General features: G+C 65.3%; 53 protein-coding genes, 3 tRNA genes and 1 pseudogene (2 of these 57 cut by a window edge). 24 read left to right on the forward strand and 33 right to left on the reverse strand.

The genetic code is table 11. The features are described 5' to 3' along the window. Together LJ362_RS02965 and LJ362_RS02970 are read left to right on the forward strand one after the other, a co-directional pair. Positions 1-791, forward strand: a pseudogene (locus LJ362_RS02965) (3-oxoacyl-ACP reductase) (it extends 21 nt beyond the left edge of the window). A gap of 12 nt (positions 792-803) precedes the next feature. After that, positions 804-1,589 (forward strand): FadR/GntR family transcriptional regulator, encoded by a 786-nt coding sequence (locus LJ362_RS02970; protein ID WP_264800685.1) that lies wholly within the window; start codon positions 804-806, stop codon positions 1,587-1,589. Positions 1,590-1,657: 68 nt separating this feature from the next. Here LJ362_RS02970 and LJ362_RS02975 read toward each other — a convergent pair whose 3' ends face one another. Next, the gene (locus LJ362_RS02975) at positions 1,658-3,592 is read right to left on the reverse strand and encodes an aconitate hydratase (RefSeq protein WP_264800686.1); all 1,935 of its coding nucleotides are present in this window, start codon (positions 3,590-3,592) and stop codon (positions 1,658-1,660) included. 232 nt (positions 3,593-3,824) lie between these two features. Here LJ362_RS02975 and LJ362_RS02980 point away from each other — a divergent pair, with 232 nt between their 5' ends. Both LJ362_RS02980 and LJ362_RS02985 read left to right on the forward strand, forming a co-directional pair. Further along, positions 3,825-4,670 carry a DNA-formamidopyrimidine glycosylase family protein gene (locus LJ362_RS02980; RefSeq protein WP_264800687.1) on the forward strand — a complete coding sequence of 282 codons (846 nt, stop codon included), beginning with the start codon at positions 3,825-3,827 and terminating at the stop codon, positions 4,668-4,670. Positions 4,671-5,142: 472 nt separating this feature from the next. Next, complete coding sequence (locus tag LJ362_RS02985; RefSeq protein WP_264800688.1) at positions 5,143-6,108, forward strand: aldo/keto reductase; 966 nt, start codon at positions 5,143-5,145, stop codon at positions 6,106-6,108. Between the two features lie 96 nt (positions 6,109-6,204). Here LJ362_RS02985 and LJ362_RS02990 read toward each other — a convergent pair whose 3' ends face one another. The 3 genes from LJ362_RS02990 to LJ362_RS03000 all read right to left on the reverse strand — a co-directional run bounded on the left by LJ362_RS02990 (position 6,205) and on the right by LJ362_RS03000 (position 8,428). After that, a complete protein-coding gene (locus LJ362_RS02990; protein ID WP_264800689.1) occupies positions 6,205-7,071 on the reverse strand; it encodes a threonine/serine exporter family protein in 867 nt (288 codons plus the stop codon). After that, positions 7,068-7,427, reverse strand: coding sequence for a threonine/serine exporter family protein (locus LJ362_RS02995; protein ID WP_264800690.1), 360 nt, complete (start codon positions 7,425-7,427; stop codon positions 7,068-7,070). The genes LJ362_RS02990 and LJ362_RS02995 overlap by 4 nt, the downstream gene beginning before the upstream one ends. A gap of 104 nt (positions 7,428-7,531) precedes the next feature. Continuing rightward, on the reverse strand, positions 7,532-8,428 hold the full coding sequence (locus LJ362_RS03000) for a LysR family transcriptional regulator (RefSeq protein ID WP_264800691.1): 897 nt from the start codon (positions 8,426-8,428) through the stop codon (positions 7,532-7,534). A 122-nt stretch (positions 8,429-8,550) separates the two neighbouring features. Here LJ362_RS03000 and LJ362_RS03005 point away from each other — a divergent pair, with 122 nt between their 5' ends. The 5 genes from LJ362_RS03005 (at position 8,551) to LJ362_RS17060 (ending at position 14,130) form a co-directional block, all read left to right on the forward strand. After that, on the forward strand, positions 8,551-9,747 hold the full coding sequence (locus tag LJ362_RS03005) for an acyl-CoA dehydrogenase family protein (RefSeq protein WP_264800692.1): 1,197 nt from the start codon (positions 8,551-8,553) through the stop codon (positions 9,745-9,747). 186 nt (positions 9,748-9,933) lie between these two features. Beyond that, on the forward strand, positions 9,934-10,908 hold the full coding sequence (locus LJ362_RS03010) for a 2-keto-3-deoxygluconate permease (protein ID WP_264801762.1): 975 nt from the start codon (positions 9,934-9,936) through the stop codon (positions 10,906-10,908). Next, positions 10,905-12,152 carry a four-carbon acid sugar kinase family protein gene (locus tag LJ362_RS03015; RefSeq protein WP_264800693.1) on the forward strand — a complete coding sequence of 416 codons (1,248 nt, stop codon included), beginning with the start codon at positions 10,905-10,907 and terminating at the stop codon, positions 12,150-12,152. Before LJ362_RS03010 ends, LJ362_RS03015 begins: the two co-directional genes overlap by 4 nt. Beyond that, the gene (gene pdxA, locus LJ362_RS03020; protein WP_264800694.1) at positions 12,152-13,177 is read left to right on the forward strand and encodes a 4-hydroxythreonine-4-phosphate dehydrogenase PdxA; all 1,026 of its coding nucleotides are present in this window, start codon (positions 12,152-12,154) and stop codon (positions 13,175-13,177) included. The genes LJ362_RS03015 and pdxA overlap by 1 nt, the downstream gene beginning before the upstream one ends. Before the next feature lie 59 nt (positions 13,178-13,236). Beyond that, on the forward strand, positions 13,237-14,130 hold the full coding sequence (locus LJ362_RS17060) for a GntR family transcriptional regulator (RefSeq protein WP_413774223.1): 894 nt from the start codon (positions 13,237-13,239) through the stop codon (positions 14,128-14,130). Positions 14,131-14,242: 112 nt separating this feature from the next. Here the strand turns inward: LJ362_RS17060 and LJ362_RS03025 are convergent, their stop codons facing one another. Further along, positions 14,243-15,316: an amidohydrolase family protein gene (locus LJ362_RS03025; RefSeq protein ID WP_264800695.1), complete on the reverse strand. Its 1,074-nt coding sequence runs from the start codon at positions 15,314-15,316 to the stop codon at positions 14,243-14,245. A 35-nt stretch (positions 15,317-15,351) separates the two neighbouring features. Beyond that, complete coding sequence (locus tag LJ362_RS03030; RefSeq protein ID WP_264800696.1) at positions 15,352-16,236, reverse strand: oxidoreductase; 885 nt, start codon at positions 16,234-16,236, stop codon at positions 15,352-15,354. An 83-nt stretch (positions 16,237-16,319) separates the two neighbouring features. Here LJ362_RS03030 and LJ362_RS03035 point away from each other — a divergent pair, with 83 nt between their 5' ends. Further along, the gene (locus LJ362_RS03035; RefSeq protein WP_264800697.1) at positions 16,320-18,071 is read left to right on the forward strand and encodes an ABC transporter transmembrane domain-containing protein; all 1,752 of its coding nucleotides are present in this window, start codon (positions 16,320-16,322) and stop codon (positions 18,069-18,071) included. After that, on the forward strand, positions 18,068-19,855 hold the full coding sequence (locus LJ362_RS03040; RefSeq protein ID WP_264800698.1) for an ABC transporter ATP-binding protein: 1,788 nt from the start codon (positions 18,068-18,070) through the stop codon (positions 19,853-19,855). The genes LJ362_RS03035 and LJ362_RS03040 overlap by 4 nt, the downstream gene beginning before the upstream one ends. Positions 19,856-19,877: 22 nt before the next feature. Here the strand turns inward: LJ362_RS03040 and mgtE are convergent, their stop codons facing one another. After that, positions 19,878-21,245, reverse strand: coding sequence for a magnesium transporter (gene mgtE / locus LJ362_RS03045; RefSeq protein ID WP_264800699.1), 1,368 nt, complete (start codon positions 21,243-21,245; stop codon positions 19,878-19,880). Positions 21,246-21,348: 103 nt separating this feature from the next. Here mgtE and LJ362_RS03050 point away from each other — a divergent pair, with 103 nt between their 5' ends. Next, positions 21,349-22,170, forward strand: coding sequence for an isocitrate lyase/PEP mutase family protein (locus LJ362_RS03050; protein ID WP_264800700.1), 822 nt, complete (start codon positions 21,349-21,351; stop codon positions 22,168-22,170). On the opposite strand, the gene LJ362_RS03055 is transcribed toward LJ362_RS03050, so the two are convergent. The 7 genes from LJ362_RS03055 to LJ362_RS03085 all read right to left on the reverse strand — a co-directional run bounded on the left by LJ362_RS03055 (position 22,139) and on the right by LJ362_RS03085 (position 26,371). Beyond that, positions 22,139-22,507 (reverse strand): universal stress protein, encoded by a 369-nt coding sequence (locus LJ362_RS03055; protein ID WP_264800701.1) that lies wholly within the window; start codon positions 22,505-22,507, stop codon positions 22,139-22,141. The two genes, LJ362_RS03050 and LJ362_RS03055, sit on opposite strands and share 32 nt — an antisense overlap. Before the next feature lie 9 nt (positions 22,508-22,516). Further along, positions 22,517-23,962, reverse strand: a complete 1,446-nt coding sequence (locus LJ362_RS03060) for a sugar porter family MFS transporter (RefSeq protein WP_264800702.1) — start codon at positions 23,960-23,962, stop codon at positions 22,517-22,519. A 64-nt stretch (positions 23,963-24,026) separates the two neighbouring features. Further along, positions 24,027-24,524, reverse strand: a complete 498-nt coding sequence (locus tag LJ362_RS03065; protein ID WP_264800704.1) for a hypothetical protein — start codon at positions 24,522-24,524, stop codon at positions 24,027-24,029. A gap of 347 nt (positions 24,525-24,871) precedes the next feature. Then, a complete protein-coding gene (locus LJ362_RS03070) occupies positions 24,872-25,741 on the reverse strand; it encodes an SDR family oxidoreductase (RefSeq protein ID WP_264800706.1) in 870 nt (289 codons plus the stop codon). A 299-nt stretch (positions 25,742-26,040) separates the two neighbouring features. Continuing rightward, positions 26,041-26,116 (reverse strand) — tRNA-Phe (locus tag LJ362_RS03075). Between the two features lie 71 nt (positions 26,117-26,187). Then, positions 26,188-26,261 (reverse strand) — tRNA-Asp (locus LJ362_RS03080). 37 nt (positions 26,262-26,298) lie between these two features. Beyond that, positions 26,299-26,371 (reverse strand) — tRNA-Glu (locus LJ362_RS03085). A 168-nt stretch (positions 26,372-26,539) separates the two neighbouring features. Between LJ362_RS03085 and LJ362_RS03090 the strand changes: the two genes are divergently transcribed. Together LJ362_RS03090 and ybaK are read left to right on the forward strand one after the other, a co-directional pair. Beyond that, on the forward strand, positions 26,540-26,887 hold the full coding sequence (locus LJ362_RS03090; protein ID WP_167194072.1) for a metallopeptidase family protein: 348 nt from the start codon (positions 26,540-26,542) through the stop codon (positions 26,885-26,887). 207 nt (positions 26,888-27,094) lie between these two features. After that, positions 27,095-27,595 (forward strand): Cys-tRNA(Pro) deacylase, encoded by a 501-nt coding sequence (ybaK, locus tag LJ362_RS03095; protein ID WP_101546357.1) that lies wholly within the window; start codon positions 27,095-27,097, stop codon positions 27,593-27,595. 35 nt (positions 27,596-27,630) lie between these two features. On the opposite strand, the gene LJ362_RS03100 is transcribed toward ybaK, so the two are convergent. After that, complete coding sequence (locus LJ362_RS03100; protein WP_264800707.1) at positions 27,631-28,242, reverse strand: YigZ family protein; 612 nt, start codon at positions 28,240-28,242, stop codon at positions 27,631-27,633. Positions 28,243-28,330: 88 nt separating this feature from the next. Between LJ362_RS03100 and LJ362_RS03105 the strand changes: the two genes are divergently transcribed. Then, the gene (locus tag LJ362_RS03105) at positions 28,331-29,695 is read left to right on the forward strand and encodes an aspartate aminotransferase family protein (RefSeq protein WP_264800708.1); all 1,365 of its coding nucleotides are present in this window, start codon (positions 28,331-28,333) and stop codon (positions 29,693-29,695) included. A gap of 62 nt (positions 29,696-29,757) precedes the next feature. Here LJ362_RS03105 and LJ362_RS03110 read toward each other — a convergent pair whose 3' ends face one another. Beyond that, positions 29,758-31,389, reverse strand: coding sequence for an amidohydrolase (locus LJ362_RS03110; protein ID WP_264800709.1), 1,632 nt, complete (start codon positions 31,387-31,389; stop codon positions 29,758-29,760). Positions 31,390-31,459: 70 nt separating this feature from the next. Then, positions 31,460-33,181 (reverse strand): thiamine pyrophosphate-dependent enzyme, encoded by a 1,722-nt coding sequence (locus tag LJ362_RS03115; protein ID WP_264800710.1) that lies wholly within the window; start codon positions 33,179-33,181, stop codon positions 31,460-31,462. Positions 33,182-33,369: 188 nt separating this feature from the next. Between LJ362_RS03115 and LJ362_RS03120 the strand changes: the two genes are divergently transcribed. After that, complete coding sequence (locus tag LJ362_RS03120) at positions 33,370-36,192, forward strand: aminotransferase class I/II-fold pyridoxal phosphate-dependent enzyme (protein WP_264800712.1); 2,823 nt, start codon at positions 33,370-33,372, stop codon at positions 36,190-36,192. A gap of 24 nt (positions 36,193-36,216) precedes the next feature. Then, positions 36,217-37,233 carry a proline racemase family protein gene (locus tag LJ362_RS03125; RefSeq protein ID WP_264800713.1) on the forward strand — a complete coding sequence of 339 codons (1,017 nt, stop codon included), beginning with the start codon at positions 36,217-36,219 and terminating at the stop codon, positions 37,231-37,233. 14 nt (positions 37,234-37,247) lie between these two features. Here the strand turns inward: LJ362_RS03125 and LJ362_RS03130 are convergent, their stop codons facing one another. From LJ362_RS03130 to LJ362_RS03185, 12 genes are all read right to left on the reverse strand, one after another. Further along, positions 37,248-38,030 carry an amino acid ABC transporter ATP-binding protein gene (locus tag LJ362_RS03130; RefSeq protein ID WP_413774241.1) on the reverse strand — a complete coding sequence of 261 codons (783 nt, stop codon included), beginning with the start codon at positions 38,028-38,030 and terminating at the stop codon, positions 37,248-37,250. Continuing rightward, a complete protein-coding gene (locus tag LJ362_RS03135) occupies positions 38,030-38,824 on the reverse strand; it encodes an amino acid ABC transporter permease (RefSeq protein ID WP_167200663.1) in 795 nt (264 codons plus the stop codon). The genes LJ362_RS03130 and LJ362_RS03135 overlap by 1 nt, the downstream gene beginning before the upstream one ends. A gap of 229 nt (positions 38,825-39,053) precedes the next feature. Then, a complete protein-coding gene (locus tag LJ362_RS03140) occupies positions 39,054-39,839 on the reverse strand; it encodes a basic amino acid ABC transporter substrate-binding protein (protein WP_264800714.1) in 786 nt (261 codons plus the stop codon). 246 nt (positions 39,840-40,085) lie between these two features. Then, on the reverse strand, positions 40,086-41,522 hold the full coding sequence (locus tag LJ362_RS03145; protein ID WP_413774224.1) for an MFS transporter: 1,437 nt from the start codon (positions 41,520-41,522) through the stop codon (positions 40,086-40,088). Between the two features lie 200 nt (positions 41,523-41,722). Continuing rightward, positions 41,723-42,460 carry a peptidylprolyl isomerase gene (locus LJ362_RS03150; protein ID WP_264800715.1) on the reverse strand — a complete coding sequence of 246 codons (738 nt, stop codon included), beginning with the start codon at positions 42,458-42,460 and terminating at the stop codon, positions 41,723-41,725. 106 nt (positions 42,461-42,566) lie between these two features. Next, on the reverse strand, positions 42,567-43,784 hold the full coding sequence (locus LJ362_RS03155; protein WP_264800716.1) for an MFS transporter: 1,218 nt from the start codon (positions 43,782-43,784) through the stop codon (positions 42,567-42,569). Positions 43,785-43,890: 106 nt separating this feature from the next. Next, positions 43,891-44,313, reverse strand: a complete 423-nt coding sequence (gene pcaC / locus LJ362_RS03160; RefSeq protein ID WP_264801764.1) for a 4-carboxymuconolactone decarboxylase — start codon at positions 44,311-44,313, stop codon at positions 43,891-43,893. Next, on the reverse strand, positions 44,253-45,209 hold the full coding sequence (locus LJ362_RS03165; protein WP_264800717.1) for an alpha/beta fold hydrolase: 957 nt from the start codon (positions 45,207-45,209) through the stop codon (positions 44,253-44,255). Before LJ362_RS03165 ends, pcaC begins: the two co-directional genes overlap by 61 nt. 45 nt (positions 45,210-45,254) lie before the next feature. Further along, on the reverse strand, positions 45,255-46,625 hold the full coding sequence (locus LJ362_RS03170; protein ID WP_264800718.1) for a lyase family protein: 1,371 nt from the start codon (positions 46,623-46,625) through the stop codon (positions 45,255-45,257). A gap of 6 nt (positions 46,626-46,631) precedes the next feature. Further along, complete coding sequence (gene pcaG, locus LJ362_RS03175; RefSeq protein WP_264800719.1) at positions 46,632-47,216, reverse strand: protocatechuate 3,4-dioxygenase subunit alpha; 585 nt, start codon at positions 47,214-47,216, stop codon at positions 46,632-46,634. Beyond that, complete coding sequence (gene pcaH / locus LJ362_RS03180) at positions 47,209-48,033, reverse strand: protocatechuate 3,4-dioxygenase subunit beta (RefSeq protein WP_264800720.1); 825 nt, start codon at positions 48,031-48,033, stop codon at positions 47,209-47,211. Before pcaH ends, pcaG begins: the two co-directional genes overlap by 8 nt. Positions 48,034-48,095: 62 nt before the next feature. Beyond that, on the reverse strand, positions 48,096-49,280 hold the full coding sequence (locus tag LJ362_RS03185; RefSeq protein ID WP_264800721.1) for a 4-hydroxybenzoate 3-monooxygenase: 1,185 nt from the start codon (positions 49,278-49,280) through the stop codon (positions 48,096-48,098). A gap of 209 nt (positions 49,281-49,489) precedes the next feature. Between LJ362_RS03185 and LJ362_RS03190 the strand changes: the two genes are divergently transcribed. The 3 genes from LJ362_RS03190 to LJ362_RS03200 all read left to right on the forward strand — a co-directional run bounded on the left by LJ362_RS03190 (position 49,490) and on the right by LJ362_RS03200 (position 51,391). Then, positions 49,490-50,545, forward strand: coding sequence for a YeeE/YedE family protein (locus LJ362_RS03190; RefSeq protein WP_264800723.1), 1,056 nt, complete (start codon positions 49,490-49,492; stop codon positions 50,543-50,545). Further along, positions 50,542-50,766 (forward strand): sulfurtransferase TusA family protein, encoded by a 225-nt coding sequence (locus LJ362_RS03195; RefSeq protein ID WP_039207979.1) that lies wholly within the window; start codon positions 50,542-50,544, stop codon positions 50,764-50,766. Before LJ362_RS03190 ends, LJ362_RS03195 begins: the two co-directional genes overlap by 4 nt. Before the next feature lie 91 nt (positions 50,767-50,857). Then, positions 50,858-51,391 carry an O-acetyl-ADP-ribose deacetylase gene (locus tag LJ362_RS03200; protein WP_264800724.1) on the forward strand — a complete coding sequence of 178 codons (534 nt, stop codon included), beginning with the start codon at positions 50,858-50,860 and terminating at the stop codon, positions 51,389-51,391. 176 nt (positions 51,392-51,567) lie between these two features. Here LJ362_RS03200 and LJ362_RS03205 read toward each other — a convergent pair whose 3' ends face one another. After that, positions 51,568-51,819 carry a hypothetical protein gene (locus tag LJ362_RS03205; protein ID WP_264800725.1) on the reverse strand — a complete coding sequence of 84 codons (252 nt, stop codon included), beginning with the start codon at positions 51,817-51,819 and terminating at the stop codon, positions 51,568-51,570. Between the two features lie 188 nt (positions 51,820-52,007). After that, positions 52,008-52,766, reverse strand: coding sequence for an SDR family NAD(P)-dependent oxidoreductase (locus LJ362_RS03210; protein WP_264800727.1), 759 nt, complete (start codon positions 52,764-52,766; stop codon positions 52,008-52,010). A 198-nt stretch (positions 52,767-52,964) separates the two neighbouring features. On the opposite strand from LJ362_RS03210, the gene LJ362_RS03215 reads away from it, so the two are divergent. After that, positions 52,965-53,543 carry a dihydrofolate reductase family protein gene (locus LJ362_RS03215; RefSeq protein ID WP_264800728.1) on the forward strand — a complete coding sequence of 193 codons (579 nt, stop codon included), beginning with the start codon at positions 52,965-52,967 and terminating at the stop codon, positions 53,541-53,543. Here the strand turns inward: LJ362_RS03215 and LJ362_RS03220 are convergent. After that, positions 53,524-54,273 (reverse strand): GTP pyrophosphokinase family protein, encoded by a 750-nt coding sequence (locus tag LJ362_RS03220; protein ID WP_264800729.1) that lies wholly within the window; start codon positions 54,271-54,273, stop codon positions 53,524-53,526. The two genes, LJ362_RS03215 and LJ362_RS03220, sit on opposite strands and share 20 nt — an antisense overlap. A gap of 63 nt (positions 54,274-54,336) precedes the next feature. On the opposite strand from LJ362_RS03220, the gene LJ362_RS03225 reads away from it, so the two are divergent. After that, the gene (locus tag LJ362_RS03225) at positions 54,337-54,600 is read left to right on the forward strand and encodes a DUF2277 domain-containing protein (protein WP_264800730.1); all 264 of its coding nucleotides are present in this window, start codon (positions 54,337-54,339) and stop codon (positions 54,598-54,600) included. Then, positions 54,597-54,983 carry a DUF1304 domain-containing protein gene (locus LJ362_RS03230; RefSeq protein ID WP_264800731.1) on the forward strand — a complete coding sequence of 129 codons (387 nt, stop codon included), beginning with the start codon at positions 54,597-54,599 and terminating at the stop codon, positions 54,981-54,983. The genes LJ362_RS03225 and LJ362_RS03230 overlap by 4 nt, the downstream gene beginning before the upstream one ends. A gap of 16 nt (positions 54,984-54,999) precedes the next feature. Here the strand turns inward: LJ362_RS03230 and LJ362_RS03235 are convergent, their stop codons facing one another. Next, on the reverse strand, positions 55,000-55,770 hold the full coding sequence (locus LJ362_RS03235; protein WP_264800732.1) for an IclR family transcriptional regulator: 771 nt from the start codon (positions 55,768-55,770) through the stop codon (positions 55,000-55,002). A gap of 184 nt (positions 55,771-55,954) precedes the next feature. On the opposite strand from LJ362_RS03235, the gene LJ362_RS03240 reads away from it, so the two are divergent. Beyond that, positions 55,955-56,393 carry the beginning of a benzaldehyde dehydrogenase gene (locus tag LJ362_RS03240; RefSeq protein ID WP_264800733.1) on the forward strand. It continues 1,019 nt past the right edge of the window, so only the first 439 of its 1,458 coding nucleotides appear in the window; it begins with the start codon at positions 55,955-55,957; its stop codon lies off the right edge, out of view.

Below are 56,393 nucleotides of genomic sequence, written 5' to 3' on the forward strand. Positions count from 1 at the left end.
TCCACCCAGGACGATTCCGCGATCATCTGCCGCCGACTGCCCGGACGCACTGCCGTCGTCACCGGCGGCGCCAGCGGAATCGGGCTGGCCACAGCCAAACGACTGGCCTCGGAAGGCGCCCACGTTGTCATCGCCGACACGAACGCTGATGCCGGTGCTGCGGCGGCCGAGGCGGTCGGCGGACTGTTCGTGGCCACCGATGTCACCGACCCGGCGGCAGTCGAGAACCTCTTCGACACCGCGGCAGCCACCTTTGGAAGTGTGGATGCCGCCTTCAACAACGCCGGAGTGTCACCGACCGACGATGCCTCCATCACGGACACCGGAATCGACGTCTGGCGGAAAGTGCAGGAGATCAACCTGACTTCGGTGTACCTGTGCTCGCAGGCGGCGTTGAAGCATATGCGCAGGCAGGGACGAGGCTCGATCATCAATACGGCATCCTTCGTAGCCCTTATGGGGTCGGCCACCTCGCAGATCTCCTATACAGCGTCGAAGGGCGGAGTGCTGGCCATGACCCGAGAACTCGGAGTCGAGTTCGCGAAAGAAGGAGTGCGGGTCAATGCGCTGTGCCCGGGCCCGGTGAACACGGATCTCCTGCGGGAGCTCTTCGCCAAAGATCCCGAAATGGCTGCCCGGCGTCTGGTCCACGTGCCGATGGGACGTTTCGCCGAGGCGGACGAGATGGCTGCCGCCGTTGCCTTCCTTGCCAGTGACGATGCTTCCTTCGTCACGGCGCAGGCTTTCACGTCGACGGAGGTCTCACCAACGCCTACACGACGCCGTTGTGAGAAGGTGAGAACATGAGCGCAGAGAGGTCGACCGCACCGCAAGGGCAGATAGCTGCTCTGCGGGCGATCGCCCCTGCGCGTTCGGCAAATGTCTTCGAAGAGACCATCGAATGCCTGCTGCAGATCATCCGGCTCGGGGTCATTCCTCCCGGCGACCGTTTCCCTCCCGAACGTGAATTGGCCGAACAGTTCGGAGTCTCACGGGCGACATTGCGCGAAGCGATCTCCGAACTGCAAGCCGCCGGCTGGGTGAGCGTGCGACGCGGTCGCGGCGGCGGGACATTCGTGACGAAGTCTCGTGCGAATATCGGTCCCGGGGGCGTCGTGCCTGCGGGAACGAAGCGGACCGATGACAGTCCCGGCCGCGGATTCTCGCCCGAAGCAGTCGATGACACTCTCCTGTGGCGCAAGGTCATCGAGATCGGCATCGCCGAGGTGGCTGCTGCACAGGATCTCACCGCGGCTCAGCGCGGTCAGCTGACGGCCGCCCTCGAGGCGAGCCGGGATTCCGATATGTCTTCGTACCGGCGACTCGATTCGCAGCTGCACCTGACCTGGGCGCAGATGACCGGTTCGCCGAGTCTCGTGCGCTCGATGGTCGAGAGCCGGACTCGAGCGAACAAGCTGCTCGAACGCATCCCGATGATCGAGCCCAACCTCGTCCACTCTCACGAACAGCATCTGCACATCCATGAGGCGATCCTCGCCGGGGATCCCGAGGCTGCTCGTGTTGCTATGGCCGAACACCTCGATGGCACTGCGGCTCTCTTGAGAGGCTTCCTCGCCTCACCCCAATAATTACTACCTGACGGCGGCCCAGCAACCTCGCGCGAGGTTGCTGGGCCGCCGTCAGGTAGTTCGTGGAGTCAACTGAGGTTCGCGGCGCGCTGGGCGATGCGACCACCGGCGAGGACCATCTCGACCTGACGCGGCGACAGGCCATGGCGGAATTCGAACTTTCGGCCGGCCGCCTCGGCGGTGATCGTCATCCCCGCACCGAGCTCATCGCGCAGACCACGGAACTCGAGCACATCACCCTGGGACAGGGATTCGTAGTCGGAATCGTCCGTGAACTCGAGGGCGAGGACGCCGAAGTTCGCAAGGTTCTGCCAATGGATCCGCGCCAACGACTTCGCCACCACTACCCGCAGTCCGAGATAGCGCGGAGCGATGACCGCATGCTCGCGAGAGGACCCCTGACCGTAGTTCTCCCCACCAACGATCGCGTGTCCTCCGTCGTGGTCGGCGGCACGGGTGGCATAGGTGTCATCGACCTGGATATAGACGAACTCGGAGATCTTCGGGATGTTCGACCGATACGGCAGAACGCGGGATCCGGCGGGCATGATCTCGTCTGTAGAGACGTTGTCGCCGACCTTGAGCAGGATCTCCAGGTCGATGTCATCGGGCAGCGGGTCGAAATTCGGCAGGGTCGAAATGTTCGTTCCCTTGACGAGTTCGACGTTCCGGGCTTCCTCCGGTTCCAGAGGTGGAACAAGCATCTTGTGGTTTGCGGAGAACTTCTCCGGCAGCCGCACCTCGGGATAGTCCATGTCGAGGTCGCGGGGATCGGTGATCTTCCCGGTCAGCGCGGCGGCCGCGGCAGTCTCCGGAGAACACAGCCACACGGAATCCTCATCGGTGCCGGAGCGACCGGGGAAGTTGCGCGGCATGGTGCGCAGACTGTTGCGCCCGACCGCCGGTGCCTGGCCCATGCCGATGCAGCCCATGCAGCCGGATTGGTGAATCCGGGCCCCGGAAGCCACCAGTGAGGTCAGCCATCCGCCGGCGATGAGGTCGGCAAGGACCTCACGTGAGGTGGGGTTGATGTCGAGCGAAATCTGCTGATCAATCTGGCGGTCGGCAAGTGTTTCGGCGACGACGGCGAAGTCCCGCAGCCCTGGGTTCGCCGAGGAGCCGACGACGACCTGGAAGACGTCCTCACCGGCGACCTCGCGCACTGGAGTGACGTTGCCCGGAGACGACGGCGCGGCGATGAGCGGTTCGAGCTGCGAGAGATCGATGCTGTCGGTGAGATCGTATTCGGCACCTTCGTCGGCCTCGATGCGGGTGAAGTCCTCGGCTCGGTCAACGGCTTCCAAGTAGTCGCGGACGGCATCATCGGCGGGGAAGACCGTGGCGGTGGCGCCGAGTTCGGCCCCCATATTCGCAATCACGTGACGGTCCATGGCCGTGAGGTTCCGCAACCCGTCCCCGTGATATTCGATGATCTTCCCGACTCCGCCTTTGACCCCGTGACGACGCAGCATTTCGAGGATGACGTCCTTGGCTGAGACCCAGTCGGGCAATGTGCCTGTGAGTTCGACGCCCATGATCTGCGGGGCGCTGATGAAGAGGGGTTCACCGGCCATGGCCATGGCGATCTCGAGTCCGCCGACGCCTATGGCGAGCATTCCCAAAGCGCCGGCGGCACAGGTGTGGGAGTCCGAGCCGATGAGAGTCGTCCCGGGCTTTCCGAACCGTGACTGGTGGACAGGGTGGGAGACGCCGTTGCCGGCAGGGGAGAACCACAGACCGAACCGTGCCGCGGCAGAGCGGAGGAACTCGTGGTCCTCCGGGTTCTTCTCATCGGTCTGCAGCAGGTTGTGATCGACGTACTGCACGGACAGATCCGTGCGGATCCGGTCGAGGCCGAGCGCCTCGAGTTCGAGCATGACCAGGGTGCCCGTCGCATCCTGGGTGAGCGTCTGGTCGATCCGGATCCCGAGTTCGTTTCCGGGAGTGAGCTCCCCGGACTCCAGATGTGATCGGATGAGCTTCTGAGCAACGTTCTCAGCCATTGTCCGCCTCCTTCGGCAGTCAGCGATCCACCGAAGCCACTCGGCTTCGGGTGGTCAATCCACGCTAGTCGTCGATCGATGGGTTCTCAAGGTCGGTCGGCTCCTGTGACCGGGTTTGCACGTCTCAGAACTACCTGACGGCGGCTCAGCAACCTGGCGCGAGGTTGCTGAGCCGCCGTCAGGTAGCAATTGGGGGGTGTTGGGATTGGGAGGTGAGGAGGATACTGGGACTATGCCGGAGCTGCCCGAGGTCAATGCGCTGATCGACTTCCTGCGTCCGCGGCTGATCGGGGACTTCGTCACCCGCGCGGACATCGCCGAACTCAGCCTGCTCAAGACCGTCGACCCGAGCATCGATGCGCTCGCCGGACTTGCTATCACCGAGGTGGCCCGCCGTGGGCGAGCCCTCGTCATCGGTTTCGACGGACTCAGTCTCGTCTGCCGTTTCGCCCGAATGGGCTGGCTGAACTGGCATGACACCGCACCGAGTGGTCCGACCCGGATGGGCAAGGGGCCGTTGGGAATGCGCGTAACCCTGGCCTCGGGGGCCGCCTTCGACCTCATCGAACCCGGGTCGAAGAAGAACGCCGCCGTGTCCCTCGTCCGCGACCCCTCCGAGGTGCCCGCCCTCGCATCGCTCGGCCCCGACGTCCTGAGCCTCACCGTCGACGAACTCGCCGCGGCCCTATCCGAATCGACCTCCCGGATCAAAACGGTCCTCGAAGATCAGAGAGTCATCTCAGGCCTCGGTAATGCCTATACCGACGAGATCCTCCACGCCGCGAAGCTCTCCCCGTTCGCAACCGCGAAGACCGTCGACCCGCAGGCGCTGCACACCGCCATCCACGAGGTGCTCGATGCCGCCCGCAGCAGGCTCATCGGCCTGCCGCCGGGCAAGATCAAAACCGCGAAGAAGCGCGGATTCTCCGTTCACGGCCGCACAGGTGAGACCTGTCGTGTCTGCGGGGAGACCGTCGCCGAGGTGTCCTTTGCCGACAAGTCCTTCCAGTACTGCCCCGGCTGTCAGACCGGCGGAAGGAAGCTCTCCGACCGTCGCATGGACCGCCTCCTCAAGTGAGGCGCCTGCTCAAGTGACGCCTGACCGCCGGCATGGACGGCACCATCGACAGGATCTGCACCGCGCTCGCCGTACCCTCACTCTGGGCGGAGGCGGAGATGGCGGTCGGCGATGCCATGGGCACGCAGGGCCACCTCGGCGGCACCGGTCCATCCCACCCCGGGCGAGGCGACGTACGCGGCGACCAAGTACGGAGTGCTCGGCCACTTCGAGGTCGTGCACACTGAATTGCGCGGTACCGAGGTTCACTTCAGCGCCGTCATGCCCGTAGGCGTCGACACCGTCTTCGTTGCGGGGCCCGGTACCGGTGCGGGCCGATGCTCGCGCCGGCTACGAGGAGGCGGCGTTCACGACCTCCCGCGCGGGGCGCGGTCAGGGGTGGGCCGCCTCGGCGGAATAGTTCTCCAGATCTATCCGTTGTGCGGAAGTGTGGGCCACCTGAGGCCCGGACATTCGACGAATGGAGGAGAGCTTGACCACGCGGAAGCAGATTCCCGGCACCGACCTGTCCATCTTCCCGATCAATCTCGGCACGAACACCTTCGGGTGGACGGCCGATGAGGCGCAGTCCCATGCCGTCCTCGACGCCTTCGTGGCCGGCGGCGGCAATTTCCTCGATACCGCCGAGTCCTACCCTGCGTGGGTGCCCGGCAACACCGGCCGTGAATCCGAGACCATCATCGGCACCTGGTTGGCCTCGCGGGGCAACCGCGATGACGTCATCATCGCCACGAAGGTCGGCGACCATCCCGAGCACAAGACGCAGGATCCCGAATACATCCGCACCGCCATCGACGCCTCCCTGGAGCGTCTGCAGACCGATCACGTCGACCTCTACTACGCCCACCGCGACGATGAGGTGACCCCCATCGCCGAGGTGGCCCGCGTCTTCGATGAGATCGTCCGTTCCGGTAAGGCCAAGCACATCGCGGTGTCGAACTATTCGCCGGCGCGTCTGGCCGGGTGGTTCGCAGCGGCCGAGGACGAAGGGCTGGTCAAGCCGGTCGCGATCCAACCGCAGTACAGCCTCGTCTATCGGCGGGAGTTCGAGACCGATCTGCGCCCGGTCGCCGAGCGGCGGGATCTCGCGGTGTTCTCGTACTTCAGCCTTGCCGCCGGCTTCCTCACCGGCAAATACCGCACCGAAGCCGACCTCGAAGGGGCCGACCGAGGTGGCATGGTGCAGGGATATTTCAATGCCGAGGGGCTCAAGGTCGTCGACGATCTCGTCGCGATCGCTGATTCGCACAATGTCGCTCCGACGACTGTGGCGCTGTCCTGGCTGCTGGCGAAGGGCGTGACGGCACCGATCGCCTCGGCCCGCACCCCTGAGCAGCTCGAGGCGGTCATGGCCGCACCCGGGCTCGAGCTCAGCGCCGACGAAGTCGACCGTCTCGACCGGGCCTCCGCGCCGTTCGCGCAGGAGGACCCGTCCTGACCTTCCCTCCCAATTACTACCTGACGGCGGCTCAGCAACCTCGCGCGAGGTAGCTGAGCCGCCGTCAGGTAGCTCTAGGTGTCTCAGGCGACGATTTCATCCTTTGGGCTCGACCGCGTGGGCGATGGCGGCGCCGATGACCGTGCCGATGGCGATGGTGAAGAACGTGGTCGCAGCCGCCAGCATGCTGCCGGCAACCCCAGTGCCGTCTCCGAATTCGATCTGCGAAGCGTTGAGGAGCCCGAACGACCCGGGAGCGACGACGAGGAACGCGGGCACGAAGCTGATCCGCCAGATCGGGCCTTTCGGCAGACGCGAGAGCACGACGGCCACCACCGATGCGGTCAAAGCGCCGGCCAGGCCGCCGATGGCCGCACCGAATTCGGCACCGATGCCCAGTTGTGCCAGTGCGGCCGCAGCGATAGTGAGGACGATCGGCACCGTGTGCTCGAGCGGAGTGTGCAGATAGATGATGAGGCCCAGCGTCGCGGCGGCCACGCCCAGGGCGGACAGCCACCATGTCGAGGCGGTGAGCTGGGAGTTCGCAAGCGCCTCGGCGCCGGTGCCAGTGACGACGGAGGCACCGGCGACTCCGGCGATGAACATCGCCAACTGGACGGTGGCCGAGACGAGCCGGGAACTGCCTGCCGAGAGGGCGCCGGCGGAGATCTCGGTCAGTCCGGTGACCACAGCGCTGCCAGGCAGTAGCAGCGCCAGGGTGGCGACGCTCGTGCGCAGGGGACTGTCCAGCCAGTCAAGGCGGAAGCCGACGAGGATGAGCACCGCGACGATGAACGCCGAGGCGACCGGCAGCAGCGGTCCGAGGCTGGGGTGCCGGGCGTTGACGGCGAGCACACCTGCGACGATGAGCGAACCGAGAGCGGCGAAGGCGAGGTTGACCAGTCCCGGTTCGAGCAGCAGGCACAGCCCGACGCCGACGGGCACCGCGCCGAGGCAGGTCACCCATCCGGGCCAGCGCGGGGAGTGCCGTAGACCTCGGCCTCGATCATGCGGCGAGCGGCGTCGATGCCGAGCCGACGCGACCGCACGGCATCGACGATGTCGAGCAGCTTCGCCGTCTGGTCGAACCGCAGGTCAGGGCCGATGCGTTCGAACCGGGTGGGACTGCCGGGGCCGATGGTGAGGAACAGGCCCTTGGGAAGAGCTGCGACATTGATCGACTTCAGGCCGACGGCAGGTGCCAGTCCGGTCAGTGCGTCTTCGACATCGACCGAGGAGATCCCACCGGCGAGCAGCCCCGTCCCGATCGTCACCAGCAGCTCCTGCGCAGGGACGGTCTTTTCGCTTGCCTCGTGCACTCCCAATCCCTCTCGTCTGCAGATCGGCCGACGAAGTAGAAGATACCAGCCTCTTACTACCCGACGGCGGCCCAGCAACCTGGCGCCAGGTTGCTGGGCCCCCGTCAGGTAGTAATTGGGGAGGGGAAGAGTTCGCGGACGATGTCGAGGACCCGGGCCAGTGCTTCGGACGGGTTGTTTCGGCGCCAGCCGAGGGCGAGAGTGAACGAATCCCCGCCCTCGGCGAGGCGGACATAGCGCACTCCGTCGATGCGGATGTGATCCGAGGACTCGACGACGACGGCCATGCCGACCTGCGCGCCGACGAGCGCCAGAAGACTGTAGGGATCCGGTGCCTCCTGGACGACCTGCGGCAGGAAACCGGCGTCATCGGCCAGCCGCATCATCACCTCTCTGACCTGCGACCCGTGCGATGGGGCATAGGAGATGAACGGCTGACCGGCGAGTTCGCCCATGCTCACCGACTCGCGCTCGGCCAGCTCATGCCCCGAGGGCATGGCGATCATGACGCTCTCCTGTCGGATGACGTGGACCTCGACACCCGCCGGCACCGGCGGGCTGATGATCGCGAGATCCGTCTCTCCGTCGCGCAGGGCGATCGCGGCCTCCCCGCAGTACATCTGCGGCTGCAGGTCGAGGCTGATGCCAGGGTGTCGCTCACCGACCTCGCGGGCCAGTCTGGAGAGGATGGAGTAGCCGCTCGTGCCGCCGAACCCGATGCGCACCCGGCCCGCCAGACCCTGTTGAGCGGCCCGGGCGATGCGCCGGGCACCGTCCACCTGAGTCCCGATCGCCGCAGCGGGTTCGAGCAGCGCCTCACCCGCCGGCGTCAATCGGACCCGCCGGGTCGTCCGCTCGAACAGATCGACGTCGAGGTCTCGTTCGAGCGCGCGGATCATCTGGCTGAGCGCGGGCTGCGCGATGTGCAGACGTTCCGCGGCCCGCCCGAAATGCAGCTCCTCGGCGACGGCGAGGAACGCTGTGACCTGCCTGAACTCCATGTCGTATCCCCACTGCCCAGATTGATAAGAGTATACGCTTAATCACCTCGATATTACCTCTTGGACTCTGAGTAATTCCGATGGCACTGTTGAAGACGAACTCAATGCTCAAGGAGACGCCCATGACTGCCGAAACCACAGCCACCCCCGCCACCACCGCCGACCCTTCCGACCTGCTCAACCTCGCCGGACTCCTCACCGACGACGAGCTGGCGCTGCGCGAAAAGGTCCGCAGCTTCGTCGACGAGCGGATCCGCCCGAACATCGCCGAATGGTACGAAGGCGCGATCTTTCCGACCGAGATCGTGCGTGAGATGGGCGAGCTCGGCCTCCTCGGCATGCATCTGCAGGGGTACGGCTGCCCGGGGCGTTCCGCCGTCGAATACGGTCTCGCCGCCCTCGAACTCGAAGCCGGCGACTCCGGACTGCGCACCTTCGTCTCCGTCCAGGGATCGCTGGCGATGTCGGCCATCCACAAGTTCGGCTCCGAGGCGCAGAAGAACCGCTACCTTCCCGGAATGGCCGCCGGAGAGATCATCGGCTGCTTCGGACTGACCGAACCCACCGCCGGATCCGACCCCGCCTCGATGGCCACCACCGCCACCCAGGGCGCCGACGGATCCTGGACGCTCAACGGTGCCAAACGTTGGATCGGTCTGGCCTCGATCGCCGATATCGCCGTCATCTGGGCCGCCACCGACGACGGCATCCGCGGCTTCCTCGTGCCCACCGACACTCCCGGATTCACCGCCACCCCGATCACGCAGAAGCTGTCGATGCGGGCCTCTATCCAGTGCGATATCGACCTTGAGGACGTGAAATTGCCCGCCGAGGCGGTCCTGCCCGAGGTTACGGGACTGAAGGGGCCGTTCTCCTGCCTCAATGAGGCCCGGTACGGAATCATGTGGGGCGCCATGGGGGCCGCCCGCGACTCCTTCGAAGTCGCCCTCGAGTACGCACAGAACCGCCTCCAGTTCGACAAGCCGCTCACCGCCTACCAGATCACTCAGGAGAAGCTGGTGAACATGGCCCTCGAGATCCAGAAGGGCACCCTCTTGGCCATCCAGACAGGACGACTCAAGGACGCCGGGACCCTCGATCCCGTGCAGATCTCCGTCGGCAAGCTGAACAACTGCCGCGAAGCCATCGCCATCTGCCGGGAGGCCCGGACGATGCTCGGCGGCAATGGCATCACCCTCGAATACTCACCGCTGCGGCACGCGAACAACCTCGAATCCGTGCGCACCTACGAAGGCACCGACGAGGTCCACACCCTCATCCTCGGCCGCCACATCACCGGGGAGCAGGCATTCAGATGAGCTGAGTGGGTTGAGGCAGAGGCGGGCTACACGGTCCGGGGCAGGGCTTTGTTGGCGCATCGTTAGTTTGTACGTACACTGTGTACGTACAAACTAACGATGATGCTCTCACATCACTTCTTGCAAAGGGGATTCGTCATGGTTGCCGAATCGCAGATCAAAAGTCGCATTCCGCTTTTCGATGGGATGAATCGGATTCCGGGTGGAATCATGCTCATTCCGCTCATCCTCGGCTCTATCGTCGGGACCTTCTTCCCCGGATTCCTTGACCTTGGGAACTTCACCACAGCGCTATTCAAAGATTCGGCTCTGCCGCTCATCGGAATCCTCATCTTCGCAACCGGGATGCAGATCACGCTGAAGACCTCGGGCCCGGTTCTGGCCACAGCAGGAACGATTCTCCTGACGAAATCACTCGTCCCCGCAGCGCTGGTTGTCCTCCTGGGGCATTTCGTCGGAATCGATGGAATCCTGGGAGTTTCGATCCTCGCGCTGATCGTCACCATGGACAACAGCAACGGCGGTTTGTGGCTAGCCTTCGCCGGTCGCTATGGAGATGCCCGTGATCGGGGAGCGTATATGGCTTCAGCCATCAACGATGGTCCCTTCTTCTCAATGCTCTTTCTCGGCGCGGCAGGACTTGCCGACATTCCCTACACTCTGCTTTTGGCTGCAGTGATCCCGCTCGTTCTCGGTATCATCGTCGGCAATCTTGATGAGAAGTGGACCGAGATCATGCGTCCGATTCCGAATATGGTGATCCCGTTCTTCGCCTTTGCCCTCGGAACCGGAATCGATCTCGGAAACGTTGTCACTGGTGGTCTTTCGGGCCTTCTGGTCGGCGCTTTTGCCACTCTCTTCACCGGAACTCTGGCGTACTTCGGATACCGGTGGATCCTCCGTCGAGGCAATCAGTCCGGAATCGGAATTGCCTCGGCGACGACGGCAGGAAACGCCATCGCCACCCCTGCGATCATCGCTGGCGCTGATCCGACATTCGAACCCTACGTCGAAGTCGCAACAGCCCAGGTCGCCTCGGCAGTTCTCGTCTCCGCCGTTCTCGCTCCGCTCCTCGCTGCTTGGGTTCTCAAACGGGAGGGCGGACTCAAAGTTCAGGACGAGAATACCCAGTCAGCGCCGCTGCGCCCCGAGGGACTGTGACCACCCCGGCAGTCCTGGTCGTCGCCGACGACCTGACTGGAGCAACTGATGCGTCCGTGCAGTTCGCACGTGCCGGTTGGCAGGCGCGACTGCAACTCGACGAGTCCGTCAGCGAGAATCAGTCGAACGGGACGGTGAGTGCACGAGTCACCGACGCTCGTGCCATGAACGACGACGAAGCAAGTCAACTGACGCGGGACGCAGTGCTCACGGGTACCGCTGGTCAAGATCAGCGCCTCTTCCTCAAGATCGACTCAACCCTGAGAGGCTCCGTCGCCGCGCAGATCGACGGCGCCCTGGCTGGATGGAAGACTAGACAACCGGAAGCGGTGGCCCTTGTCTGCCCTGCCTACCCGGCGATGGGTCGGACCGTCATCGGAGGGAGGCTGCTCGTCGACGGTGTCCCGGTCGACGAGACAGCCATTGGAAACGACCCGGTCACGCCGGTGACAACCTCATTTGTAGCGGAAATCCTGCCTGACAGCGAAGCATTCAACGGCTTCATCGAGCACGAGCAGCTGAGGCGTGCCATCAAAAGAGCCCAGGACTCGGGCGCCGCGTCCCTGACTGTGGACGCTCGCACTGACAACGATCTCAGTGCCATTGCGGAGGTGGTCGCAGAGTTCGGCGGCACCGTCATTCCTGTCGGCTCTGCTGGGTTGGCTTCCGCTCTCTCAACTGTCTGGGGCTCAGAACTGGAATCCCGAGAATGGGTCGTGCAGAGCTGCCGTCGACTTGTTATCGTGGCTAGTTCTCTGCACACCGTGACCCGGGAGCAGATCGTCGCACTCACTGAGTCAATGGCTGGAACAGTCGAAGTCTGGAAGCCTGATCTGACGCAGATCCTGCACCGGGAATCACGTCGAGTATGGCTGGAAGAGGTGCGCGCAGATGACTCATCTGCGCCTGTCGTCGTCATCGATGCCCCAGCTGGACGGACAGTTCACACGGACCTAGTCGCGGAATTTATCGCGGAGACAACGGCCGAGCTCACCGGGTCGGATCCATCGACAGGACTCATGTTGTTGGGCGGTGAAGGAGCGCAAGCAGTGCTCAACCGGTTCGGCGCGCGCGGCCTTCTTATTCATTCGACGGTGCGGGAGGGCATCCCGATCGGCACCATCGACGGCGGGAATCGCCACGGGACAACTGTCGTCACGAAAGCCGGCGGCTTCGGTCACCTCCCTGATGTTGCACACATCGCTGCAGATCTGCTTGGCATCGAGCTAGAAGGAAAAGAATAATGTCACTACCTGTTTTGGCCATCACTTTGGGAGACGTTGCAGGGATCGGCCCCGAGATCACCGCGAAGTCACTTCTCGGACACGACGATCTGCGTGAGAAGTGTGTGCCGGTCGTCATCGGCGATTTGGCCTCGGTCCGGCGCGGAGTCGAAGCAGTTGGAGGGGAAGCCTCGGCAGTTCGAGAGATCAACTCGCCTGCTGAAGCTCGCAACATTCCAGGCACCGTGGAGGTCGTTCAGGTCGGTCAGGATCTGAGCGATGTCGTCGTCGGCGAGCTCAGCGCAGCTGCGGGGGACGGTTCTTATCGGTACGTCGTCGAAGCGTGTCGACTGGCCAAAGCCGGGGACGTTGACGGCATCGTCACTGCACCGCTGAACAAAGCCGCGATGCACGCTGGCGGTCACCAGTTCCCCGGCCACACCGAGCTGCTTGCCCATGAGTTCGGTGTCAAGGATTACTCTTTAGTCCTCTCCGCGGGAGACCTCTATTTCTTTCACCTGACCACACATGTATCAATGCGCCAGGCGATCGAGGACATCACCTACGATCGCACGCTCAGCGTCCTCAAACTCGCAGGCGCGTTTGCCAAATCGATGGGTACTCCGGACGAGCTGATCGGACTTGCCGGACTCAACCCGCACGCTGGGGAGAACCGCCTGTTCGGTAACGAGGATGCCGATGTGCTCGCGCCAGCCGTCGCCGCGGCGAAGGACTCCGGGCTCAACGTCGAGGGGCCGCTCCCTGGCGATGCTCTCATTCCCTCTGCGGTGCGCGGCAAGGTCAATCTCGTTGTCGTTTGCTACCACGACCAAGGTCACGCTCCGTTCAAGGCTGTCTACGGCGATGACGGAGTCAACATCACAGTCGGCCTGCCCGTAGTTCGCGTGTCCGTCGACCACGGCACTGCCTTCGATATCGCGGGTCGGGGAATCGCACGCGAGGCCAGCCTTGTACTGTCTATCGAACGCGCCGCTGCTCTGGCACCCGAATGGGGTGTCGTGTGGGATGCCGCGCAAGTGATGTGAGATATTCTGATCCGGCCGGGTGAGTCAGCCGAAGGTCTCCGTTCGGACAGAGGAGAATCATGTGGATCGATGATCAGTCTCCCACCAGACTCGACCCTGCGTCCGATGTCCCATTGCACAGGCAACTAGGCGATACGGTGCGAACTGCAATTGCAGGTGGTCAGCTGCCTCCTGGGACTCGATTGCCTACTGAAGCTCAGTTCCAGGAGCGATTTGGAATCTCCCGGTCGGTAGTCAGGCAGGCGCTGTCGGGGCTCACCAGTGATGGTCTGATCCAACGAGGCCGAGGACACGGAAGCGTTGTTGCGCCGAAGCATGAGCATCACCGGGCGGTTCAGAAGATGTCTGGACTGTCTGCTCAGATCGCTACCTCCGACGACGTAGTTACTACCGAAGTTCTTCGCCTCGAGAGCGATGCTGATCCTCGGGCAGAGGCGGCTCTAGGGACTTCGGATCTCGTATCAATATTGCGTCTGCGCAGTGTCGGAACCGAGCCGATTGCACTTATCCACACGTGGTTGGCAAGGTCGACTGTGCCGGGACTGCAGGCCAGCGACCTTGTGAATGTCTCTCTGCACGCGACTCTCGCAGCGCGTTATGGGGTCCCCGTTTCCGCTGGGCGCAGGCAAGTGCGAGCAGTCGCAGCTTCGGGATCTGTGGCTGCCGAAATGTCCGTGCCAATCGGCGCTCCATTGCTGGTGCTAGAAGGCACCAGTCTCGATTCTGCAGGGTCAGCCGTAGAATACTTCTGCACATGGCACAGAGGCGATCAGGTCGTTTTCGATGTCGATGCAGGGGCCAGCGCCCAGGACGGTTCGCGCTCGTTCAAATCAGGAAGCGTGAATCCACACAGTTCGCCAGACGAAGCCTTGGGACTGAGCGCCAGCGCACTCCGACTCGCTGAGTCTTTGACAGAATTTGCTACGCGTATCTCAGATGAGTCTCAAAGGTGAATCGCTGGATACTTATTGATGAGTTAACTATTCGGGGGACTCGGCCGCCGCATCACCGGGAAACAAGTCTTCCGCAGAGCTGATCCGAGCCACGATCGGCCGGTACCCCAGGTCAGCTGCTGACCTGCACCCCGCCGACCCACACCTCGGCGGGGGTGCGCAGATCCTCCAGATCAGCCAGCGGATCGGTCCCGAGGACCAGCAGATCCGCACGACCGCCTTCGACGATCCGCCCCCGGTCACTCAACCCGAGCGCATCGGCTGCGCCCGAGGTGGCCGACCGGATCGCCTCGGCGGCAGTCATCCCTGCGTCGATCAGGTAGCCGAGCTCACCGTGCAGCGACGCCCCGTGGGGCACGGGCGCGAACGGCGTCTCGTTCGCATCGGTGCCCGCAATGATCCGCACTCCCACAGCGTGCAGGGCGCGCACATTCGACAGGGCGAGAGCGAACGCGGAATCGGCATGCTCGCCGAGGCGGGCGTCGGCAATCGCACGCATCATCACCAAGGTGGGGGAGACGATGGTGCCCGTCTCTACGATCCGAGAGATCGTCGCCTCGCTCAGCCGTGCCCCGAAAGGGACATGGGTGAGCACATCGACACCAGCCTCGAGGCCGCGATCGAACGCCCCCGGAGTGACCGCATGGGCGACGGTGAGCAGGCCCCGGTCATGGACTCCGTCGACGAGCGTCCGCAGCGTCGGGATATCGAGTGCGGGCACCTCGGTGGCGTCCGGATCCTCGATGATGATCTTGATGAGATCGGCTCCGCCGGCCTCCCGCCAGTCAAGGAACCGCTCGGCATCGTCGGGCCCCGTGACACCGGATCCGACGGGGAATCCCATCACCTCGATCTGTGAGCTCTCCGGCGCCGAGGCGGCCGATCCGGCGCTGACGATCCCCGGGATTCCGCGGTCGGACCGGAAATCGTCGACAAGCGAGTCCGGATGCGTCCCGAGATCGACGAGCGTCGTCAGCCCCGAGCAAAGAGCGCCGGCGAGCGGCTCCCGCGATTTCAGGTGCACATGGGTGTCGATGAGTCCCGGCAGAACGAATCCGTTCGACTCCGCAGACGGGTCCTCGGCAGGGCGGGTTGTCGTGATCGTGTCGGCGAAGTCGATGTCGACGGCATCGCCGATGGCAGCGGAGTCGACATCGATGATGTGCACATTGCGCAGAGTCATCATGGACCCACCCTAGTCACCGCAGTAAACTGCAATCCTCACAGTTCCGGGAACGTGACCCCGGTCAGCTCTTCGGACACCGCCCACAGTCGGCGGGCCACCTCGGTGTCGGTGGACTTCGCCGAACGGGATGCGTACCCCGGCTTTCCGCGGATCTCGAACGGACCGGTCGGCCCGATGTAGCTGCCGCCGGGCAGATCGGCGACAGCGGCACAGAGGATCGGCCGTGCCCCGTTCTGCTCGCTCTGAGCGACCACTCGGGTGAACGCACGGCTGACTCGCGCGTCCAATGAGTTGTCGTCGCTGGAGCCGAAGAGATTCGTCGCCGCCATCCCCGGATGGGCGGCCGTCGCAATCACCGAGGATGACCGTTCGGACAGCCGGCGCTGGAGTTCATTGGTGAAGAGCAGGTTCGCCAGCTTCGATTGACCATAGGCGGCCATCGGCCGATACGATCGGCCGGTCCACTGGAGGTCGTCGAAATCGATCGTGCCGAACCGGTGGGCGATGGAGGCGACGGTGACGATGCGCTCACGCACCTGCGGAAGCAGCAGATTCGTCAGAGCGAAGTGACCGAGATGGTTCGTCCCGAACTGCGATTCGAACCCGTCGACGGTCCGGTAGAGGGGCGGGATCATGATCCCCGCATTGTTGATGAGGAGATCGATCGGATCGGTGAAGTCCGCAGCGAAGTCGCGGATCGATGACAGGTCGGCGAGGTCGAGGTCACGCACCTCGGTGCTGCCGGGCATCGTCTCCGCGGCGGCTTCACCTTTCGCGCGGTTGCGGACTGCCAGGATGACATGAGCGCCTCTGCCCGCCAGAACCCGGGCAGCCACCCGGCCGAGTCCGCTGTTCGCGCCGGTGATGAGGACCGTGCGCCCTGTGAGATCGGGAATGCCGAAGTCGATCGGAGAAGTCATGAAGCCATCCTAGATTTCCGCCCTGGCAGTCAGCTGTCCAACGGAGCCGCCACCCCACCGCCGAATTTGTTAGGGTAGCCTTCGTGCCGAAGACCCCTGAAACCGGTGCGCAGATTCTGCGCCGAGCCGCCCGTCGGCGCATCCGTCCCCTGCTCGGCGGAGCAGGGGCCCTGTCGGTCTGGCAGGTCTGCGAAGCTCTCGTGCCGGTGGCGATCGGCTTCATCGTCGACCGGGCGATCATCCCGCTGTCGATCCCGGCTCTCGTCATCTCCATCATCGGCCTCGGCCTCCTCTTCACCGTACTCAGCCTCGGCTACCGTTTCGGTGCACGTCTGTGCAACTCCGCCCGCGAGCACGAAGCCCACGCCCTGCGCGTCGAGATCACACACGCGGCGCTGACCGCCCCGAGCCTTCCAACCGACCGCACCTCGGGCGAGGTTCTGTCCATCGCGTCCGCCGATGCCGACACCGCGGCCGCGTCGTTCCAGCAGGCTGGACGCGGCATCGCCTCGGTGCTGGGCATGATCACCGCCGCGGTCTTCCTCCTCATTGCCGACCCCGTGACCGGACTCGTCGTCCTCATCGCCGTGCCCATCGGACTGATCGTCGTCGCCCTGCCCGGCCGGTCCGTCTCCGCGCGTGCGACCGCGCAGCTCGAAGCCGTTGCCTCCGCCGGACGCTCGGCGTCTGACCTCATGCACGGACTGCGCGTGATCAAGGCGATGGGAGGCGAGCCGTGGGCGGTGCGGCGTTACCGCGCGACCTCCGATGCGGCCGCCGACGCCGGCATCGCCACAGGTGAGAGGACTGGACGCCTGGCCGGTCTCGGTGCGCTCGTCATGTCCGCGGTGCTGGCGATCGTCCTTATCGTCGCGGGCCTGCGCCTCATCGACGGCCAGATGAGCGTCGGCGCCCTCATCGGCATCCTCGGCATGACCGCGTTCCTCACCGAGCCCATGCGCGCACTCGCCGACATCGTCGGCCTCTTCGCCCAATCCCATGGCGCCGCCGAACGGATCGCTCGCTTGCTCACCAGCCTCGATGCTGCGGCCAGCACCGATACGACAGACGCTCTCGCCGAGGCGGCCCCCACCACCCGTGATGCCGCCGATATCCGCCCGAGAGTGACCACCACCGAATCCGGAATCACCATCACCGGATGGCCGTCGACCGCCGAGTCCCGGGCACTCACCACCGCCGGGGGAGCGCTGACCTGCATCGTCTCCGACGACGCCGAGGACGCTGCCGTGCTGCTGGCTGAGCTGACCTCCCACGCCAGGAACCTCGGCCCCGCCCGGATGCTCGTCGCACCCCACGACGTCGACCTGTTCGAAGGCACCATCGGATCGAACATCACGATGGTCGTCGCCGACGACAGCGCAGACACCGACGACCGCACAGACGTAGTCGAACACCCGCCGATCTCGGCGGAGGTGCTCACCGCCTCGGGAGTCGACGAGCTGCTCGACCTCGTCGACGGAGGCCTCGGCTACCGGATCCAGGAACTCGGCGGGAACCTCTCCGGCGGTCAGCGGCAGCGCGTCGCCCTGGCTCGAGCCCTGAACGCCGACCCGCAGATCCTCGTCCTCGCCGAACCCACCACCGCCGTCGACGCGGTCACCGAAGCGAGGATTGCTCACGGGCTCAGCCGACTGCGCCGCCGGAGCCGAGAACAGGCCACGATCATCCTCACCTCATCCCCGGCCTTCCTCGCAGCCGCCGACACCGTCATCTATCGCCCCACGTCAGGCCCGCTGCTCCTCGGCCGCCATGCCGATCTCCTCGAGACAGACACCGACAGCGCCGAGGCCTACAGAGATGCGCTGACCCGATGACGGCACCGACGCACCCCACCCTGACGATCGCCTCGCGGCGTCGCTCCTTCGCCCACCTAGCCCCGCTGTTGTGCCGTCGAGCCGGCTGGATCGTCATCCTCGTCGTCGCGGGACTGGCCAATGCCGGGGCCGGGCTCGTTGGGCCATGGGCGATCGGCCGTCTCGTCGACGAACTCCCCGCCGGAGCCGGCCCCGAACTCGTGTGGGCCTGCGCCATCGCCGTCGCGATCGCCGGCATCGTCATGGCTGCCGGTACATGGATCGGCGCCTGGGCGCTCGCCCGCATCGCGATGCCCGTCGTCGCCGAACTGCGCACCGAAGTCGTCAACTCAGCCCTGACACTCGAGTCCCAGCGGATCGAACGCACCGGCACCGGCGACCTCATCTCCCGCGTCGCCGACGACTCCCGCAAGATCGGCGAGGCCGCCGGCCAAGTGCTGCCGCTCGTCGTCGAATCCCTCCTCGTTGTCGTGGTCTCTGCCTTCGGTCTGGCCGCCATCGATTGGCGTCTCGGCCTCACCGGGCTCGTCGCCGTGCCGATGTACTGGCTCACTCTGCGCTGGTATCTGCCCAGATCAGAACCCATCTACAAAGAAGAACGCGCCGCCTTCGGACGGCGTGCCGGGCGCCTGCTCGGCGGGCTCACAGGCAGCGCTACCCTGCGTGCCTATCGTGCCGAGGCAGGGGAGATGCGACGCATCGACTCCGCCTCCGCGCATGCCCGCGACCTGTCGATCGACGTCTTCCGGTTCGTCACCCGCGCCTTCGGCCGCAACAACCGCGCCGAGGCGGTCGTGCTCTCTCTGCTGCTGGCCGCCGGCTTCGTCCTCGTCTGGTTCGGGGAGTCCACCGCCGGCGCCGTGACCACGGCGGCTCTGGTCTTCCACCGCCTCTTCAACCCCATTGGCGCCCTCGTCGGACTCTTCGACCAGGTCCAATCGGCCGGCGCTTCCCTGACCCGGATGGTCGGAGTCATCGACGAAGCCAGAACCGTGCCGAAGCGCTCGGCCCAGGCCGCACCCGCTGCCCCGTGGCTCGTGCTCGAGGACCTGTGGTTCTCCTACGACACCGACCCGGATACGGACAATCACGTGCTGCGCGGGGTGAACCTGAGCATCGCGCCGGGTGAGCACATCGCGGTCGTCGGCACCACCGGTGCCGGGAAGACGACGCTGGCGAAGATCGCCGCGGGACTGTCCGCACCCGGTCACGGACGGGCACAGCTGACGGATGGCGGGGCCGCCTCGGCGAACGGGGTGGAGGTGGGATCGATGGACGAATCCGCGCTGCGCCGGCATATTGCCATGGTCGCGCAGGAGGTGCACACCTTCTCCGGCAGCCTGCGCGACAACATCACCCTGCCGCGTCCGGACGCGAGCGACGACGATGTGCGGCAGGCTTTGGACGTGGTCGGCGCCGGGTGGGTGACATCCCTGCCGAACGGCCTCGACACGCAGATCGGGGAGGGCGGGGTCCGCCTGTCCGCGGTTCAGGAGCAGACGATCGCGCTCGCCCGCCTCGTCGTCGCCGACCCGGACTTCGCGATCCTCGACGAAGCCACCGCCGAGGCGGGATCGGCCGGAGCCCATGTCCTCGAGTCCTCCGCCGAGGCGGCCCTTTCCGGCCGTGGTGCGCTCATCGTCGCCCACCGGCTCAGCCAAGCGGAGAAAGCCGACCGGATCCTCGTCATGGAGCACGGGCAGGTCGTCGAGGAAGGCACCCACGCCGAACTCGTCGGTGCGGGCGGCCGCTACGCCGAGCTGTGGGAGGCGTGGTCGGGCTGAGGTCGTTGCCCAGCCCGCGTCATCAGCTCAGGCCGAGCACCGTCGTGGCGATCGTGAAATAGAGGATGAGGCCCGTGGCATCGCAGAACGTGGAGATGAACGGGTTGGAGAACACCGCCGGATCCGCTCCGACCTTCTTCGCGATGATCGGCATCAGCCCTCCCACCGTCGCGGCCATGATGCACACCGACAGCAGCGTCAGCCCGATGACCAGGCCGATCGCCCAACCGTAGACGAGTCCGGCGACGACGAAACCCAATGTGCCGAGCACGGAACCGAGTACCGCGCCCACGCGCAGTTCTCTCCAGATGACTCGGCCGAGGTCGCGGACGCGCACCTCACCGACGGCCAAGGCTCGGGTGACGGTGGTGGCCGCCTGGTTGCCTGTGTTGCCACCGGTGCCGGTGAGCAGCGGAATGAAAAGCGCGAGGACGACGACCTGATCGAGTCGGTCCTCATAGACTTCGAGGACCTGGACGGTGAGGATCGCCGATACGGCGAGGACGAGCAGCCATACGATGCGGCTCTTGACCAGACGCATGATCGTCGAGGACAGGTAGGAGCGATCCAGCGGTTCCGTACCGGACCCGCGGGCGAGATCCTCCGCGTCCTCCTCGTCGACGATATCGAGGACGTCGTCCATGGTGAGGATGCCGACGAGCCGTTCCTCCTGATCGGTCACCGGCATCGCGATGAGCCGGTGGGAGAGGAACTCACGCGAGGCTTCCTCACGGTCCGTCAGCGCATGAGTGCTCAGCGAATCACGAACGATGTCCTCGATGATCGTGTCCTCATCGGCGGCCAGCAGGTTGCGCAGCGACACCACTCCCCGCAGCACCCTGCCGGGACCGACGACAGGCAGCAGGTAGACGGTCTCGGGTCCGTCGATGCGGGCGCGCACGACCTCCATCGCCTGGGCCGCCGTCCAATCCTCGTGGATGCCGAGCACCTCCGGAGACATGTACCGACCGATCGCTGACTTCGGGTATCCGAGCACCGCGGACGTCATCTCCCGCTCGTCCGGGGTCAGCCCCTTCATCAGGCGGCTGGCCACGCTCGCGGGCAGTTCGCCGAACAGTTCGGCGCGATCATCGGGGTCGAGGCCCTCGACGATATCGGCAACCTCGGGTTCGCGGAGATTGCCGATGAGTTCGGCCTGGTAGGCCGGAGGCAGGTCCTCGAAGACATCGAGAGCCTCCTCCTTCGTCAGCACGCGGAAGAGCATCGCCGACTGCAGCGGGGTCGAGGTATGGACGAGGCGAGCGATCTCGGCGCGCGGGACCTGCCGGGCGAGACCGGCGATCTCGTCGAGAGTACCGGGATCGATCCTGCCGGTGAGTGCGGATTCGAGTCGGTCGGCCGCCTCGGTGCCCTCTGTCGTATCGGCCACGCATGCCCCCTCACCTCGGACGGAAACTTCCGCCCTCAAGCCTAGGCCATGCACGAGGCGGGAGCGGGCCACGCCGTGAAGCGCGCAGCCCTACGATGGAGCCATGAAATCCTTCAGCGAACTGCACGTCCCCGGCGACCCGTTCATCCTGCCGTGCGCCTGGGATGTGGCCAGCGCCCAATTATTCGCCGAGGCGGGGCACCCAGCCGTGGGAACCACGAGTCTGGGCGTCGCCGCGGCCATCGGCGCCGCCGATGAGGATCGGGAAACCCTGATCGCAACCGCGGATCTTGCCGTCGAACTGCGACGGGCGCTGCCGGGCCTGCCGCTGACCTGCGACTTCGAAGACGGCTACGGAGACGGCCCCGAGTTCGTCGTCGAGATCGTGCGCGAGAACTTCGCAATCGCCGACGGTCCGGGCGGCCTCCTCGTCGATGGCATCAATATCCAGGACTCACGCCACGGACAGATGCACGAACCCGCAGTACTCGCAGCGAAGGTGACGGCGATCAAGGAGGCGTTCCCCGCATTGTTCGTCAACGCACGGATCGACACATTCTGGCTCGGCCAGGACAGCCTCGGCGAGGTTCTCGAACGCATCGATGCCTACGTCGATGCCGGAGCCGATGGGATCTTCGTGCCCGGCAGCCTCGATCTGGCAACGATCGAGACGATCACCAGCCGTCGGCGGGTTCCCGTCAATGTCCTGGCCAGCCCGCGGTATTCGAAGTCGGACCTCGCCGAGGCGGGGGTGGCCAGGATCAGCACCGGATCGCTGCTCTATCGCGCGGCGATGTCGGGGGCGCTGAGTTCTCTGCAGGTGCTCGCCGACGACCGCCCCGCACAGGCGGAGAACGTGCTCTCGTACCGGGCCTTCACCGAACTGGACCGAGTCAGCGTCCGGTCGCGTCCTGGCGGACGGTGAGCACGGGAACGGGGGAGCGCAGGATGAGCCGCTGCGCGACCGACCCGAGGATCATCTTGCCCACGCGCGAGCGGGCGCGGACACCGAGGACGAGACGATCGACCTCCGAGTGATCGCCCAGTTCGTCGATGACGGCGGTGACCGGGTCGCGATCACCGCGGCCGGACCGATTGATGACGGTGACCTCGAGTCCGGAGGGGATCTCATCCTCGGTGAAGTCATGGAGGGTGAGGTTGATGAGCAGCAGCCCGGTGCCGAGGTTCTGCGCCTCGGCGACGGCCGATTCGAGGGCTAGCCGGCCCTCGGGGCTGTCGGTGACGGCGACGGCGACTGACATGGGGGCTCCTTATCTGCGTCCGTACTCGGCTTTGAACTCGCGTTCGAACTCTGCGAGGTCCTTGTCCTTCGTCTCCGGCAGCATCAGCGCCAGGAAGACGAAGGCGATCACGGCGAGGCCGGCGAACATGCCGAAGGTCGCGGTCATGCCCAGGGCCTCGATGAGCGGCGGGAAGAACTGCGCGACGATGGCGTTCATGATCCACAGCACGAACACGCAGATGCCCATGGCGAAGCTGCGGATCTTCATCGGGAAGATCTCCGAAAGCATCAGCCAGGTCAGCGGGCCGACGGTTCCCTGCATGGAGAAGACGAAGAGGACGAGGAAGGCGAGCACCGTCCACGCCTGTGCCGGTCCGGGCGGCACGATGACCGCGGTCAGGGCGATGAGTGTATGGAAGACCGCGATGAGGGCGTAGCCGGTGAGGAACATGACCCGGCGCGGCAGCTTGTTGAGCAGATACATGCCCAAGGAAATGCCGGCCAGGGAGAACACGCCGTTGGCGATGTTGCCGATGATGGCGACACCGGAATCCAGGCCCGCGCTCGTGAGCAGCTGAGTTCCGTAGTACATGACCGAGTTGATCCCGGTGAGCTGCTGGAAGAAGCCGAGTCCGGCACCGATGATGACCAGACGCAGCACCCAGCGAGTGCCGAGGTCGGAGAGTCCGCCGGTGGCTTCCTTCGCATCCTCGGCGGCGAGGTGGGTGACCTCGTCGATCTCTGCTTCGGCACGTTCGGGGGAGCGGACCTGCTTGAGCACGGCCAGAGCTTCCTCAGTGCGCCCCTGCGAGATCAGCCAGCGCGGGCTCTCGGGCTGGAAGATCATGCCCACGAGGAGGGCGATCGCCGGCACGAGGGCAACAAGCAGCATCCACCGCCAGATCGAGTCGACGTGTCCGAAGAAGTTGAAGATCACGGCGTTGATGACGAACGCTGCAAGCTGACCGCCGACGATCATGAGCTCATTGCGGGTGACATAGCTGCCGCGCTTCTCCGACGGAGCGATCTCGCCGAGGTAGACGGGCACCGTCGCCGAGGCGCCCCCGACAGCGATCCCGAGGACGAAGCGGGCGCCGATGAGGAACTCCGGACCCGGGGCGAGGACACACCCGAGCGTGCCGATGACGAAGACGCAGGCGAGCAGCAGGATCGTCTTGCGCCGGCCCCAGGCATCGGCGACTCGACCGCCGAAGACCGCACCGAAGGCGGCGCCGACCATGAGAGAGGCGACGACGAGGCCTTCGCTCAGGGCGGTCAGGCCGAAGTCCTCGCTCAGAGGTTCGAGGGCTCCGTTGACGACTCCGGTGTCATAGCCGAAGAGCAGACCGCCGAAGGTGGCGACCGTGGCGATGATGCCGAGGCGGTGGACGGGGCGTCCTGTGCCGACGTGGGGGAGTTCGAAGTTCGTGCTGGCGGTGGACGTCGATCGGCGACGCGGGGATCCGGGTGGCATGGGCGACTCCTTTCCCCTTCAGTCCTAACACATGGGAGCCTGCCGCAAGCGGAGGGGTTGGAGCTCAGTCCTCCTGATATGAGTCGTCGATGACTTCGGGCATGCCGTCGATGACCGAGACCTCTTCGGTTCCGTCGTCGGCCAGGGCATCGACATTGAGGTCGTCGCCATCCAGCTCGGCGACTTCGAATTCGTCATCGTCGTCGGAGACCATCTCGTCGCCGACACGATTGCCCTGTTCCGCGGCAGGTGACTGATCAGTGTTGAACTCGTCGGAGAGACCGGGAGCCTCGTTCTCGTCGTCCCCGCCGGCGTCGTCGACGAGAGCATCGTCGGCACCTTCGATCCCGGTGCCCTCCGGACCTTCGGCACCGGGTTCGACGGTAGCCTCGGCGGGCTCGTCGCCGATGCCGGACTCGAGGTCGACCTGTTCGGCCTCGGCCTCGGCGGCGCTGAGTTCGGGATCATCCAACTCTTCGGCCGTCGGATCGTCGAGTTCGGGATCGTCGAGGATGGGGTCGTCTTCCAGCCGGTCGGCCGAGTCCGAATCGAAATCGCTCATGGTCTCTCCTTTGCTCGTGGTCAGTCTCGGGCCCTCATTCTTGCACGTCGTCGGCCTGCAGGCTACGGGTGCGCACCCACTTCCGATCGAAGTGCTCCTTCCACCGTGCCCAGTCCTAATCGGTCAGAAACTTCTCCCCCGGCACCTCGGCCCGCCGAGATGAGGCCGAGCTAGTCGGCAGTCGTCAGTGCGAACTCCGTGCTGCTGTAGCCGGTCGTGTGCGTTGAGCACAGAGTTTCCACCGGCCGCATTCTGCCGGGCTGGCAGACTGCGCGGAGGCGGAGAATACTGTCGGAGCAGAAAGAGCCTCGAACTCGGTGACATCCTATTCGAGGACCTTCTGCCGCTTAGTGACGTGCCACGGAGACCGGCACGTCTCCTTCCGGTGACCTGTGCTTCTGGTCCGACCCGGTCCGGCCGGTGAAGTGGTCCATCGTCTGGTTGACACCGAGGAAGTCCATGACTTTGTCGAAAGCTCGGGTCGGCAGGAGACGGGCACCCGGAACCAGGCGGACGAGCGAGGGCATGACCAGCTGCTCACGACCGGATTTAACGGAATCGAGGACCCGCGTGGCCACTTCGTTCTCTTCGAGGATCGGGAGCAGGCGCGGGAATTTCGTCTGCACTCCCTTGAACATGCCGGTGTTGATATAGAAGGGGCACACAGCAAGCGTATTGACCCGGCTGCCGTCGGCGCGCAGCTCTCCGCGCAGTGACTCGGTGAAGCCCACCGCCGCCCATTTGCTCGCCGAGTAGTCGGTCTGTCGAGCGACTCCGGTCAGGCCGGCAGCGCTGGCGATTGTGACCACGGAGCCGCGGTCGCGCTCGATCATTCCGGGCAGGAAGGCCTGGGTCGTCCAGTACAGGGCGAAGGTGTTGACGTCGTAGAGGCGACGGACCGCCGGTTCCTCCATGTCGAGAAGCTTCTTGCCGGAGACGATGCCTGCGCAGTTGACGAGGACGTCGATCTGACCGGTCTGCTCGGCCATGGCGGCAACCTGGTCGGCAACGCCGACGTTGAGGGTGAAGGATCGGGCCTTGGTTCCTGCGGCCTCCACCTCGGCGCGCACCGCGTCTCCGCGTTCGTCCGAGAGGTCCCAGATGATGACCTCGGCTGCGCCGCGGGCCGCCGCGTCCAGAGCCATGAGTCTGCCGATTCCGCTTCCGGCCCCTGTGATGAGGATGCGGCTGCCGGCGATCTTCGTTCCACGCGTCATGTCCGTGCGTCCTTGCAGTTAGGCGTCAGTGCTGTCCCTCGCGAGCAGAACCCGCTCAAGCGGACCCCACGAGATGTTACTCAACAGTACATCAGTGTGCCGTGGGTCACACAAGAGCGGGTTTGCCAATCGCCTGTAGATCCGGGGAGTCAGCTCTCCTCTCGCCCTGCGCCTTTCCGACGTGGGCGGGTCATCGAACTCGTCTTCAACCTACTCCAGGTGATTCGGATTTCAAGAGGTGCGCGCAGACGTGGAGAAGCCCCGCTCCCCAGTTTCCCTGGGGAAGCGGGGCTTCCGTGTGGTGGCTCCGACCGGCGTCGATCCGGTGACCTTTCGATTTTCAGTCGAACGCTCTACCAACTGAGCTACAGAGCCGAGCCGCCGGCATACTCAAGCAGTATGCCGAGAGAAACAAAGGCTCTTCCGAAGAAGAGCCTTATGCTCCGCGACCCTGACGGGACTCGAACCCGCGACCTCCGCCGTGACAGGGCGGCGCGCTAACCAACTGCGCCACAGGGCCTTGCTGTTGCGATGGAAGACCTTACGATCTTACACCGTACCCCCAACGGGATTCGAACCCGTGTCGCCGCCGTGAAAGGGCGGTGTCCTAGGCCTCTAGACGATGGGGGCCCAGGTTGTCCTCGGATTCCCCGTGGGCAACGACGTTAAGCTTATCCCACCCGATTCGCGGAATGCAAAACGAAAAGGAGTGTCCTCGGTCACACGGCGAGAACGGTGCTTTTCGACGTTCCGCAGGGCCGCCTCGGCGAGGGGAGCGGAGTCGCTAGAGTGGGAGGCATGGAGGCCCTGAGTGATGAGGAGTTCGACGCGATCCTCGGCGAAGCCCTGGATCTGCTGCCTGCCGGGGTGACCGAACAGCTGGACAATGTCGCACTGTTCGTCGAGGACCGGCCGGAGAACGGCGATCGACATCTGCTCGGCCTCTATGACGGCACGCCGATCGGGGAGCGGGGGATCGCCGGGTTCGAGATGCCCGACAACATCTTCATCTATCGTGACAACCTCATCGACTTCGCAGAGGATCGGGACCACCTGCGGGAAGAGATCGTCATCACCATCGTCCACGAGATCGCCCATTTCTATGGGCTCGATGATGACCGACTCCACGAACTCGGGTGGGGCTGAACGTCCCAGACTGAACGAGCGGATCGGATTACCGGCGGGTCACTTGACGTCACGGGAATTGGCGTCCGCGAGCCTACTTCGCCTATTGTGGGCGGGTACCTATCAGCACCGATACAACATTCCGTCCGTGTCGATGCGGGGACACGGAGTCGTGAAAGCTGCGCCTCCTGGCCCCGCTGACCTGCGGGCAGGAGGCACTACCCCCTTATGACAGTTGCATCCAAGACTTCCAGCGCGGCGACCCCGGCCGTGCGAGTGCTCAACCTGGCAGGCATCGACTACAGCCTGCGCAGCTTCGACCACGACCCCGCCACCCGCCGTTACGGCTCGGAGGCCGCCGACAAACTCGGCGTCAGCTCCGACCAGGTGTTCAAGACCCTGATGATCCAGGTCGACGGGCAGCCCGTGACCGCGCTCGTCCCCGTCTCCGGTCAGCTCGACCTCAAGGCCCTGGCCTCCGCGCGCGGAGCGAAGAAGGCCCAGCTGTCCGGCGTCGCCGAGACCGAACGCCGCACCGGCTACCCCGTCGGCGGAGTCTCTCCGTTCGGCCAGCGCCATGCCGTGCCGGTCGTCGTCGACCGCACCGCGCTCGACCATTCGACAGTGTTCGTCTCGGCCGGCCGTCGCGGTCTCGAGATCGAGATCCGCCCCGAGGATCTCGTCATGCTCACGAACGCCCAGGTCGCGAAGATCGCCGCGCTCGACTGATCAGATCTCGCTGATCCGAGCGTTGATCCCCGGCCTCACACCCATTCGACCTCACCGACCTCGGGCTCTGCCCGACCGGCGGTGAGGTCGGCGTACATCGCCACGGTATCAGCCACCTCGGCGAGGGGAACCAGGACGTCGAGTCCGACCTCACCGCCGTAGTCGGCCCGCGTCGTCCACCCCCGGTTCCCGGCCGCCCGCTCCAGGGCGTTGGCCTGGGCATAGTCGACGTGTGCGGACACAGGGACGCGCTCACGACGGGTGACGATCCGGGCCTCATCCACCGCCGCCGAGGTGGCCTGACCGTAAGCGCGCACGAGCCCGCCCGCGCCCAGCAGGGTGCCGCCGAAATACCGGGTGACGACGGCGACGACGAAGGTCAGATCATGGCCGGTGACGACATCGAGGATCGGAGCGCCCGCGGTGCCGGCCGGTTCCCCGTCGTCGCTGAAGCGCTGAGTGCGCGAATCGGTGTCGAGGACGAACGCCGAACAATGGTGGCGTGCCTTCGGATGTTCGGCGCGCGCCTCGGCGATGACGGACCTGGCTTCGGCCTCATCCGCGGCAGGGGAGAGACGGGCGAGGAAACGGGATCTCTTGATCTCGATCTCGGCCTCGACGGGGCTGACGATGGTCCGGTAAGACATGCTCGTCACTGTAGTCGAATGTGTTCTACGATGAGCCCACGGGCGCGGATTCCGCGCTCATCCCCGGTACTTCAGTGAAAGGGTGACAATGGTGCACCATCTCGACGACGCCGACCTCGCAGCGCTCAAGGACGAATCCGCCCGAGCCCGTGAACTCGACCGAGCACACGTGTTCCACTCGTGGTCGGCACAGCGGCTCATCGACCCTCCGACCGTCGCCCGCGCCCACGGGTCGACTGTCATCGACGGTGAGGGCAGGGAGTTCCTCGACTTCTCCTCGCAGCTGGTGAACACGAACATCGGCCACCAGCATCCGACCGTCGTGGCCGCGATCAAGGACCAAGCCGATGTGCTGTGCACGATCAGCCCGGCCACGGTCAACGCCGCACGGTCCGAGGCGGCCCGACTCATCACCGACCGCACTCCGGCAGGGCTCGATCACGTGTTCTTCACCAACGGGGGAGCGGACGCGAACGAACACGCCATCCGCATGGCGCGGCTGCACACCGGGCGAACGAAGGTGCTCTCCCGCTACCGGTCCTACCACGGTGGAACCCAGACGGCCGTCAACCTCACCGGTGACCCGCGCCGGTGGGAGAACGAGACCGGAGAATCGGGCGTCGTCCACTTCTTCGGGCCCTTCCTCTACCGTTCGGAATTCCATGCCACCACCGAGGCGGAAGAGACCGAACGCGCGCTGCAGCACCTGCGTCGGACCATCGAGCTGGAGGGGCCGGCGACGATCGCCGCGATCATCCTCGAATCCATTCCCGGCACCGCCGGCATCATGGTGCCCAGCCCCGAGTACATGCAGGGTGTGCGGGCGCTGTGCGACGAGCACGGGATCGTGCTCATCGCAGACGAGGTGATGGCCGGATTCGGACGCTCGGGCAAGTGGTTCGCCTTCGAGCACTTCGACATCGTTCCCGATCTCATCACCTTCGCCAAGGGCGTGAACTCCGGGTACGTGCCGTTGGGCGGTGTCGTCATCAGCGACGCGATCTTCGAGACCTTCGCCGAACGCGTCTACCCCGGCGGTCTGACCTACTCCGGGCACCCGCTGGCCTGCGCGGCCGCGGTCGCGACGATCAACGCGATGGCCGACGAGGGCATGATCGAACACTCCGCTCACATCGGGGAGACGATCATCGGACCCCGTCTGCGGCAGATCGCGGAGAGCTCGAAGCACGTCGGAGAGGTCCGCGGCATCGGAGCGTTCTGGGCGATCGAGCTCGTCTGGGACAAGGAGTCCAAGGAGCCGCTGGCCCCTTACGGCGGAGGCTCACCTGAGGTCGCCTCGGTGGTGGCGGCGCTGAAGGAACACGGCGTCATCCCGTTCAACAACTACCACCGCCTGCACGTGGTCCCGCCGATCAACATCAGCGAAGAGGACCTCGAACGCGGCCTCGGAGTCTTCGAGAAAGTCCTCACCGACTTAGACTTCCCCCGCTAGTTACTACCCGACGGCGGCCCAGCAACCTGGCGCGAGGTTGCTGGGCCGCCGTCAGGTAGCAATTAGGGGGTTTGGTGGGTGTAGTTGCCGCCTAGGATCGTGGCCTTGACCGGGATCGTTGCGATCTCGTCCGCCGCGACGTTGCCTGGGTGAGTCTCCAAGGCGACGAAGTCGGCGAGTTTGCCGCGGCTCAGCGTTCCCTTGTCCGCGCCCTGGCCCGAGGCCTTCGCCGCCTCGACCGTGTAGGCCGCGATCGCCTCATCGACGCTTAGGGCTTCGGCCGCCGAACCCATGACATCACCGTCACGGGTCTTCCGGGTGACATAAGCTTCGATTCCGCGCAGCACATTGCCGTCGGCGCACGGCCGATCCGAACTGCCGGCCATCGGCACACCCGCATCGACGAACGACTTCGCCCGATAGATCAGGTGCCGCCGATCCGGCCCGAGCGAGGCGTTCATCCCGTCCCCGATGCCGTCGGCGAACGCCGCCTGCGGAGTGACGACGATACCGTGCTCGGCCAGCGTCGCCAGATGCTCGTCATGGACCAATCCGGCATGCTCGATCCGGTTCGGCACCGACCGGCGGCCATAGCGCTTCTGCGCTTCGACGATGTTGGCGACCGCCGCATCCACGGCGGCATCGCCGATGGCATGCACGGCCAGCGACCAGCCGGAGGCATAGGTGTCCAGTATCTGCTGCCGCAGCACCTCGGCGTCGTCCTGCAGATAGCCGGGGTGGTCCTTGCCCGCGTAGTTCTCCCGCAGTGCCGCGGTTTCGCCGGACAGGGCCCCGTCCATGAAGAACTTCACCGGCCCGATCGAGATGAGATCATCGCCGAGGCCGGTGCGCAGTCCCGCATCCAAACCGATGCCGAAACCATCGGCGGAGTTCGCCGCGATCGGGTGCAGCCCGTCGGCCTGCGGCATGAGCTGCGCTCGCGCCCGCAGCTTGCCTTCCTCCCGGGCCCGCAGATAGCCGCTGATCTCGATGGGGGAGTGGCCGATCCAGCCGTACGCGATACCGCATTCGCCGAAGGACGTGATTCCTTCCTTCGCGTAGTAGGCCGTCGCCAGATCGAGGGCGTCGACGACGGTGTCGAGCGAATACGGGCGGATGAGATCCTGCACCAGAGTCTGCGCGGTCTCTTCGATCAGCCCCGTCGGATGTCCGGCCGCGTCGCGGACGACCTTGCCGCCGACCGGCTCCTCGAAACCGGGGTCCAGGATCCCAGCCCGTCGCATCGCCTCGGTGTTGGCGATCGCGGCATGACCGGACGTCTGCCGCATGAACAGGGGGCGGTCCCCGGTGATCTCGTCAAGACGGCCCAAGTCCGGATACTGCCCGTCGTAGTCACGGTGGGCATACCCCGTGGCTTCGATCCATTCCCCGGACGGAGTCGTCGCCGCGGCCTTCTCGAGTGCGGCATACACATCAGGCAGACCGCCGGGCAGCGCCGTGACATCGACCGAGGCCAGGGTGAGACCGAACCACGTCGTGTGGCAGTGGACGTCGTTGAAGCCCGGCAGCACAGTCGCCCCGCCCAAGGACTCGACACGATCGGCATCGATGCCGTCGAGCTCCTCGTCGAAGCCGATGATCCGATTGCCCCACACCCCGATCTTCTGCGCCCGCGGGCGCGTCGGATCAAGCGTGTAGGCGTCGAGGTCGGTGAAGATCGCGTCGATTCTCATGCATCCACCTTAGTCAGATTCGTTCGCCGTCCGCCCCACCGTTCACGGCAGGCAGTTCACAACAGACCGTTCACGGCAGGCGCGCCCCGCGCACGGCCGGATCCGTGATGCAGTGGACGAGCGAGAGCCCCTTGTGTGCCAGCGCCCGCTCGAACGCGTCGCGGAAGTCTTCGGTCCGCTCGACGCGGATGCCGAGACCGCCGAACGCCGTGGCCATGGCTGCGAAGTCCGGATTCTCAAGTGCCGTGGCCGTGGCCCGGCCCGGATATTCGCGGTCCTGATGACCGCGGATCGTGCCGTAGACCGAATTGTCGTTGAGCACGACGGTGATGTCCGCGCCGTACTGTACGGCCGTGGCCATCTCCTGCCCGTTCATGAGGAAATCCCCGTCGCCGGCGATGCAGAACACCGCCCGTTTCGGATGGACGAGGGCGGCGGCGACCGCAGCCGGCAGACCGAATCCCATCGATCCGTTGCGCGGGCCCAGCGCCGAGGGGAACCCGTGCGTGGGCAGGAACCTGGTCGCCCACCCGGAGAAGTTCCCCGCCCCGTAGGTGATGATCGCGTCCTTCGGCAGCAGCTCCTGCACATGGACGAATGCTTCGTCCATGTCGACGAACCCCGCCGAGGCGGCCGACCCCGACTCTTCCACATGCGGCTTCCGCCACCCCTCTAGCTCGGCCCGAGCCTCGGCGACCCAATCCGGCAGCGGGACGGCATCCCCGGCCGCTTCGGACAGGTCATCGCCGAGCGGCGGTTCGTCGATCGAGCCGTCGGAGGACACCGAATACGTGCGGGTTCCCTCCTCGGTGAACAGGGACTGAGCGAACCTGCTGACCGAGGTGACGATGTGCTGGTCGAGGCGGCCGAAATGGCCGTGCGCATCGGCATCGGGGCCGATGACGACGGTGCGCTGGTCGACTCCATTCGTGAAGCCGTCGGTGGCCACGTCGGTGCGGACACAGCCCAAGAAGATGTGCAGGTCCGCCTCGGCGAGGGTGCGCTTGGCCACGGGGGACGCACCATAGCCCAAGATGCCGAGGAAGTTCGGGCTGTCGTGGTCGATGCCGTCATAGGCACGGAAGGTGCCGAGCACCCCGAGGCCGCGGTCGCGTGACCATTGGGCGATGCGCCGCGAGGTCGACGGGGACCAGTCCTCTCCGCCGATGATGAGCACGGGACGGTCGGCGGCGGTGATGCGGGCACGCAGCTCCGTGACATCGCCGGCGTACGGTGAGGCCGATCCGTGCACACGTGGGTGCAGCACCGTCCCCGAACTCGGGCGGACGAGGACCTCTTCGGGCAGACCGACGATGACGGGACCGGGCCGCCCGGTCACGGCGGTGTGCATGGCGTCGACGACCACCTCGGCGGCCTTATCGGGATCATCGAGGGTGAGCACCTTCTTCGCGGTCGAAGAGAACCAGCCGTCCAGGTCGAATTCCTGGAAGGATTCGCGGCCGCGATGATCGGTGGGGATGAGGCCGACGAAGACGACGAGAGGGGTCGCATCCTGGTACGCGGTGTGGACGCCGACCTTGACGTTCGCCGCACCGGGACCACGCGTAACCATGGCGATGCCGGGAACCCCGGTCATCCGCCCCTCGGCGACGGCCATGTATGCGGCCCCGCCCTCCTGGCGGCAGACGATCGGGGTGATAGCCGAATCGCGGAGACCGTCGATGACATCGAGATACGACTCGCCGGGAACCAGATAAGTGCGAGTGACTCCGTGTGCTTCAAGTTCCTCGACGATGAGATGACCTGCAGAAAGAGACGCGGAGGTGTCCATACCCCATGCTTATCATCATTTCGCCTCCTGTGGTTGTCTCAACTGCCCACCACCCTGCCCATTCGAAACTGTGAGGTCGTATGATCGTGCAACAACGGAATCAGCACGGTCCGCCGACTGAGCCCGTGAGCAGGAAATCCACACCGGACCGGGGTGGGGACTGAGACTGACAGCCAGGAGGCTCTCGCATGACCGGAATCGACTCCGACCAGGCAACGGCGCAGGAGTTTGAGCCCGCCGACCTCGGCGGCGGCCGCAGGCACGGTCGCGTCGGAGCCCCCTCGACGCCGCGCCGGGCGCAGCTCGAACGGGACCCGGGGATGCCGGCGAGCACGTGGCGGCTGCGTTCGGACGCGTGGGAGTACCTGAAGTTCGCGATCAAACGCCTGGCCGTCAGCGGCGGGGACTTCTCGATGATCGCCGAAGACGGGGAGGTGTGGCGCTCGCTGCGTTCGCTGAAGACGATCGAGCTCTACTGGGCAGGTTTCGGCCAGCGCTATGTCGAGGAGATCACCGACCTGCTCTCGAACGGCGAATTCGACCGCGCGCACGACATGATCACACGTGCGGTCAATCGGCTCCGGGGCACCACCGTGCCCGACACCGGTGAAGACGACCTCACCGAGGATGAGCGCGCCGAGCTCAAGGACCGCCAGGACACCCGTCCCCGCTTCGAGGTCCTCATCGTCGACGAGACCACCGAGGGCGGCCGCGATGAGCTGCACACGGACCTGCTCAAACTCCGCAACGCCTCCGACCAGTTCATCTACGACTACGTCATCGTGCCCACCGCCGACGATGCGGTGGCGGCGGCCCTGACGAACCCGAACCTGCTCGCCTGCGTCCTCCGCCCCGGTTTCACCGACAACACCCGCGAGGTGCTCAGCCGCGACCTGCGCGATTCCATCGAGTTCGCGCACACCTCGACGAAGGAATCGCCGACGGCGCCGATGAGCCCGCTCAATTCGGTGCGCCGGGTGCTGCGGCTGGCCGACACCCTGGCGAACCTGCGCCCCGAACTCGACCTCTACCTCATGGCAGGCGCCCATATCGAAAGCCTCGCTGGTGCCCTGACCCACCGGTTCCGTCGCGTCTTCCGCCGCGAGGACCAGTTCGAACTCCATCTGTCCCTGCTGCGCCGCGCCCAGCACCTCTACGACACTCCGTTCTTCGACGCCATCCGAGAGCATGCCCGCCGCCCGGCCGGTGTATTCCACGCACTGCCCGTGTCCCGCGGCGGTTCCGTCGTCGGGTCGAAGTGGATCGGCGACTTCGTCGACTTCTACGGGCTCAACCTGCTGCTCGCCGAATCCAGCGCCACCTCGGGGGAGTTGGATTCGCTGCTCGCACCGGTGCACACGCTGAAGAAGGCGCAGTCGCTGGCCGCCCGGGCCTACGGTGCCAAACGCACCTACTTCGTCACGAACGGGACGTCGACGGCGAACAAGATCGTCCACCAGGCCGTCGTCTCACCCGACGAGGTCGTCATGGTCGACCGCAACTGCCACAAGTCCCACCACCATGCGCTCATGCTCACCGGTGCCCGCACCGCCTACCTCGAGGCGTATCCGCTCAACGACGTCGCCTTCTACGGGGCGGTGCCGCTGAACAGGATCAAGCAGCTGGTGCTCGACTACCGGGCCGCCGGCCGCCTCGACGAGGTGCGGATGATCACCCTGACCAACTGCACCTTCGATGGAATCGTCTACGACCCCTACAAGGTCATGTCCGAATGCCTGGCGATCAAACCCGACCTCGTCTTCCTCTGGGACGAAGCTTGGTTCGCCTTCGCCCGGTTCCACCCGGTCACCCGCAAACGCACCGCCATGGTCGCCGCGGAGACCCTTGAGGAGAACCTCGCGACCAACGCCCACGCCGCGGCGTACCGGGAGCAGCAGAAGCGCCTGTACGACCCCGAGACCGGTGCCCCCGCCCCCGATTCGGTGTGGCTGGAGGAGGACCTGCTGCCGCCGCCGGACGCGACGATCCGCGTGTACGCGACCCAGTCGACGCACAAGACGCTGACCGCGCTGCGCCAGGGGTCGATGATCCACGTCTACGATCAGGAGTTCTCCACCGGCGCCGAGGATGCCTTCCACGAGGCGTACATGACCCACACCTCGACGTCGCCGAACTACCAGATCCTCGCCTCCCTCGACCTCGGTCGCAGGCAGGTGGAGATGGAGGGCTTCGCACTCGTGCAGAAGCAGCTCGACCTGGCGATGAGCCTGTCCTCGGCGATCGCGCGTCATCCGCTGCTGAAGAAGACGTTCAAGGTGCTCACCGCCGCCGACCTCATTCCCGAGGAATATCGGGTCACCGAACGGACGATGCCGCTGCGCGATGGGCTCTCCACGATGTGGGACGCCTGGGTCCGCGATGAGTTCGTCGTCGACCCCAGCCGCATCACCGTCGAGATCTCGGGCACGGGAGTCGACGGGGACACGTTCAAGCACGAACACCTCATGGACCGCTACGGCATCCAGGTGAACAAGACGAGCCGGAACACGGTGCTGTTCATGACGAACATCGGCACCTCACGCTCGGCCGTCGCCTACCTCATCGAGGTCCTGGTCAAGCTTGCCGGGAAGTTCAATGACCCGCATGAGCTGCAGGCACAGGACGCGCTGACCGAACCCGCCGCGGTGATGCCGCCGTTGCCGGACTTCTCGGCCTTCGCCCCCGACTACGCCGCCGAAGTGCCCGCCGACGACCCGTCGAAGCAGCTGCCCGACGGCGACCTGCGCACCGCCTACTATGCGGGTCTGCGTCGGCAGAACATCGAGCACGTGCTGCCGCATGAGCTGCGACGGAGGGTGGAGAACGGGGAGCAGCCGGTCTCGGCCGGATTCGTCACCCCGTACCCGCCCGGGTTCCCGGTGCTCGTTCCCGGACAGGTCATCACCGCCGAGGTGCTCGACTTCATGTCGGCGCTCGACACCCGAGAGATACACGGCTACGACTCCCGCCAGGGCTACCGCGTCATCCTCAAGGACGTCCTGGAGAACTGAGCGAGAAAGGCGAGGCGATCGACCGTGCAGACCACCCGTCTCATCCAGACCGTCGAAGCCCACACCGAGGGGTTGCCCGTACGCGTCGTCACCGGGGGAGTGGGACCATTCCCCGGTGAGACTATGGCCGAACGCCGTGAGTGGTTCATTGAGAACTCCGACGATCTGCGGACCTTCCTCATGTGCGAACCGCGCGGCCACGGGTGGCTGTCGGGAGCGATCCTGCAGCCGCCGACCCGTGCCGACGCGGACTGGGGGGTCCTCTTCATCGAGGTCACCGGCGTGTTGCCGATGTGCGGGGCCGGCACGATCGCAGTGGCGACCGTGCTCGTCGAGACAGGCATGGTGCCGGTCACCTCGCCCGTCACGACCGTGCGACTCGACGCCCCGATCGGGCTCATCACCGCCGAGGTGGTCGTCCGGGACGGTCGCGCCGAGTCGGTGACCATCGTCAACGTCGCCTCCTATGCGCACGCCCTCGACCAGTCGGTCGAGGTGCCCGGACGAGGGTCGATCGCCTGCGACATCGGTTTCGGTGGGAACTTCTACGCCTTCGTCTCCGCCGCCGACGTCGGCATCCCGTTCGAGCGTGACCGGGCTGAGGACTTCATCGCCGTCGGTCGCGAGATCATGGCCGCGGTCAACGAGCAGCTGTCGCCGGTGCATCCGGAGACCGGATACAGCGGCTGCGAGCATGTCGTGTTCCTGACGCCGCCGACGACACCTGGGCCGAGCGGAGAGGTGCCGGATGCGAGGCACGTGCTCATCAACCATCCCGGCTGGCTCGACCGTTCACCAGGCGGAACCGGGACGAGTGCGCTCATGGCCGTCCGGCATGCCCGTGGGCACCTGGACCTGAACACGGACTTCGTCAACGAGTGCTTCATCGGCACCTCGTTCACCGGACGACTGATCGAGAAGACGAGAGTCGACGAGCACGTGGCTGTGGTGCCGACGATCACCGGCAGGGCCTGGCTGACCGCGACCTCGCAATTCATGCTCGACCCCAGCGACCCGTTCCCCGCCGGCTTCACACTCTGAAGTAGGGCCGGAGGCTACCCTAGCTGGCCGGGGTGGAGCACGCGGGAGAGGAAGTCCTTCGTCCGCTGCTCCTGCGGGTTGCCGATGACGTCCTTGGCAGGTCCGGCCTCGACGACGACTCCGCCGTCCATGAAGACGACGCGGTCGGCGACCTGACGGGCGAACTCCATCTCGTGGGTGACGACGACCATTGTCATTCCCGCCTCGGCGAGGTTGCGCATGACCTGGAGGACGTCACCGACGGTCTCCGGGTCCAGCGCCGAGGTGGGCTCGTCGAACAGCATGACGTCGGGGTCCATGCTCAGGGCCCGGGCGATCGCCACGCGCTGCTGCTGACCGCCGGAGAGCGAACCGGGCTTGGCCTCCATCTTCTCGGACAGCCCGACCTTCGCGAGGTTCGCCTCGGCGACCTTGTTGGCCTCGGCCTTCGATCGCTTGAGGACCTTCGTCTGCGCGATCGTGAGGTTCTCGCGCACGGTGAGATGGGCGAAGAGGTTGAAGGACTGGAAGACCATGCCGATGCGAGTGCGGGCGGCGTCGATGTCGAGATCGAGGTCGGTCATATCCATGCCGTCGACGACGATCGACCCGCCGGTGGGAGTCTCCAGGGTGTTGATGCATCGGAGCATCGTCGACTTGCCCGAACCCGAGGGCCCGATGACGCAGACGACCTCACCTTTGTCGACGTCGAGGTTGATGTCGGTGAGGACCTGGTTCGTGCCGAAGCTCTTCTGCAGGTTGCGGATCGCGATGATCGGGGTTGTGGTCGCGCGCGCCGAGGCGGTGGGGACATTCATCATTTCACTCCAGAATCTGCGGAACCGTATTTGCGCTCGAGGACCCGCGACAGGTACGACAGCGGGATCGTGATGATGAGGTAGCACAGCGCGATGACGATGAAGGGGGTGAGGTTGGCGGTGTTGACGATCTCGGCGCGGCCGAGCGCGGCGAGCTCACGGCCGTCGACGGAGGATCCGAGGATGTAGGCCAGCGATGAATCCTTGGTCAGCAGAATGAGCTCGTTCGTCAGCGGCGGCAGGATGATGCGCATCGCCTGCGGCAGGACAATCGTGAACATCGCACGCGATGATGACATACCCAGTGAGCGGGCGGCCTCGATCTGGCCTTTCGGCACGGCCTGGATACCGGCGCGGATCGTCTCCGCCATGTAGGCGGAGGACACGAGTCCGAGGGCGATCATGATGATGACGAGCTGCGGGAGGATGAAGCCGGGGAAGGCCACCGGCAGACCGAATCCCATCACGAGGAAGACGACGAGGGCGGGCAGCCCGCGGAAGAACTCGATGTAGATCGTCGCCAGCCAGCGGTAGACGCCGACCGAGGACAGGCGCATGAGGGCGACGACAAGAGCGATCGCCAGGCCGAGGGCGAAGCCGAGAACGGTGAAGACGACTGTGTTCTTCAGCGCTCCCGTGATGACTTCGGGGAACATGTCGGCGGCGATGTCGAAGCGCCCGAACGTGTCGATGAGCGTCGGCCAGTCGGCGACCAGCGCGACGATGATCGCGATGACGACGAGGATGGCGTATTGGATGCCGCGGGAGAGCTTCGCCTTCTGGCGTTTGCTCATCTTCGCTTTCGGGGTGGCAGTGGCGGTCGGGACGGCTGGGCCGGTCTGGCGGCCGTCCTCGTTCGCTGTGGGAACTGACATGGGTGTCCTTCGAAAAGCTGTGGCGGGGGTGTCCGCCGGGGGTGCGTGCCGTGAGTGTCGGTTGGGACTCCGGCAGGTCGGTCGAACTCAGCCGAACGGGCGGCCCGCTGCAACGACGAATTACAGCCGGCCGCCCATTCGCGGGTGATCACTTCGGTGCTTCTCCGAACCACTTCTTGTAGATCTTGTCGTACTCGCCGTTGTCCTTGATCTCCTTGATCGTGTCGTCGACGGCCTTCTTCATCTCGGTGTTGCCCTTCTTCATCGAGATGCCGTAGTGCTCGTCGGTCTTGATGTCGAAGCCGACGGCGAAGCCCTTGTTCTCGGTGTTGTAGTTGTAGAGCACGCCGTTGTCATTGATCACGGCGTCGACCTGACCGGTCTTGAGCGCTTCGAGCGAGAGCGGCAGATCCTCATAGGTGATGACCTCGGAGTCCTTGAAGTTCTCCGTGGCGTAGTCGAGGCCCGTGGTGCCGGACTGAGCTGCGATCTTGAAGCCCTTGAGTGCCTTCTCGTCCTTCGCGGTCTTATCGGCCTTCGTCAGGATCGCCTGGTTCGCATCGAAGTACGGCTCGGAGAAGTCCGTGGCCTCTTCGCGTTCAGGGGTGATCGTCGTCGCCGCTGCCGCGACGTCGCACTTGTTCTGGTTGAACTCCGCGCCCGAGGTGATCGTCTCGAACGAGGTGTTGATGATCTCCTGTTCGACACCGAGCTTCTTCGCCACGGCGTCGACGATGTCGACATCGAAGCCGACGACCTCGCCGTCCTTCTCGAACTGGAAGGGCTGGTAGGACAGATGGGTGCAGGTGGTGAGCTTGCCTTCTTCGACGATGGGCACCCCGCCCTCGGCGGTGGAATCGCCTCCGCCGCCGCAAGCGGACAGGGCGAGCATGGCGCCGACCGCCGCAATGGCCAGACTCGAGCGTCGTTTCATGGTTCCTCCAGGAGATCGGTGACAGGTGAGTCACGTACGCGGTCCGCTCTGACGTTGACGTCTGAGCAGTGTCTGTGAGGAATCCTACCGTGAACTGTGTCACACTTATGTCGCATCGATGATCGCCGAGGTGGTTGTGACGAAATCGTAGTCATTCCCGGTGATCGGGACGGCCGCTCGGCAGTCGACCGTGGACGCGAAAGGCCCGACCAACGAAAACGTTGGTCGGGCCCTGATTCAGGAATCTCAGCTCAGCTGATCCTCCATGTCGAGGTCAGAGGTGTCCTTGGCCAGCCACAGGGCGATGATCGTGACGATGGCTGCGGCGATGATGTAGAGGCCGCAGTAGAAGATCGACCCTCCTTCGGCCTGCCACAGAGCGACCATGGCGAACGGGGCAGGTCCGGCCCCGATGACGCTGGACATGTTGTAAGAGATCGCCGAACCCGTATAGCGGACATTGGCGGGGAAGAGCTCCGGCAGGTACGCGGCCATCGGTCCGAAAGTCAGCCCCATGAGGATGAAGCCGACGATGAGTCCGATGATGACTCCCGGGGTGCCGGCATTGAACAGGGCGTTGACGACGAGTCCGTAGGCGGCGATGAGCACGGTCACACCGAGCAGCATCTTCCGCCGACCCAGCTTCTCCGCCAGAGGGCCGGAGACGACGGTGAAGATGCCGAAGAAGACGACTCCGATGATGAGGTAGGTGAGGAACTCGTTCTTCGTGTACCCCAGCCCCGCGACGAAGCCTGCGGGGTCGAAGGGCTTCCCTGCCGCCTCGGCGGCGGTCTGGGCCTGCTCCGGGGTGGCCGGGGAGGTGCCGTAGGTGAGGGTGAACGCGGTCATGAAGTAGAAGATCACGTAGGTCGCGAGCATGATGAACGTGCCGAGGATGAGCGGCTTCCAGCTCGTGGCGAAGACCCGACCGAGCGGGGCCTTCGAGATCTGCTGCTTCTGAGCGACGAGCTGGAACGCCGGGGTCTCCATGAGCGACATGCGGACATAGAGGCCGACGGCGACGAGCAGGGCCGAGAGCAGGAATGGGATGCGCCAGCCCCAGGCGAGGAATGCCTCGGGGGAGGTCCAGGTGCCGAGGGCGACGAAGAGCAGGTTCGCGATGATGAAGCCGACGGGGGCGCCGAGCTGAGGGAACGTGCCCCAGATGGCGCGCTTGCCCTTCGGGGCATTCTCGGTGGCCAGCAGGGCCGCGCCCGACCATTCGCCGCCGAGGCCGACACCCTGGCAGAAGCGCAGAAGGACGAGGAACAGCGGCGCGAGGACGACCCAGCCCGGGGTGCTGGCGGTCGGCAGCAGGCCGATGAGGAAGGTGCCGATGCCCATGATGAGCAGGGAGGCGATCAGCGTCTTCTTTCGGCCGATGCGGTCACCGAAGTGGCCGAAGATGATCGAGCCGAGAGGGCGGGCGACGAAGGCGACGCCGAAGATCGCGAACGAGCTCAGCAGCTGAGTCGTCGATGTCTGGTTGGGGAAGAAGAGGGCTGGGAAGACCAGCGAGGAGGCCGTGGCGTAGGCGTAGAAATCGAAGAATTCGATCGTGGTGCCGACCATCGAGGCGGTCAGGACCTTGCCGCGGGTGTTGTTCTTGCGAGTCGCTGCGATTGCGTCGTCATCGACTCCGGGTGCCGAAGAGGGATTCTCCGGCTGTGTTTCGGTGGACATGGTGGTGGTGCTCCGCTGTTTCGTGAGTGCAGGCACGGGCGGGTGGTCCGTGCCAATGGAAAAGGCCGTCGGCGCTGTGTCTGGCACAGCGTCGACGGCGACGAGTCGACATTACGCTCGTCTCACAGAACGTGATTTCCGAGTCTCACTAATTGGGATTACTAGGTGGTCGAAGTGTTCTGGACAACTCGGACGGGCGGTCAGTCCGCGACGGTGACCTCGGTGATCGTCACCTTCTCCTTGGGTGAGCCGTCGCCGGCACCGGAGTCCGTGCCCTTGGCAGCGAGATCCGCGACGGTCTTCGTGCTCTTCTCATCCAGCTGTCCGAACACGGTGTAGTCGGGCGGCAGCGAGCTGTCGTCGTAGACGACGAAGAACTGGGAGCCGTTCGTATCCGGGCCGGAGTTCGCCATGGCCAGAGTGCCGGCCGGGTAGGTCTCGGAGCCGTCGAGCTCATCGGCGAACGAGTAGCCCGGACCGCCGGAACCGGTGCCTGTGGGGTCGCCGCACTGGAGGACGTAGATGCCTTCGGTGGTCAGGCGGTGGCATTCGGTGTCGTCGAAGTACTTCTGCGCGGCCAGCGACAGGAAGCTGTTGACGGTGCAGGGAGCGCGGTCGGCATCGAGAGTCACCGCGAGGTCCCCAGCGTTCGTTGCGATGGTGGCGTCGACAGTGCCCTTCGCCTCCGGTTCCTCTGCCGGTGCTTCGACGTCCTTGGCGCCCGCCTGCGAATCGGCGGGGTACGAGCAGGCGCCCGCTGCGGTTGATGAGTCGGATTCGGCTGCGGAGCTGCCGCCGGAATCACCCTCGGAATCAGACGATCCGCATCCGCTCAGCAGCAGAAGAACGAGGACGGCGAAGGCAGCGAGGGTCAGCACAACGGCTGACTGCGGACGACGGTTCAGGGCATGAGAGCGACTCTGCGCGAGGTGATCCATGCGTTCATCGTATCGGCACCGTCGTCGAGACACGGGCGCGGCGTCGAGACACGGGCGTGCACACGCGCTTTTCGACACGCAGCCCGTTTCTCGGCGCGGCCGAGACTCAGGTCTCGACGGAGGTGCGGGTGCTCGGGTCGGGGGAGCCGCCTCGGCGAAGGAAGATCGCAATGGAGATGACGATGAGCCCGGACACGCACAGGCCCACGCCCACCCACGCCGGTGCTCGGTAGCCGAGGCCGGCGGTGATGACGATTCCGCCGAGCCACGCGCCGAGCGCATTGGCGAGGTTGAAGGCGGCGTGGTTCATGGCCGCGGACAGGCTCGGGGCGTCATGGGATTCGCGGAACAGACGCATCTGCAGGGCCGTGGTGATCATGGACCCGGAGATGCCGATGAGGAAGAGGGCGATGATCGCAATGGCCGCAATGTGGGTGAAGGCACCGAACGCGGCGAGCACGAGAGCCGAGAGGATCATGCCGCCCGTGGCCGAGCGTTCGATGGACTTGTCGACCAGGGGTCCTGCAATCAGCGATCCGGCGGTCATGCCCAGGCCGTAGACGGCGAGCACCCACGGGATCGCGACGCCGGGGACGCCGGCGACGTCCGTCATCGTCGGGGTGATATAGGTGTAGACGGCGAACATGCCGCCGAAGCCGACGGAGCCCGCGACGAGGGTGAGGATGATCTGGACGCGGCCGAGCGCCTTGATCTCGCCTCGGGCCGAGGGAACCTCACCGGCTCCGACACTGACGCGCGGCACGGCGATGGCGACCATGAGGACAGTGAGCACTCCGAGGGCGGCGACGAGGGCGTAGGCGCTGCGCCAGCCGAACATATTGCCGAGGGCTGCGGCGAAGGGCACGCCGAAGATGTTCGCGATCGTCAGTCCGAGCATCACCCGCGACATGGCCCGGCCGCGGCGATTGGCCGGGACGAGGGAGGCGGCGACGACGGCTCCGATACCGAGATAAGCTCCGTGCGGCAGGCCGGAGACGAAGCGTGCGATGTTGAACAGTCCGGCCGTCGGGGCGAGCATCGAGGCGAGGTTGCCCAGGGCGAAGAGGCCCATCAGGCACAGGAGCAGCAGCTTGCGATCCATGTGTGCTGCGACGGTGGTGATCAGGGGTGCGCCGACGACGACGCCGATGGCGTAGAACGACACCGCATGCCCGGCTTGGGGGACTGTTATGCCCAGCTCCTCGGCGATCATCGGCAGCAGGCCCATGGTCGCGAATTCGGTCACCCCGATGGCGAAGGCGCCGATCGCCAAGGCGAAGACAGCGAACTTGTAGACTCCGCGGGAGACCGGGGCATCACTCATGGGGCTCCTTCAGGGCAGGCTGGATCGGGGAGGCAACCGCACCAGCCTATTGTCCATCAGCGCTGCCCGGTAGTCCTGAGGACGCATTGTGACGATTCGAACAGCCTCACTCGGCGTTCTCCTCCGCCTCGTATTCGGCCAGGGCTCGAGAGGCGACGGAGAAGGCGGTGTTCGCGCTCGGCACGGAGCAGTAGATCGCCGACTGGAGGAGAACCTCCTTGATCTCGTCGCGGGTGAGTCCTTTGCGCAGCGCGGCCTTGACGTGCATGGCGAGTTCCGCTTCGTGGCCTCCGGCGATCATCGCCGTGAGCGTGATCGCCGAGCGCATGCGACGTTCGAGCCCGGGCCGGGTCCAGATCTCGCCCCACGCATAGCGGGTGATGAGGTCCTGGAAGTCGCTCGTGAAGTCGTCGACCTTCGCATTCGCGCGGTCGACATGGGCATCGGAAAGCACCTGCCGCCGCACAGTCATTCCGGCTTCACGGACCTCGTCGCGGCTGGCCTCTCGCGGACCGGAGGCTGTGGGCAGGTCGGCCGGCGAATCGCCCGCGCAGTCGCGCCCGCACCCCCGGTGCCGCCGGCCCCTGCGCCGAGGCCCTTGCCCTGCAGGAAGTCAGCGAGAAGTCCAGCCGTGACAGTCGGAGCCTCGGCCGGGACGAGATGGGCGGCACCGTCGATGACCTCGAGCAGCGCCCCGGGAACCCCGTTTGCGATCTCGGCGAGCTTCGTCGCCGGAGTCGGCTGGTCCTGAGAGCCCGCGACAGCGAGCAGCGGACGTGCGATCTCGGGGAGTCGTGCGCGGACATCGAAGTCGGCCAGGGCATAGCAGAGAGCGGCATAGGAGAAACGGTCGGCGTCCTGCAGCGAGTGCAGGAGTGCGGCCGAGGCCTCCGGCTCCCGGTCCATGAACCCTTCACCGAACCAGCGCTGGGCCGAACCGATGACCTGAGTCGGGGTGCCCGAGGTCGCCACCGTCTGGGCGCGTTCCTCCCAGGCCGAGGCCTCACCGATCTTCGCGCCCGTGCAGAAGACAGCGATACGGCCGAAGCGGTCGCCGTGGTCGAGTGCCAGCTGCAGGGCCGTTGCTCCGCCGATCGAATCTCCGGCGAGATCGACGGGAGCGCCGGGGGCGGCCACATCGGGAAGGACCCGGTCCAGGGTGCCCAGGACCGCCTCGGCGAGGTCGGACATCGTCATCCTCGGGGCCATGGACGTCCCCGCGGGGACATCGATCGGTGCCGAACGACCGTGACCCGGCAGGTCGATGCCGATGACCGTCGTCTCCGGGCTGAGCGCGGTCAGTTCGGTGGCGGCCTGCTGCCATAGGGCTGCCACGGAGGTGCCCAGCGAAGGCAGGACGACGAGCACTCGGGCATCGGCGACAGGGGAAGCGGGTGCGGCAAGAACGGATGCGGTGAGGTCCATGGATGTCACTTTCTTCGGTCGGTTCACAAGTCGAAAAAACGGGTCTCAGTCGAAGGACGGCAGGTCGATCTCCTGCGGTCCGGTACTGTCGATGGTCGCGAGGATGGTGCGGCGGATGTCCTCGGCCTCACCGAGGTAGGACTCGGGGGTGAAGAATTCCTCGATTCCATCCTCGTCGCCGATCTCCGCGCGAAGCGCTGCGACGGGGTCGGATCCGGGGGCGATGATGGCTGCGCGGGTGTCTTTGTCGATCCGATCGCCGAAGACGATGCCGAGCTTCTCCCCATAGATCCCAGGGGAGGCGGCCTCGAGGTTCGCGCGCATGGCCTCGGCGTTGACCCGCAGGCCCGCAATCATCTCGTCGAGCATGATCAGCGAGGAGATCGCCAGGGTCATGAGCTCGGACAGGGCCGGCCATTCGGCATGCCAAGCGCCGTCGGAGCGTTCTTCGATGGCTTCGGCGGCGGCCGTGGTCAGCGTCGACAGCGATCCAGGCACGCGCATCCCGTTGCGGTGGAGCAGCACCGCCGAGGTGGGATTCGACTTGTGCGGCATCGTCGAGGATCCGCCGGTCGACGTCAGGGACAGCTCACCGATCTCGGGGCGCACGCCGATGAGGACGTCGCGCGCGATGGAAGCCCCGACTGTGACGCATTGGGCCAGGTGGGAGCCCCAGGAGAGGATGCGGACGCGGTCGGTGTGCCAGGGCACCGGGATCTGTGTGAGTGCGGCATCGGGACCGACCATCTGCATGTGGAATTCGCGCAGCAGGGAGTCGGTGGTCTCTCCCGCGAACCAGCGGATCGCGGCACGGGTGCCAGCGGCCCCGCCGACCTGCACATAGTCGACGTATGGTGCCTGGCCTTGGACTTCATTGACCTCCGCGGCCCACGCCGCGGCTTTGAGGCCGAAGGTCGTCGGCAACGCCGGCTGAGTCAGCGTGCGGGCCAGGCACAGGGTCGTCGCATGAGCGTCGGAGAGTTCGACGAGGGAGGCGCCGATGACTTCGAGCCTGGCCTGCATCTGCCGTACGACGCGGGAGACGAGCAGACCGATCGCTGTATCGATGACGTCTTGGCTGGTCAGCCCCCGGTGCAGGCATCGCGCGGCGTCGGGGGAGAGTCGGGAGCGGACGAGCGCGAGGAACGGGATAAGCGGGTTGCCGCCGGCCTCGGCGGCCTCACCCAAGGACTCGAGCTCGGTGTGATCGTCCGTGAGCGTGCGGATCGTGGCATCGATGGCGGCGGCCACCTCGGCGCGGATCTCCGACGACACCAACCCCACCCGTCCCTGCGCGACGATCCAAGCGGTCTCGACTTGGCCGATCGCGGTGATGAACGCGGCGTCGTCGATGGCTTCGGATCCGCGCAGATCGCCAGGGGCGAAGAGGAACCGGGTGTGGGCGGTGTCGGTCATGTCGCTTCAGTCCTCGTGGCTGGGGAATCGGAGGAAGGGGGTTTCCTCCTCACCCTGCAACCGTATGTCGAAGTGCAGCGATCCGTCAGCCCCTCGAGTGGCGATGAGGCGGGTGCGCTCGTTTTCGTCGAGTGAGGACAGGAGCCGGTCGGCGGCCAGGACCGCGGTGTCCTCGGGCAGATAGATGCGGGTGAAGAGGCGATTGAGCAGCCCGCGGGCGAAGATGACGACGCTGATGAAGGGTGCCTTGCCCGCCTCGGTGGGGCCGGGGTTGACCGTGGAGAAGCTGAACTCGCCTTCCGGGTCGACGGCGGCGCGGCCGAAGCCGGTGAAGGTGAAGCCGTTGCGGCGAAGCGAGCCTGTCTCGCGGGGGACGACGCCGTGCTCATCGGGCTGCCAGATCTCGAGGATGGCATCGGGGACCGGGTCGCCGGCTCCGTCATAGACGGTTCCCGTCAGCTGCACGGCGCGAGCCGAGCCGGGCGGGACGAGCTCATTGTCGTGCTCGAAGGGCAGCGCATAGCCGTAGAACGGGCCGACGGTCTGGCCCGGGGTCGGCGTGAGATCAGGGGTCGTGGGGGTGTCAGTCATCGTCCTCTTCTTCCATCCAGGTCCGGTTGGCGCCGGTGAGCACGATGTCCCAGTTGTAGCCCATGAGGAATTCGTGCTCGGTGATGTTGTGGTCATAGGTCGCCACGAGGCGGTCGCGGGCCCTTTGATCGGTGATCGACTGGTAGATCGGGTCGAGGGCGAAGAGCGGATCCCCGGGGAAGTACATCTGGGTGATCATCCGCTGTGTGAACTCGGACCCGAAGAGCGAGAAGTGGATGTGGGCCGGTCGCCAGGCGTTGTGGTGGTTCTTCCACGGGTAGGGGCCCGGTTTGATCGTCGTGAACGAGTAGGAGCCGTCGTCGCCGGTCAGGGTGCGGCCGACGCCGGTGAAGTTCGGGTCGATCGGGGCCGGGTGCTGGTCGCGCTTGTGGATATAGCGTCCGGCCGAGTTCGCCTGCCAGATCTCGACGAGCTGGTTGCGCACGGGGCGTCCTTCGCCGTCGAGGACACGACCGGTGACGCGGATGCGCTCGCCGATGGGTTCGCCATCGGCCTGGATGGTCAGATCCGATTCGAGGGTGCCGATGTCCCGGTGTCCGAAGGCGGGGGAGAAGAGCTCGATCGTCTCGGGGTCGGTGTGGCGGGGGTCTTTCGTCGGATGACGCAAGATCGACGACCGGTAGGGCCGGTAGTCCAGGCGCGGCTGAGTCTCGGGCTTCCTGCCGCCCGCGACGTCCTGCTCGTACTGCGCTTCGATGCCGTCGATCTCGGCAGACAGCGTCGCCTGGGACTCGGCTGCGTCGTCGGGGCCTTTCACTGGCTGATCGTCGGTGTCCGAGCTCTGCTGTGGACTCATCGTCGAACCTTTCTTCGTCTCTTCGTCGGTTGACATCGTGGTGGGGTCGGTGGGGGTACGGCTCAGCCGTGCGGCCAGCCGGTGTAGCACTCGGCGAGGTAGCGGCGACCGTGGTCGGATTCGAGGATGGACCGGAGCTCGCCGAGGCTGCGCTTCGTTTCGAAGGCATCCTGAGTCGGGTCGGTATGGAGCATCCGTGTCATCTGGTACGAGAAGTTCTGAGCCTTCCACACGCGTTTGGTCGCGGTCTGCGAATAGCCGGCCAGCGCCTCGGCGTCGGAATCCTTGAGCGCCGAGATGAGGGCCGGGGCGAGCACCGCGACGTCGGCGAAGGCGAGGTTGAGGCCCTTCGCTCCGGTCGGTGGGACGGTGTGGGCGCTGTCGCCGGCGAGGAACATCGAACCGTGCTGCATCGGCTCGGTCACGGCCGAGCGGAAGGGGAGTACGGTCTTGTCGAAGATCGGCCCGGTCTTGAGTTCGAAGCCGTCGGGGCCGTCGACGCGGGCCTGGAGTTCGGTCCAGATCCGATCGTCGGACCATTCGGCCACGTCGGTGTCGGGGGAGGCCTGGAAGTACATGCGCTGGACATTGTCGGAGCGCTGGGAGATGAGTGCGAAGCCGCGTTCGGAGCGGGAGTAGATGAGGACTTCGTGGCTGGGCGGGGCTTCGCAGAGGATGCCGAACCAAGCGAACGGGTACTCGTGGAAGAAACGCTGCCGGGTGCCGTCGGGGATCATCGAGCGGCATGGTCCGCGGGAGCCGTCGGCGCCGACGACGTAGCGGGCGTCGATGCGCAGCTCGTCGCCGTCGGAGGTGGTGGAGGTGACCCACGGGCGTTCGGTCTCGATATCGCCGAGGCGGGTGTCCGTGACCGAGTAATAGGTGGGGCGGCCGGTCCGTTTGCGGGCGGCGGAGAGGTCGACGAAGATCTCGTTCTGGGGGTAGAGCCAGACGGATTCGCCGACGAGCTCGGGGAAGTCGAAGTGGTTCGAGGCGCCGTTGACTCGGATGTCGATGCCGTCGTGGCGGTGCCCGTCTGTGTGGATGCGGGATTCGACGCCTGCGGCCTCGAGCATGCGCACCGATCCTGCTTCGAGGATGCCGGCGCGGTGGGTGTGGGCGATGTCGTCGCGGCTGCGATTGTCGATGACGACGGACTCGATGCCTGCATTGTGCAGCAGGTGCGCGAGCATGAGTCCCGCTGGTCCGGCTCCGACGATCGCGACGTCTGTCTGAAGTTGTGCCACCTTGGCCTCCTTGCCTTCTCTCTTCTCATCAGTGTGCTCCCAGTCACGGACGTGAGGCGACGACGTTCTCAATGAATGGGAGATATGCGGTGCTGGCGGTGCTCCCGCGGCTCTCCTCGTCGCTCCTGGTTGACTCGCTTCTGATTGTTGAGCAAAATGGACGGTTGTTGTGTTCGTCCGCGAACCTGCCGTGAACAGAAAGCAGCTCTATGATCATCACCGGACTCATCGTCGGCCTCGTCCTCGGATTCGTCTTCCAGCGAGGACGTTTCTGCGTGACCGGCGCCTTCCGCGACCTCACGCTGACGGGGAACACGCGCTGGTTCTCCGCACTCATCGTGCTCATCGCCGTGCATTCCATCGGCCTGTTCCTGCTCAACAGCTTCGGAGTCATCACCCTCGAGGCGACGCCGTTCCCATGGCTGGCCTCAATCGTCGGCGGACTGATCTTCGGCTGGGCCATGGTCTACGCCGGCGGCTGCGCGACGGGCACCTACTACCGTGCCGGTGAGGGACTCGTCGGCAGCTGGTTCGCCCTCATCTTCTACGCGCTCTTCTCCGCTGTCATGAAGCTCGGCCCGCTCGCCGGCTTCACCGAGGGCATCCGCGGGATCACGCTCGACAACGGCAGCCTGCAGGCGAGCACCGGCATCAGCCCCTGGGTCTTCGTCGCCATCATCTCTGCAGTGGCGATCTGGCTGACCGTCCACCACGCTCGCAAGCTCAAGACCCCGATGGCCACCCTGCCCCCGCGCAAGACCGGCCTGGCACATCTGCTCACCGAGAAGCGCTGGAACCCCTTCGCCACAGCCGTGGTCATCGGCATCATCGCCACGATCGCCTGGCCGCTCTCCGCTGCCACGGGCCGCAACTCGGGTCTGGGCATCACCACCCCCTCGGCGAACCTCGTCGGATACCTCACCAACGGTGACACGCGGCTCATCGACTGGGGCGTCATGCTCGTCATCGGCATCCTCGTCGGCTCCTTCATCGCAGCCAAGGCCTCCGGTGAGTTCCGGGTCCGCGTGCCGGACAAGGGCACGATCATCAAGTCGATCATCGGCGGTATCGGCATGGGCGTCGGCGCGGCCATCGCCGGCGGCTGCACCGTCGGCAACGCGATGGTCTCGACCGCACAGTTCGAATACCAGGGCTGGGTGTCGACGGTCTTCATGATCGTCGGCGCCGGAATCGCAGCGAAGGTCTCCATCAAACCGAAGAAGTCGCAGGCCGCAGCGCCCGCGGCGGAAAGCAGGACAGTATGAAGCAAGTACTCGAAACCGACGGCCAGGTCTGCCCCTTCCCCCTCGTGGAAGCCAAGGACGCGATGACCGGTCTGGAAGCCGGTGACGAACTCGTCATCAACTTCGACTGCACCCAGGCCACCGAGGCGATCCCGCAGTGGGCCGCCGAGAACGGCTACCCCGTCACCCACTTCGACCGGGTCACCGACGCCAGCTGGACCATCACCGTCCAGAAGGCCTGAATCGCAGGAGACACCAACCACATCGGCCGGCGCAGCTGCAAAGCTGCGCCGGCCGATGCGCAATGTCAGTGCCGATGTCTAGACTCAAGACATGAAGATCACGGTTCTCGAAGGCGATATCACCGAGGTGGCCGTCGACGCGATCGTCAACGCCGCGAATTCCTCCCTGCTCGGTGGCGGCGGGGTCGACGGAGCCATCCACCGCGCGGCAGGTCCCGCGCTGCTCGAAGCCTGTCGCGAGGTCAGGCAGACCACCCATGTGCGCGGTCTGCCGCCGGGCCAGGCCGTGGCCACCTCTGCGGGGGAGCTGCCTGCCCGCTGGGTCATCCACACGGTCGGCCCGAATCGGACCGCGGGCGAGGCCGATCCTGAGATCCTCGAGTCCTGCTTCGAGTCGAGCCTCAACCTCGCCGAGGAGCTCGACGCGACCTCGATCGCGTTCCCTGCCATCGGCGGCGGAGTCTACGGCTGGTCGCCCAGAGATGTCGCCGAGGCGGCTCATTCCGTCATCGTCGACGGACGGTCCCGCGGACGCTGGGAATCGATCGACGAGGTGCAGTTCGTTCTCTTCAGCGATCAGATGACCAGCGTGTTCTGCCAGGTCTTCGACCACGATCAGTGGTGATGCGATGAAGGTCAACAGGGTCATTCCTGACATCGCGGTCGACGACCTCGACGCCGCGCGGGAGTTCTATGCGGGCGAACGAGGAATGGGGAGTACGGCGGTTCTTCGTCCGCGCACCCGACGGCAACGTGTTCAATATCGTCGCGCACCCGGACTGAACCCACGCTGGGCAGTCTTCACGCTGCCCTGTGCCGCACTCTGTGCACGACCGCCAGCGCCAGTGCGCTGACGGCACACCCGGCGGCGATGAGCAGCGGGATCCCGGAGACGATGGCCTCGACGACATATTCGGGGCCGGTCTGCAGAACCGGACCGACGACCTTGACGAGGAGGAAACCGAGGACGCCGATGAAGAGGAACAGTGCCGCCCTCTTGCCGAGGACCACCGCCAAGGGCTTCGGATATAGATTGGTCTGTGTCGTGCTCATGGTCGATCACCTGATGTTTTCGTCCACGGTCCAAACCATTTGGGCTGTGCCTGCCACGTTACACCTGCAAGCAGAGTGTGCACTGGGGGATCTGATGGCACTCGGCTCGAGTCGTTCAACGAAACGTGCCTGTTCAAGAAACTTGAACAGGCACGAATCATTGAACACCCGATGAGGGCGCGGGGATGTCACACCGCGGTGTAGCCGCCGTCGATGAGGTAATAGGCGCCGGTGACGAACGAAGCGTCATCGGAGAGCAGGAACGATACGACCTTTGCGACTTCATCGGCGGTGCCAAGGCGGCCGAGAGGGTGCTTGGCTTTGAGTCCTTCAAGCGTTTCAGCGTCCAGGCTCGATTCGAGCAGGGGAGTTGTGATGTAGCCGGGGCCGACTGCGTTGATGCGCAAGCCTTCGGCGCCGTATTCGGCGGCGGCATTCTTCGTGATGCCGACGACGCCGTGCTTGGCTGCGGTGTAAGCGCCGTTGTTGATGGCGGCGACCGTGCCGTGGACCGAAGCCATGTTGACGATCGCCGAGTCCTTCGCGCCGTTCTCGAGCATGGCCGGGATCTGGAAGCGCATTCCGTAGAGGATGCCGTTGAGGTTGACGTCGATGACCTTGTCCCACGAATCGAGGTCGGTCTCGCCGACGGGCACCTGCTTGCCGCCGATGCCCGCGTTGTTCACGGCGAAGTTGAGTCCGCCGTAGATATCGACAGCGAACTGGACGGCCTTCTCCGAGTCTTCCTTCGATGACGTGTCCTGCTGGAACGCCGAGGCGGTGCCGCCTGCCTCAGCAATCTCGCCGGCGACACGTTCGGCAGCCTCGAGATTGATGTCGGTGATGACGACCTTCGCGCCCTTGGAGGCGAGGTCCTTGGAAATCGCCTCTCCGAGGCCTGATCCGCCTCCGGTGACGAGTGCGACCTTGTTCGTGAAATCTGCCATGGTGGTGACTCTCTTTCTCGAAAATCCTCGGGCCCAGCTGATGTGGCCCTCACCAGGCGTAACGAGGAAGAGTCGGTGAACATTCCGCTGTAAGTCGGCCTGTTCGGTCACACGGGGCATTGATCGAGGCAGGCAACAGTGGTTAACTGGTTGCAATCTGCAACTAGATTGATGATCACCGCGGCTCGAGGGGGAGTGATGGGAAAAGTGGCATGGGGTTTCACCTGTTCGATCGACGGATTCATCGCTGGGCCAGGCCATGACATGTCGTGGCTCTCGGCCTCCGAGCCGAACGCCGAAGGCACCACCGAGGGCATGGCGTCGAAAGTCGCCGTCATCATCTCCGGCCGCAGAGGCTACGACGCGGCCAAGGCGCAGGCCGCCGAACGCGATGAGCTGACCTCCTCTGCGTATGGCGGTGCGTGGTCGGGGACGGAGATCATCCTCACTCATCGTCCCGAGGATTTGGCGGGAGACACCTCGGTGACGGCATTGAACTGCACCATCACCGAGGCGGTCGAGCGTGCCCAGCAGATCGCTGGGGACCGTGATATCCAAATTATCAGCGCCGATATCGCCCGGCAGGCACTCGAGGTCGACCTCATCGACGAACTCCAGGTCTACGTCGCTCCGGTCTTCCTCGGCGACGGCACCCGGATCTTCGATGTTCCCGGCGGACGGCGGGTCGACTGGGAGCTCGAGATGATCGATACGGCGAACGCCCGCAGCTTCGGTCGCACGTACCGACCCAAGAGGTCTAGTCCTCCCGTCGACTGAGGTCCCAGAGGATCCGCAGAGCCTCCTCGTCGAACTCCTCTCCGGAGTCGACGTCCGGTGAACCGCTCCTGACCTCGGCGTGGAGGCGTTCCATCTTCCGGTCGAGTTCGCTGGCCGCGTCGGCCGCCTCGGTGAGTTCGCCGACGAGGCGATCGGGAACGTCGCCGTCGAACTTGTAGTGGATCTTGTGCTCGAGGCTCGCCCAGAAGTCCATCGCGATCGTGCGGATCTGCACCTCGCAGATGACCGGGGTCGGCCCGCTGCGGAGGAACACCGGAACCTCGAGGATCGCGTGCAGGCTGCGGTAGCCGTTGGGCTTCGGCTCCGCGATGTAGTCCTTGACCTCGACGAGGCGGACGTCGTTCTGCGCGGTGAGCAGCTCGAGGACGTGATAGGTGTCGGCGATGAAGCTGCAGGTGATGCGGATGCCCGCGATGTCCGTGATCTCCCGCCTGATGATCGCGGTGTCGAGCGGCAGGCCCCGACGGTGGACCTTCTCCAGCAGGCTCCGCGGCGACTTCACGCGAGAGGAGATGTGCTCGATCGGGTTGTAGCTGCGCGTGTGGACGGACTCCTCGCGCAGGATCGAGATCTTCGTGAGCACCTCGTCGATGACGAAGCGGTGGTGCATGATCAGCTGCGAGAAATCCAGGCGCAGCTGACGGATGCTCTCGATCTGCTGCGGTGTCAGTGCGGTCTCTGCTGGCGCCATCTCTCTCCCGATCTCCATTGTGGCCTCAGTGTATCGGCGGAACACCTGTTCTCTGTCAGTGCCGAGGAGTACCGTTTTGGCATGTGCAGAAACATCAGGACCCTCCATAATTTCGAACCTGCCGCCACCTCCGACGAAGTCCACGCCGCCGCACTGCAGTATGTGCGCAAGATCGCCGGCACGACGAAGCCCTCGCAGGCCAATGCTGAGGCCTTCGACGTTGCTGTCGAGGAGATCGCCCACACCACCCAGCACCTCCTCGATGCGCTGGTGACGAACGTGCCGCCGAAGAATCGAGAGGAGGAAGCGGAGAAGCGGCGAGCCAGATTCGCGGCTCGCGCATGACGGTCGCCGGACTTGTCCTCGCCGGCCTCGCCGCCGCCCTGCACGTCTTCATCTTCTACTTGGAGTCCATCGCCTGGACGAGTCCACGTGCCCGCGCCACGTTCGGCACGACCGAAGCCGAGGCCGAGACGACGAAGTCCATGGCCTTCAACCAGGGCTTCTACAACCTCTTTTTGGCCCTCGCTGTGTTCATTGGCCTCATCGTCTTCGGCGCAGGCTCTGCCACGGTCGGTCTCACTCTCGTCTTCGTCGGGGCAGGTTCGATGCTCGCCGCAGCGCTGGTGCTCGCACTCTCAAGCCGTGAGCTGCTCGCCTCCGCGCTCAAACAGGGCACGCTGCCGTTGTTCGGTGTGCTCGGCCTGCTCGTCGGTGTGCTGGTCTGAGTCGCAGCGATCTGACTCAGCCGGCGAATCGACGATCGGCCGCAAGGTCCTGCGTGATCCTCGCCGAGGCGGTCCGCAGGACCCGCATGATCGCGGGCACGCCTTTACGGTGCTCCGAATCGATGACGACGCCGAGCCCGGCGATCGCCGCCCCGCCGGCGTCGAAGACAGGAACCGTGATTCCTGTCGTGCCCTCATCGATATGGCCGGAGAGCTCGGCGAAATGGTGAGAGCGGATGGAAGTGAACATCTTGCGCAGAGCTGCAGGATCCGTTGTCGTCTTCTCCGTGATGGCAGACAGCGGCCCCCGCAGATACGCCTCGCGAACATGTTTGGGCGCATAAGCCAAAAGCACGAGTCCACAGGACGACGCATGAGCCGGCAGTCGACCGGCGGTCTTCGACCGGTGGATGACCGCATTCGGCGCCGACATGCGCTCGATGATGAGCACCTCGCGTTCCCGCAGGATGCCCAACTGCGTGTTCTCACCGACGAACTCGTGCACACCCATCATGTGCGGCCTGGCCACCGAAGCCAGATCGACGGCATCGGAGGCGCGGTTCGACAGCTCCCACATCCCGACTCCGATTCGGATACGCCCATTGGGGTCGCGCTGGAGCAGATCGTGGCGCATCATCTCACCGATGAGCCGGTAGGCCGTCGACTTCGGCAGTTCGGCACGCTCGGCGATCTCGTCGGTGCTCAGACTCTGATGGTCCGGGTCGAAGGATGCGAGAACACGCACCAGTCGATCGATCATCGAGTCGCCGGAAGGAGAGTTCGCCATGCCTCGGATTCTAGCGGCTCTCCATCGAAATTCTCAATGAATGGGAGTGCTGTGGCTTCGGGTGGTGCGGGTCACTACTCTGACGAGAGGTGCACCACAGTCCTTCGTTGACTGTGCCCGCAGATCGGCTCGTTGCACGGAACCACAGACATGACCCGCCCCGACAAAGAAGTGAGGACAGACAATGACTGATTTCCTGGGATCCGACTGGCTCGAGTCGATCTTCACCGGCACCTGGACCGCCGGCTCCGGAGAGACTTACGACGTCATCGAACCGGCCACCGGTGAGACCCTCGGCCGCCTCGGTGCCGCCAGCGCCGACGATGTCACCGCCGCCGCCACGCGAGCCGCCGCTGCACAGAAGGAATGGGCGAAGACCACTCCGGACGAAAGGGCCGCAGTGCTGCGCCGCGCCGGTGCCCTGTGGGCCGAACACGCCGATGAGCTCGCCGAATGGATCATCCGTGAAGCCGGCTCCATCCCTGCGAAGGCCGCACTCGAGATCTCCTCGGCCGAAGCCATCTGCTTCGAATCCTCCGCCCTGCCCAGCCACCCCAAGGGACAGGTACTCACCTCGAACGAACCCCGCTGGTCCTTCGCCCGCCGAGTGCCAGCCGGAGTCG

This window comes from Brevibacterium sp. JSBI002 (assembly GCF_026013965.1).
GTDB lineage: Bacteria > Actinomycetota > Actinomycetes > Actinomycetales > Brevibacteriaceae > Brevibacterium.

Bases quoted from the DNA above. Each gene is read 5' to 3' on its own strand.
- LJ362_RS03065 (WP_264800704.1), bottom strand. From the start codon at position 24,524: ATGAGCGATTTCGATTCGGACTCGGCCGACCGGCTGGAAGACGACCCC.
- pdxA (WP_264800694.1), top strand. From the start codon at position 12,152: ATGTCACTACCTGTTTTGGCCATCACTTTGGGAGACGTTGCAGGGATC.
- LJ362_RS03070 (WP_264800706.1), bottom strand. From the start codon at position 25,741: ATGACGCGTGGAACGAAGATCGCCGGCAGCCGCATCCTCATCACAGGG.
- LJ362_RS03105 (WP_264800708.1), top strand. From the start codon at position 28,331: ATGGTGCACCATCTCGACGACGCCGACCTCGCAGCGCTCAAGGACGAA.
- LJ362_RS03030 (WP_264800696.1), bottom strand. From the start codon at position 16,236: ATGACTTCTCCGATCGACTTCGGCATTCCCGATCTCACAGGGCGCACG.
- LJ362_RS03025 (WP_264800695.1), bottom strand. From the start codon at position 15,316: ATGATGACTCTGCGCAATGTGCACATCATCGATGTCGACTCCGCTGCC.
- LJ362_RS03190 (WP_264800723.1), top strand. From the start codon at position 49,490: ATGATCATCACCGGACTCATCGTCGGCCTCGTCCTCGGATTCGTCTTC.
- pcaH (WP_264800720.1), bottom strand. From the start codon at position 48,033: ATGAGTCCACAGCAGAGCTCGGACACCGACGATCAGCCAGTGAAAGGC.
- ybaK (WP_101546357.1), top strand. From the start codon at position 27,095: ATGACAGTTGCATCCAAGACTTCCAGCGCGGCGACCCCGGCCGTGCGA.
- LJ362_RS03150 (WP_264800715.1), bottom strand. From the start codon at position 42,460: ATGGATCACCTCGCGCAGAGTCGCTCTCATGCCCTGAACCGTCGTCCG.
- LJ362_RS03215 (WP_264800728.1), top strand. From the start codon at position 52,965: ATGGGAAAAGTGGCATGGGGTTTCACCTGTTCGATCGACGGATTCATC.
- LJ362_RS03135 (WP_167200663.1), bottom strand. From the start codon at position 38,824: ATGAGCAAACGCCAGAAGGCGAAGCTCTCCCGCGGCATCCAATACGCC.
- LJ362_RS03000 (WP_264800691.1), bottom strand. From the start codon at position 8,428: ATGGAGTTCAGGCAGGTCACAGCGTTCCTCGCCGTCGCCGAGGAGCTG.
- LJ362_RS03120 (WP_264800712.1), top strand. From the start codon at position 33,370: ATGACCGGAATCGACTCCGACCAGGCAACGGCGCAGGAGTTTGAGCCC.
- LJ362_RS03155 (WP_264800716.1), bottom strand. From the start codon at position 43,784: ATGAGTGATGCCCCGGTCTCCCGCGGAGTCTACAAGTTCGCTGTCTTC.
- LJ362_RS03195 (WP_039207979.1), top strand. From the start codon at position 50,542: ATGAAGCAAGTACTCGAAACCGACGGCCAGGTCTGCCCCTTCCCCCTC.
- LJ362_RS03145 (WP_413774224.1), bottom strand. From the start codon at position 41,522: ATGTCCACCGAAACACAGCCGGAGAATCCCTCTTCGGCACCCGGAGTC.
- LJ362_RS03130 (WP_413774241.1), bottom strand. From the start codon at position 38,030: ATGAATGTCCCCACCGCCTCGGCGCGCGCGACCACAACCCCGATCATC.
- LJ362_RS03090 (WP_167194072.1), top strand. From the start codon at position 26,540: ATGGAGGCCCTGAGTGATGAGGAGTTCGACGCGATCCTCGGCGAAGCC.
- LJ362_RS03230 (WP_264800731.1), top strand. From the start codon at position 54,597: ATGACGGTCGCCGGACTTGTCCTCGCCGGCCTCGCCGCCGCCCTGCAC.
- LJ362_RS03225 (WP_264800730.1), top strand. From the start codon at position 54,337: ATGTGCAGAAACATCAGGACCCTCCATAATTTCGAACCTGCCGCCACC.
- LJ362_RS03165 (WP_264800717.1), bottom strand. From the start codon at position 45,209: ATGGACCTCACCGCATCCGTTCTTGCCGCACCCGCTTCCCCTGTCGCC.
- LJ362_RS03010 (WP_264801762.1), top strand. From the start codon at position 9,934: ATGAATCGGATTCCGGGTGGAATCATGCTCATTCCGCTCATCCTCGGC.
- LJ362_RS03050 (WP_264800700.1), top strand. From the start codon at position 21,349: ATGAAATCCTTCAGCGAACTGCACGTCCCCGGCGACCCGTTCATCCTG.
- LJ362_RS03140 (WP_264800714.1), bottom strand. From the start codon at position 39,839: ATGAAACGACGCTCGAGTCTGGCCATTGCGGCGGTCGGCGCCATGCTC.
- LJ362_RS03210 (WP_264800727.1), bottom strand. From the start codon at position 52,766: ATGGCAGATTTCACGAACAAGGTCGCACTCGTCACCGGAGGCGGATCA.
- LJ362_RS02970 (WP_264800685.1), top strand. From the start codon at position 804: ATGAGCGCAGAGAGGTCGACCGCACCGCAAGGGCAGATAGCTGCTCTG.
- LJ362_RS03055 (WP_264800701.1), bottom strand. From the start codon at position 22,507: ATGTCAGTCGCCGTCGCCGTCACCGACAGCCCCGAGGGCCGGCTAGCC.
- LJ362_RS03220 (WP_264800729.1), bottom strand. From the start codon at position 54,273: ATGGAGATCGGGAGAGAGATGGCGCCAGCAGAGACCGCACTGACACCG.
- LJ362_RS03200 (WP_264800724.1), top strand. From the start codon at position 50,858: ATGAAGATCACGGTTCTCGAAGGCGATATCACCGAGGTGGCCGTCGAC.
- LJ362_RS03005 (WP_264800692.1), top strand. From the start codon at position 8,551: ATGACTGCCGAAACCACAGCCACCCCCGCCACCACCGCCGACCCTTCC.
- LJ362_RS03100 (WP_264800707.1), bottom strand. From the start codon at position 28,242: ATGTCTTACCGGACCATCGTCAGCCCCGTCGAGGCCGAGATCGAGATC.
- pcaG (WP_264800719.1), bottom strand. From the start codon at position 47,216: ATGACTGACACCCCCACGACCCCTGATCTCACGCCGACCCCGGGCCAG.
- LJ362_RS03170 (WP_264800718.1), bottom strand. From the start codon at position 46,625: ATGACCGACACCGCCCACACCCGGTTCCTCTTCGCCCCTGGCGATCTG.
- LJ362_RS03115 (WP_264800710.1), bottom strand. From the start codon at position 33,181: ATGGACACCTCCGCGTCTCTTTCTGCAGGTCATCTCATCGTCGAGGAA.
- LJ362_RS02980 (WP_264800687.1), top strand. From the start codon at position 3,825: ATGCCGGAGCTGCCCGAGGTCAATGCGCTGATCGACTTCCTGCGTCCG.
- LJ362_RS02975 (WP_264800686.1), bottom strand. From the start codon at position 3,592: ATGGCTGAGAACGTTGCTCAGAAGCTCATCCGATCACATCTGGAGTCC.
- LJ362_RS03110 (WP_264800709.1), bottom strand. From the start codon at position 31,389: ATGAGAATCGACGCGATCTTCACCGACCTCGACGCCTACACGCTTGAT.
- LJ362_RS03040 (WP_264800698.1), top strand. From the start codon at position 18,068: ATGACGGCACCGACGCACCCCACCCTGACGATCGCCTCGCGGCGTCGC.
- LJ362_RS17060 (WP_413774223.1), top strand. From the start codon at position 13,237: ATGTGGATCGATGATCAGTCTCCCACCAGACTCGACCCTGCGTCCGAT.
- LJ362_RS03205 (WP_264800725.1), bottom strand. From the start codon at position 51,819: ATGAGCACGACACAGACCAATCTATATCCGAAGCCCTTGGCGGTGGTC.
- LJ362_RS03060 (WP_264800702.1), bottom strand. From the start codon at position 23,962: ATGCCACCCGGATCCCCGCGTCGCCGATCGACGTCCACCGCCAGCACG.
- LJ362_RS03235 (WP_264800732.1), bottom strand. From the start codon at position 55,770: ATGGCGAACTCTCCTTCCGGCGACTCGATGATCGATCGACTGGTGCGT.